Consider the following 47,765-nt stretch of genomic DNA (forward strand, 5'->3'; position numbering starts at 1 on the left):
CTTTGACCATTCACCCCATGGCCTGTCATCAATAGCTGCAAGATGATCACATAAGTTTTGAGAGGCAAGACGATCAACCTTTAGCTTTTCAAAGATATTTCGAATATCTCCTAATAGTTGAGCATCAATTGATTCACTGGTTTCAACACATGATAAAGCAGTCACAGCAGCTTCCGCTTTTTCTCTCCATCCACTAAGTACTGCCACTGCCAACAATGGAGTCCAATTATCAGCAGCACGATCATTTAACCCTTTGGGCATTTCGGGATCAAAAAATTTTACCTTCTCATAATAATCTTCAGCCCATCTCATGCATTTACGTTTGATGTCATCAAAGCTGGTTATATCCAAACGTAAACGTGCTACTTGTTCATGATCCAGCTTACGCCTTAGTGGAATGGCAATACTTCGATCCTCTAACGTATCACGCTGGCTTCCTATCCCAGCAATTACCTTTGGACACCATGTAGAAAACCTTTTGACCTCATTTGCATCTCCATCACATCGCATTACAAAAGCTGTTGTTTTTGTATGACCTGAATTTATCACACCTGCCATATCATCATTTTGCTTTAAGAACGTATCAGCCTCATCAATTAGCAGTGTTGGAGTCCATTGTTCAATTGCTCTGTAAACTGCCGCAGATGAGATATTAGAGGCCAGCAATGACCTATTCGTTAAGCCATATAGCAATGAAAGCATTGTAGACTTACCACAACGCTTCTCAGGGCTAGTTATTAATAAAATTGGGCTATGATAACTGGCATCATGAACATAGGTGTTTAACACCCATAATGCAGCCGCTTCCGGTGCATGGTTTGGCGTGACAATAAAACGTTTAAATGTATCTACAATTTCATCTAGAAGTTCAGCACCATTCACAGGCTCATCCCATGGTTCAATTTCAAGAAATATTGATGATTCTGATTGATTAGACTTCCTTGCCCCTTTAAATGCGGCATCTAACGTTTGAGGACGAACGCCAAGTCTTTTAGCTTCATTAATCCGTATCTGGTCATATTCCAAAGGTGATAATTTTGCCAAACGTGAAACAGCAGCATCTAATGACTCTCCATTATGATCATCATCCATTTTCTAAACTCCTAAATCTCATTATTAAATTGTGTTCTGAGTTAATTGAAAAGCGCTCTCTGAGGCCAAAAAAGGCGGTGAGATACTAATTCGGTACCTTTCTTGGTACCTCAGAAGCACTTACCGTGTAAAATATCATTGTAGGTAATGGGTTTTACCTGCATTGAAACACGGATTCTTGATCCGTTAGCAGACTTTGGTGGCAATCCATTCAGCGAATTTATTCTTATGAATAAGCATTCTTCCACCGACTTTTGAAACGGCTCCAGATTTAGATAACCCGTTATGTTTACGACTTCTAATTAAGTACTGTACCTGTGAAAGGTTTAGAGCTGGATAAGCTTTTACGAACTGTTCTTTCGTTATCCAATCTTCTAGTGGTGATTTTATGTCCATATCTTCGACTCCTGCGCCGTTGTGGCGTAATGAGTACGATACGATATGAATATAGACGTCTTGAGGAACACATAATACCTACAAGTAGCCAGCTAATTGTAGGTGAATCAACAGATAGCAGGCTAGTTGTTGAATAAAGATTCAAACAAACCCAAAATTAGTAACTAAACGGTTGTTTTCGGCCAGACTCAAACAGTCAGCTGTCCTTAGTTCGAGTCCGGATTAGAGAGCAGGTCCTGAACAGAACTGGGCACGTATTGCCTCCAAAATTCATTAAAAATGCAAACCTTCAGCTTTAAGCTATAATGAAACAACGGAGAGTTAGCCGAAATGTATTTGTAGCCCCCGTGTTACTGAAATGGGGGAATGCATAAATGATTAATAAACACTTCAAAGCCACCCCTCTGGTTAAAAACATAATATACAGCTTGAGGATGAATATATGCCTGAGAAAAAAGAAGTGTTTTTAAGCTCTACCTTTCGGGATTTAAATGAATGTAGAGCATCAGTAATTAAGGGTATTGAGTCACTTGAAGCTTTTTCTTGTGATGGTATGGAAAAATTCACAGCAACGCCTCATGCTCCACTAGAAGAGTGCCTTAGGAGAGTTGAGAGGTGTGATATTTACGTTGGAGTTCTTGCAAGTTTTAGAGGTGGGAGCCCTAACGGTAGTAATATGTCATTTACTGAGCATGAGTATGAGTGTGCTAGAGAGCTAGGACGCCCAATTATTTTTTTTATGGCTTCAGAGTCATTTCTTACCCCCATCAGCATTAGGAACTCAGATTCAGATCATGAGGAACAGGAAGCCTTTAAGGAGAAAATAAAAAATAACCATGTGGTAAATTTTTTCAGTGATCCAGAAGAACTAAGGAGCAAGGTTGTTGAGGCCTTATCAAATTGGGAGTACCAGCTTAAATCAGGAATTAATGTAAACCTTGAAATAGGCTTGTATCATGTTGTTGTGAAAGGTCGAAAAAGCATCGAGATAAGAACACTTAATGTTAGTGAGGGTTCCCCATGTGAAATTCACCCAAATAAGGGGGATTGGCATATCCAGTGGATTACTGTCTTTCAAGATGATCATCCATCACCAATGGTCTTGGATTTTTCTTCAGGGGTGATGCCAGAAGAAGTTAGCTTCTTTCGGAATAGTACGGCGACATACAAACCGAGCTTCTTGGGGAGCCGGGAAATTGCTGAAATTGATGAGCCAAGATTCGAAGAGATAAAAAAGAGCGTTTATGCGTTGCTTCTTGAGCCAGGCAAAGCCAATCGCCTGACCGACAGCTCATCTCCTTCATCTCAAGGGGTGCATCTATTAACAGAAGGAGCTTATATTATATGGGTGGAAGGAGAAGGCGGAGCCGAGGTTTTTCAGGCTGGCTCCTCTCTCGGGATATCAACTTGTGGTGATCCATTCGTTTTTGCCGTGAATGAAAACAGCAATATATTTGTAAAGGTGCATGGGGAGTTGAATTTATTTCAATTAGAATACGGTATGACTCCTACTAGTTATATTGAAACTATTAGAGCTAATGATACGATTGAGTGGTCAAATCCAACTCAAGGAAGACCCAGTAGGATGACTCCTTCAAAGAACTGTTTTTATATAAAATAGAAACTGTATATTACTAGTCAATTCTTGGTATTGAATGACCAGTTGAGATCACCGCCGAAAGCAGCCGTTCAGCGTAAACCCCTGTAGCAATTCGATAAAGTTAGATTGCACATCAATTACTTTGATCTATAGGTCGTTTGTAACTCGTTAAAGTCCTATAAGTGATCATTCTAGAATTGTGAATATCATTGGCAGGACTAACTTTCAATTTTCCATCGACATACTCAATACACTTAATCTGAGGGTGAGGAACATCATCGCCCATAGCAACAAGTCTATTAAAAATAAGCTTCCAACTTAAACCTTGCTCTGTTTGATTAATCACTTCCTGCAAAGGCTCTTTCCACCATGATGGGCTTTCCCCTGCTGCTTTCCTAGAGGCTGTCGTCTTTTCTTCAAAGCTTTTCATTCCAAATATAGGGCTTGCACCAAATAAGTTCCTCATAATGGCTTCAGCTTGTTTCAGCCTCATAGAAAGACTCATAACAGTTGTAATATTTGGGATAGTTTCACTTAATTCTTTGAGTAGTACATCAGCTATAAGTAAGACCATCGAAGCTGCTTGATGAGCTGAAAGGTTCACTTCATTTTCATCACCACAGTAGTAGCAAAATGCCATCCAATACTTAAATGGCTCATCCACTTCACATCCAAACATTTCTGCATTACCTTTTAATGAGTCTACCCATATAGAATCATCTACTAGCTCACATAGTTTCCTATAAAACTCATTAGCCGCTATAAATGCTTCATCCTCACTAGAATGTCCCCATCGAGCCCACATAATCGGAAACTGAATTTCATGAGAAATTTTTTTATTAAAGCTAGAACCATCCTTAAGGAAGCTTTTTAAATATGGTAACTCTGGATTCACACCACCCTCACATAGCCAACTTATCAAACACACTATCTGTCACAGACTGCACTCTCTCAGATGAGAGGTGAACGTATTTTTTTGTCGTCTCATAGTTTTTATGACCCAATACAGCTTGAATGTCTGGCCCTGTAGCGCCTGCATTAGCTAAATACGAAGCACAGGTATGACGAAGATCATGAAATCTAAAGTCTTTAACAGCCGCAATTTCTAATGCCTTCACCCAATGCTTACGAAATACAAATGGCTTGTTTGTGTTTGTTGCTGAAAAAATAAGGGCATCATCTAGCCCTCTATGCTTAAGTATCAATTCAAGTACAGGTAACGGAAAAGAAACCATTCTATCGCTACCATTCTTAGTGTCTTTCAATACGGCTGTACGATTAGAGAAATCAATATCAGACCAACATAGCTTTAACAGTTCGCCTCTACGCGCTCCTGTCATTAGAGCCATCGTTACAAGCAGTGTGAGCTTGTTCCATTCAGATACAGCATCTACTGCTCTACATGCTTCCAGTAGATTCAAACGCTCTTCATTCGTTAAATAACGTATTCTATTTTTTGCTTCTTTATATGATGGAGCGTTTAGCACTGGGTTTTCACCAGTGTAACCTACTTTCTTTGCAAACCTGAACAGAGCAGAGAGGCATGATTTCATACGGTTGTGGGTGCTATTAGATACCGTCTTGCGATAGGCATTCAAAAAGCCTGCAACATCTTCTGTGCTGATCGTTGCGAGCTTTCTATTACCTAGTCTATCACTCCACCATGAAATACGGAGGTGATTGGTGTGATCCTTGCCATCCCATTCAGCAAGATATTCAAGAATAAGTTGTGAGAGAGTGATATTACGCCAGCGCGTACCTACTTTGCGGTAGTTATCTTCGTTATCTTTGATCCATTGCAATAGATCTGTTTTGTATCGCATGGTTTTTGTTTTGAGCAGACGGCCTTGTTTATCTTTGATAATAGCCTTAAAGACATGACCTGATTTTCTGTTTAACTTGATGATAGTAGCCAAGAGAGCCACCTCCAAAGTGAGATATGGCAGGGTACAAAACAGGTATTAGTACCTTATTTTGTACCCTACTCAGGTAGTATCTCACCTTTATGGTGGTGTCGAAGAAAACAAAACCCATTGTTTTCAACAACTTAGATGGTGGCGCTTCAGGGACTCGAACCCCGGACACCCGGATTATGATTCCGGTGCTCTAACCAGCTGAGCTAAAGCGCCTTTCGTTGTGGCGCGAAGTATAGGAAGGCAAAGCGCTTTGGCAAGCGCATAATTGATTTTTATTCTAGTCACCAGATCCAGACAAATTGAAGTGATTAATCGCCTTGATTTAATTCACAAAAAAGCATCATTCATTCAACTCGGGTAACAATGGCAACAGCAAAATAAACTCAGCTCCTTCACCGGGATTACTCACTATCTGGATGGTTCCGCTGTGTTTTTTGACAATAGCAGCCACGTTAGCCAGACCAAAACCATTGCCATCAGGCTTGGTAGTAAAGCCCGAATCTAATAAACGACCGATGACTGCTACATCTATACCCGGGCCTGAGTCTTTCACACGTATTTCAGCCCATGGATACACCTTTCTCAAATTCATAGTGATCGAGCCTTCATTGTCACGGCCAATCGCTTCAATGGCGTTTTTCAATAGATTCAATATCACCTGATAGATCTGTCCATCATCACCCAGAATATGCATTTCCTGCAGGGGGCGCTGCCATTCCATGCTGATACCGGCAGGAAACATCGGGCGTGCATGTTGAATGGACTCATCAATCGAATGGGGAAGATCAATAATACCAAGATGTTCTTCACTGTTATTGGCAAAGCTTAGAATACGCTCGATCAAATCATTGGTACGCCCGATCGTTTTATGAATGGTGTTTACATGATGATGGATAGCAGCATCATCAGTCCGCCGTTCGATCAAGGTCGAAGCACTACCCACCACATGTAATGCATTACGGATATCGTGAACGATAGCTTGCGTAAAATGGCCCAATGAAACCATTTTTTGGGCATGCACTTCTTGTTCGGAATCATCCACTTGTTCACCGCTCTTCGGTGAAACATCGTGCTTCTTCAAACCCCAATCCTCCAAGCCCTTTCAAAAACTATGCTTATCTTCGCACAACGCCATAACGACATCAACAGCAGGCATTCATATTTATGTTTTATATCAAACAATAAGATTCATATGATGGAGTAATGTCTTCACTTTCAAACAGATCAAAACATGGTCTTACAACCATATACAGACACCGTGTTGCTTAGCACTATATAGCTTCTGCCTTTACGAAAACAACGACACAAACAACGTCTCATTGATATCCAGCAACTGCAGGCACTGGATCACACCGTTGAATTGCTATCGCGGCCACGGCTGCTTTGTTACTGTTCGCATACAACCTACCACACAGCTGTTTCGAAAAGGGGCAAAGCTTGAGCACTTCAGATCAATCACAGGATAAACCCATGCGTATTCTTTCCGGTATGCGACCGACAGGTCGTCTGCACCTTGGACATTACAAAGGTGTATTGGAAAACTGGCTGGCACTGCAGGAGACCAATCAGTGTTTCTTCTTTGCTGCTGACTGGCATGCACTGACTACCGATTATGCCAATCCATCGATTGTGAAAGATACCATCTGGGACATGCTCATCGATTGGCTTGCTGTGGGAATCGACCCGAACAAAGCCACGGTATTTATTCAGTCTGAAGTACCTGAACATGCTGAGCTGCATCTGCTGTTTTCGTTCATGACTCCCCTCTCATGGTTGGAGCGCGTACCCACATACAAAGATCAGATTGAACAATTGCGTGAAAAAGATCTTGGCACCTATGGTTTCCTTGGTTATCCACTGCTGCAATCGGCCGATATTCTGATTTACCGCGCCGACGGCGTGCCCGTTGGTGAAGATCAGGTGCCGCATGTTGAGCTTACCCGTGAAGTAGCACGGCGCTTTAATCACCTCTATCGCAAAGGTATCCCCCCACTATTCCCTGAACCCAAATCCCTGTTGATGCCGGCAGCTAAATTACCGGGGCTAGATGGTCGCAAGATGAGTAAATCGTATGGCAACACCATCGAACTGGGTGAAACATGGAAAGTAACCGAGAAGAAAGTAAAAACCATGCCTACGGATCCGGCCCGTGTACGTCGCGATGATCCTGGTACGCCTGAGAAGTGTCCGGTATGGGATTTCCACAAGGTATATTCCACTGAAGAAGAGCGTGCCTGGGTACAAGAAGGTTGTACTACGGCTGGCATCGGTTGTATTGATTGCAAAATGTGCATGCTCAAGCATATGGAAGAAGAGCTACAACCCATCCGTGATCGCCGTGCCGATATTGCATCACGCCCTGATGATCTGAGGGACATCGTACGTGCCGGTAACGAGCGTGCTCGCATTGAAGCTGGCCGCACCATGGAAAAAGTACGCAAAACCCTGAAAATGGGTTATCGTGTATAAGCCTCATGCATGAGTGAGACTGCTCAGCTTCCCCTGATCGATAGTGATGCAGAGACGCATACTCTGCCGCCTGTACATCTGGATCAGTTTGAAGGGCCGCTGGATATGTTGTTGCACCTTATCCGCAAACAAAAAATGGATGTGTTTGATATTCCAATTGCCATCATTACACAGCAATATATGGATATGCTTGAAGTACAGGACGATCTCGATCTGGAGATGAGCGGTGACTATCTGGTCATGGCCAGCTCTTTAATGCAATTAAAATCGCGCATGCTACTACCCCGCCCCGAAATCGATGATGAAGGCAATAGCATAGATCCCCGCAGTGAACTGGCCGCTCAACTGGTGGCCTATGAACAATACCGCTTGCTGGCCGAAGCACTGAATGAGCGCCCATTGATGAATCGTGACGTATTTACACGCTCTATTTTCCCGGAAGCCGATGATGTAGAGCGGCCGTTAGCGCAAGCTGATCTTGATGCCCTACTGGTTGCGTTCAGGCAGGTGTTAAAACGCGTTAACGGCGAAGTAAGGCAGCAGATTTTCACTGAACCGATGAATATGCGTGCGCAAATGGCTTTTGTATTACAACGCCTTCAACATAGCAGCATGCAGCTTGATGAACTACTGCATCATTCTCCCGGACGGGAAGCACTGGTTACTACGATCCTGGCCATTCTCGAACTGTGGCGTCAGCAGAGTATTACGGTATTACAAGGTGAACATTTTGGAGCCATCATGTTACTCGCACGGGGCGAGGAAGCATGAACCTGCTCACCGCCCGGATCGAAGCACTCTTATTAGCCAGCGATGAACCGCTCAGTGTACAAAAAATACATGTATTATTACTTAGCAGCACGAGTACCGAACCACATTCAGAGGATTCTCTTTCAGCTGATATTCAACATGCATTAATTAAACTTGAATCAGATTATCAGACCCATGGCATTCATATCGCTCAGGTAGCCGGTGGCTGGCAATTGCGCACAGCCCCTGAACACGCTGAACTGGTGCAACGTTTATGGCAGGTAAAAGCCCCTCGCTTATCACGATCTGCCCTGGAAACACTGGCAATTATTGCCTATCGACAACCAACCACGCGGGCTGAAATTGAAGCCTTACGCGGCGTGCGCGTCTCAAGTCAAATGCTTTCTAACCTTCAGGAACGCGGCTGGATTAAGGTCATTGGCCGCAAAGATGTACCTGGCCGCCCACATCTATTTGGAACGGGAAAACAATTTCTTATTGATTTCGGCTTGAATGGGTTGAAGGATTTGCCTGATTCTAATCAATTGATGGATCACGATGAGCTCAACCCCGCATTATCACAACGTACATTACAACAAAGCGCATCAGAGCAAGAGTCAGCAAACGAACAGAATTCAGAGCATCAACATGGGACCCAATGAGCGATAAAAAAGATCCAACAAAATCAAAAAAACCGAAACGCATTAAAGTAAAAGTTAAGCACGCGAAGTCAGCCAGGATGCACAACAAATCCCGGCCACATACAGCGCCCGCCACGAACACTGCAGCGGCTGTCGATAGCGCAACAGGGGAACGCATCAACCGCTATTTAGCACGTTGTGGTCTCTGTTCCCGCCGTGAAGCTGACCGTTGGGTTGAAGCTGGTCGTGTTTCCATCAATGGTAAAATCTGTAAAGAAGCCGGCACCAAAATCATGGCTGGCGACAGAGTCAGTGTTGATAAAAAACCTGTCACACCGCAAGAGAACTTTACCTATATTGTCTATAATAAACCGGTAGGACAATTGTGTTCACGTAAAGATGATGTGCGCAAACGCCCTCTGATTTATGACACCCTTGATGTTGCGCCCAATGTGCAATCGGTCGGCCGTCTGGATATGGATACAGAAGGCCTGCTTATCCTTACCGATGATGGTGATCTCACCCGTGCCCTGACCAAACCCGGAGCCAATATAGCACGTGAATACCGTGCCCGGGTAGCCGGTCTTGTAGCCCTGGAAACACTGGAGAAACTGCGCCGTGGCAATTTTGATATTGGTAAAGGCGATACCAGCGACGCCTGGGAAGTAACCGTCACCTCTGAATCAAAAGGGCACACCTGGTTAAGCATTATCATTTACCGTGGCCGTTGGCGTGAAGTGCGGCGTACACTCGAAGAGTGTGGCCACCCTGTCAGGCGATTGATGCGTACCCGCTTTGCCTCACTTAAACTCGAAGAAGAGATGCCACGCGGCAGTTATCGCGACTTAAACCGTGCTGAAATCAAGAAACTAAAAGAACGCAGTGGGGAAAATTGATGACCCTCTCGCCATTAGAGATTTATGAAAAGTTAAACACGGCATACGGCCCGCAACAGTGGTGGCCAGCGGAAGCACCCTTTGAAGTGATGGTCGGTGCAATTCTTGTGCAGAATACCAGTTGGGAAAACGCGCATGAAGCCATTAATAACCTCAAAGAGAAAAACATGCTCGATCACGAAAGCATTGCCAACAGTAGTTTACAAGACCTTGCTGAAGTCATTCGTCCTTCTGGCACCTATATGCAAAAAGCACGCTACCTGCACGGGTTCACCACGTTCTATATCGAGCATGGAAAGCGTCAGGGTTTGATGAAGTGGCCTATGAGTGTGCAGCGTTCACATCTGCTCAAATTATATGGCATAGGGCCTGAAACCGCTGATTCCATCATGCTCTACGCACTGGATCGACCGATATTTGTGATTGATGACTATACCAAACGCCTGCTTGTGCGGCTCGGGCATTTCGATTACATCCTGGGTTACGAGGCTATTCAACATTACATCCAGCAACGCCTACCCGAAAGCCTGCCACTATTTCAGGAATTTCATGCACTCATCGTAGAACACGGCAAACGCCACTGTAAAAGTAAACCGCTGTGTGATCAGTGCCCGCTGTTCGATTATTGCCCTACGCCTGATAAATCACAAATGGATCACACGCTCGACACTGATGTGGATTAACGCACCGGTTCAACTATCTGAATTACCGCGAGAACCCGGTGTTTACCGCATGCTCGATGCTGAGCGTAAAGTACTCTATGTCGGCAAGGCGCGAAATTTAAGAAAGCGTGTATCGAGTTATTTTCAACGCCAGCCGGAATCACCTCGCACCCAGGCTATGGTGCAACAAATTAAAGACATTGCATGCAGCATTACCATATCAGAAGCGGAAGCATTAATTCTTGAACATAATCTGATCAAACAGCTTAAACCGCGTTATAACGTGTTGATGAAGGACTCTAAGAGTTACCCCTATATACTGCTAACGGATGAAGCCTACCCGAAACTGCAACTCTATCGAGGCAATCGATCCGTCGCTGGTGAATATTTTGGCCCTTTTCCCCATGCCGGTGCCGTCCACACCACGCTGCATATGATGCAGTCGCTCTTCCAGATCAGAGATTGTGAAAACGGGGTATTCAACAACCGTTCACGCCCCTGCATGCAGCATCAAATTGGCCGCTGTTCGGCTCCCTGTTGCGATATTGTCTCCAAGGCATCCTATGCTGAGCAGGTGGGTGAAGTGCGCTTGTTCCTTAAAGGTAAGGACAACGACCTGCTGAAAAGCTGGCAAACGGAAATGCAGCAGGCTTCGGATGCTTATCAGTTTGAACAGGCTGCGACGCTGCGTGATCGTATCATGGCCTTGCGCTCTGTACTGGCAGGATCAGAACAGAGTCAGTTGCCTGATGATGCCGATGCTATCACCCTGATACGCCACCCGACCGCAGTACTGGCCAGTGTCGGTGTACGCCGCGCAGGCAGAGATATGGGTAATCACAACATTCGTATTGATCAGGCTATTGATGCCGATGATATGGAAATTCTGCAATCACTGTTCATTGAACGCTATAAAGATGAGAGGCTGCCAAAACATATTTTTCTTTTAACATCAGATATTAACATTGATAAGCTAAGGTCATTGATAATACTCATTCAACCCAAATCAGGCAGTGAAGTTCATTGCCCAAAACGGGGACAGCGTTTGCAGTGGTTACAGCAGGTCAGCCATTCCGGCCAACAACTCTTGGCTAGCCGTAAACAGGATAATCAACAAGCGGTATTTGATGCACTAGCCCTGTTATTGCATCTTGATACCACACCTGAACGTATTGCGGCAGTCGATAATGCGCATCTTGGTGGCAAACAGATGGTTTCGGCCATCACCTTTGCCGGCTGGCAAGGGCCGGAGAAAGAGCTCTATCGCCGTTATAAACTCGATGGTATCGAAGGCAGTATCACTGAGGGCGATGATTATGCCGCCATGGATATAGTATTGACCCGCTTCTTCAGAGCGATCAATGAAGAAACCATCCCCTGCCCTGATCTAATGCTGATTGATGGCGGACGCGGACAACTGGCTATCGCCATACAATGTGCAAGTGATGCAGGTCTGCATGACCTTAAACTACTGGCAGTGTGCAAAGGCGATAGCCGCAAGCTTGGAGAAGAGACGCTGTGGCCCGGTTGGATCGACAACCGTGCGCTGACGGTTGGGTCACCACTGAAACCCGGCAGACATGATCCCGCACTGTTACTGATTGCACGTGTACGGGATGAAGCACACCGTTTTGCTGGCGCATATATGCGCAAGCGCAAAAAACAGAGCATGTTCAGTTCAGCGCTCGATCATATTGATGGCATCGGCTCAGCTAAACGAGCCAGCTTACTTAAACATTTCGGTGGTATCGAAGGCATCAAAAAAGCCAGTCGCCAGCAATTAACTCAGGTTACGGGCATTTCAGATAAACTGGCTGAAAAGATCTTTATAGCCCTGCATCAATAAACAGCATCGTTCAAACGGCAAGGGGACAATATCCCGAACAGTGCTATTTAATCTTCAATACCCAGCATTCTACGCATCGCCGCCATGTGATCTTCAGCCTCTTCTTTGGCTTCTTCACATTCGGGATTTTTATCCACCCAACGCATTACCGACTGATCCGGTTCATGTAAAAACAGCGATGGCGCACTCTTCTCTTTCTGACCAAAACGTTGACGCACACGCGCATAGCTCAAGGTTAAATGGAAACGGGCACGCGTCATCGCCACATACATCAGCCGACGTTCCTCTTCCATGCGATTCTCTTCCACGGCATTTTTATGCGGAAAAATGCCATCTTCGGTACCGATCACATACACCTGATCAAACTCCAGACCCTTGGCACCATGCACGGTCATCAAGCGCACCTGCTCGGATGGATCATCATCCGATTTATCGGCCAGCAGAAATATATGTTGCAGGAATTCGGCCAGATTGCCGCCATTCTCGGTATGTTTGATCCACCAGCGCCGCAACTCCATCAGATTTCCCATTCGCATTTCCGCCAGCTCTTCCGTGTCCGCTTCGGCACGAATCGCCGCTTCCAGATGTGTCATATCCAGCACCGCATCAAATGCTTCATCCGGTTCACAATGCCTGAATTGAAATTCCAGCCCCACCATCAAATCACCAAATTCACGCAAGTTTACTGCCCGTTGATGCACCAGATCATCATGGCTACAGGATTCAAGCAGGGAGCAACTGTTTGCCATGGCAAAGTCACCCAGATCACCCAGCGCCTTCGCACCGATGCCGCGACGAGGCCTGGCAATCGCACGCATAAAGGCCAGATCATCATCACCATTGGCAAGCAGGCGCAAATAGGCGAGTAGATCCTGAATTTCAGCTCGATCAAAAAAGGACAAACCACCACTGACATGATAAGGAATCTTGGCTTCGCGCATGGCAATCTCAACGGAGCGAGCCTGATAGGATGCACGGTATAACACACAGAAATGTTCCCACTTCGCATCCTGGGTTGTGGCAAATCTCGCTTTTATATCTCCAGCCACGCGGCGTGCTTCTTCTTCCGGATTGGGGCATTCCCATACGCGCACCGGTTTACCATCGCCCAAATTGGAACGCAGCGTTTTACCCATGCGCTCTGTATTTTTGGCAATCAATGAATTCGACGCCGTCAAAATAGAACCGGTAGAACGATAGTTCTCTTCCAGGCGAATAACCTTCAAGGAGGGATAATCCCGCTCCAACATAAACAGGTTTTTCACTTCCGCACCACGCCAACCATAAATCGACTGATCGTCATCACCCACAACGGTTAAATTACCATCGGCCGGCACCAACATGCGCACCCAATCATACTGCAAGCGTGATGAATCCTGATATTCATCCACTAAGAAGTGGCGCGCCCTGGCTTGCCACAGCGCACGCGCATGTGCATCTTCATTCAATATTTTGATAGGCAGCACCATCAAATCATCGAAATCCACCGCATTCATACGCATTAACAGTTCATCATAATGTTCACGAATTTCCGAGAGCTGATTGTCATGTTCTTCAATCAAACCGCTCTTTAATTGTGAGATACGGGAAAGTACCCGATCTACCTGATCCGCATCGGCTGCCAACTGCATCTCAGCCAACACCGATTTCATAGCCGATTTCTGCTCGGAACCGGCAAAGATCGACACATTTGCCTTGCGCCCTGCCAGTTCGGCATGTTCACGCACAATCGCCAACCCCAGTGAATGGAAGGTACAGATCCGCAAACGTTTCGATGTATCACCCAAACGGCCTTGCAAACGCTCTCGCATTTCCCGCGCCGCTTTATTGGTAAAGGTTACCGCCGTAATAGCATCTTCCGGCACATCACGCTCCACCAGCGCCGCAATACGTTCAGTAATCACGCGTGTTTTACCGGAGCCTGCTCCAGCCAGCACCAGCAAAGGGCCACCGCGATGAAAGACGGCGTCGTATTGTTCTTGATTCAGCTCAGAAGTAGACATGGTCGCGCAGCATAAGGTTGCCTTGCCTGATCGCAAGAACAGTTTGTTCGAAGCGTTGCACCCAACGTATTTGCACACCGAATATTTGCCTTCAAGCTACTCAAGCCCGATAATCACAGCATGCGTATCCTGCTTGCATCGGCCTACGATGCCGAATCCCATCGCTATTGGCGGCAAGCGCTGGTATCGCATTTCCCGAAGCATTACTGGACGATCATCACTCTACCCCCGCGTCATTTTGCCTGGCGCATTCGTGGCAACGCCCTGTCATGGGCTTTTGAACAGCGTGAAGCACTGGATCAGGATTATGATCTGATTATCGCCACCTCCATGGTGGATCTGGCCACACTTAAAGGATTAACACCCGGACTTTCACATGTGCGCAGCCTGCTCTACTTTCATGAAAATCAATTTGCCTATCCTGAGACGGAACATGTCCATGCAAGTGTCGAAGCCCAACTAACATCGATCTATAGCGCTCTTGCTGCTGATTGCATTGTGTTCAACTCGGTATGGAATCGTGATTCTTTTTTACAAGGCGTGGCCACCTTTCTGAAACGTCTGCCTGATCATGTGCCCGCTCATGTCCCTGAGTATTTACTACAGCGTAGTCATATTCTCCCCGTCCCTCTTCATGACGACTGTTTTGAAACACATGCCAAACAAGACAATGAAATCCTCACACTGGTCTGGAATCATCGCCGCGAATACGACAAAGGTCCTGACCGTCTGCTCAAAGTGATCACCTATCTACATAACGATGGTCTGGATTTTCGCATACATATTCTCGGACAACAGTTTCGTCATGAACCCGATGCCTTTGCCATCATCAAAGAACAGTTCGCAGCGCATCTCGGTGTCTGGGGTTATCTGCCAGACAGACAAGCCTATCTGCAGCTACTTCGCCAATGTGATATTGTGTTATCTACTGCCCTGCATGATTTTCAAGGCTTGGCTATGCTTGAAGCTGTGGCCTGCGGTTGTATTGCGGTTGCACCACACCGATTGGCTTACCCCGAATTTCTGTCCCATACATACCTCGCCAGCTCTTTCCCCAATGATATTGACAGCGATGCGCGTGCCCTGGCCGATGCCGTTGTGCATGCCGCTCTTGCCATGAAGAAACAAAGCACAGAAAGACCTGATATGTCGCATTTCAACTGGTCAACAATGCACGACCAATATGCTAAGCTGATTGAACAGCATTGATCGAAAAAAAAAGCGGATTGAAAAGAGGCTCATCGTTCGAACCAAACCGGACAGATTCGATCAAACAGAGACGACCGATAAGGCCTGAATTGCAAGCCTTGCTGAATTTATCTATGACTATCTTCAGACAATCGTTATGATTCCAGCATGAATAATAATGTCATCCTTAAAAAAATAATCATTGCCAATAACCTCAAACATTTCGAACTCAAAGAGATCTTTGAACTTGGCGGTTTCACATTCAGCAGTAGTCAGGTCAAAGCATTCATGGCCGGTTCACAGAACAAGAACCACGAAAAAGTGAATGACGAACAGTTTGAAGCTTTTTTAAACGGTTTCATTCTCTATTCCCGTGGGCCGGTCGATGAACCTACCCTGCTTCCACGTACGATCGAAAATTTCATTATCGGTCTTGTTGAATCGGAGAACACCGGTGCTATCGAAGAGATCCGCTGCCTGATTGAAGATGCCAGTGATGGTTTGGCTAAGGTTGATTAAACTAACCTCTCGGTTTGAACCCTATGCAGCGTTGAAAACGATTGTTTCAGCGCTGTTTTTAAATCAACAATAAACCGGCCTTAATGCGCTTGCATCTTGCCATCAGCTTCATGATGACAATTTGCATGACAACAATCCGGATCTGGCCCGATGAGAAATTCAATCTCAGACATGGGAATATCTGCGTTGCGTTTTAAAACCCAGTTTATAAATTCTTCACGTGCTGAAGATACGTTTGATTTTTCACTATGCATTGGCCTGCTCCTGCTCATGTTATAGGAGAAATCATATCGGGAATTATGACAATCCAGTGTCAGCTATAGGTCAGAGAGATGACATCGATAAAATTGGGTAGTCATTGAATGCGGAAGCCTTCTCCCGTCGTTTTAAACAGAGGCGTTCAGTTCGGCGCATTTTAACTCCGCCAAGATTTAAGTCCCAAGCATCTCTATCAGTGCTGTTAACGTGATGACAAGCAATATGCCGAGCATCATCGTTTCCAAGCATTGCCTTGATGGAGATTGCCCGATATACCTGCGTGTTATGAAGTCTTGGGATCTATTGTCCATGTCGTTGGGGTCACCAGATATAAGAGGATTCATTGGTCTTCACTCATCTATTTCACAGTCTTTCTTCATTTTCATCATTTGGGGAATGACCGATTAGAAACTCGATTTCAGGTAATGGTACATGGGCATTATGCAGGCTCACCCATTTGATAAATTCCATACGTGCGCTTTCTGAATTTGCCAGCTCAGTGATCATGTGATCTCCTTGTTCATTATAGTGACTGTGCTAAATGATAAAACAAAATAAGACATGTTCATGTCATGGACGTGTCAGTTCTATGACGAATAAGACCTAACACCAAGGAAAGCAGCGACGATGAGTGAGTATAAAAAAATGATCAGCGGACAAGCGTACAATTGTCTGGATTCAGAGCTTCGGCAGCTGCGTGCGTCTGCCCGTTTGGCTTGTGCCAAATTCAATGCCCACCCAAGCCCCGGCAATATGAAACATATCAAACGACTATTTAAACATTTGGGCAGTGCCATTCTGGAGCCCGGCTTTCAGTGTGATTACGGCATCAATATTCAGGTCGGTGATCATTTTTATGCCAACTTTCATTGCGTGTTACTGGATGCGGCCCCCATCATCATCGGTGATCATGTGCTGCTAGGGCCCGGTGTGCATATTTACACCGCTGATCACCCCAAAGATCGTGAAGCCAGATCGCAAGGCACATGTTTTGCTAGAGCTGTTCATATTGGTAATGATGTATGGATTGGTGGTGGAGCAAAAATATTACCGGGCGTACATATCGGTGATGGAGTGATTATCGGTGCCAACGCTGTGGTCACAAAAGATATTGCTAGCAATGAGATCTTTTATTAACCGTTCAATCATGAAAAGGAGTCTTCAACGTGAACCGTACTGTCGATACAACAGAGGCAATGCTGAACCTATTTGAAAAAGAGATGTTGCGTACGCTGAAAGGCGCTAACACAACAACAATCGTCCATTTGGCTCATCATATGGTTGATGCCCAGTATCGTGTATTAAATATTCAAGATGCATTGCATCATCTCATCGCATCCGGCTGCAAGAACACAGAAATCTATACCGCTTTTGTGCGTTGCGAATGGGCGGCTTTAAATATTATATTACCCCAACTTAACGAGCTTGATGAAAAGGAAAAGACCCATCAACTGGGCGGCATGATTGATCGTTTTCATGCTATTAAATATGCTTTAATCACTGTCAGCGAAGCGCTATGCGATGAAAAAATAAGCCATCACCATGATCCTCTGATATTGAATCAGGCTAGAGAAGCATGGATGATAAAACAGCAGGTTTCGTTTTATAACTTATTTGATGAGATGCCTGTTCGCGCCACCGTTACTGTTTCGGCATGGAATACTGATCATATCTTACATAGCAACATTACACCTGAACTCGCTCGCGTTTTTTCTGCAGACCCTGAAATGCGCTATGCATATATTGATTGTCCACAGCCGGGGTTCCGTCTCAAAGTCATGGTGGATAAGGTTTCGCGTAAAAGCGCGCGATTAAAAGTTGTGACCGTTGACGCCTCCGGTGTAGCCCTGCGCAAAGAGGTTCGCATTGGCCTTGAAGAGCATCAGCCAGTCAAAATATTATCTGCCAGCAAGCTGATATGCCCTGCTCAATTAACGGAAATATCTCAAAAAGGACTCGGGCTAACTGCCCAACAGGAACTGCCTTTTGTTGCCGGTGAAAAATTCACCTGCCAAACTCAAATTGGTAAAATCAACGTAAACCATATCAGTGAAGTTGTTTGGGTTCGATCTTTCCAGAAGGGCGGACGTTTTGCCTTAACCATTGAATTTGACAAAGCAATCTGCAGACAGCTCAACAGTGAAATTCTTGATCTACAACGTAAAAAGATTGCTCGCCTTTCCCGATTGGGCATGCCTCCGGCATTCCACGCATACAAACCTTAAGAAAATACTGAAAGCTTCACACCGGTCAATCGGCCTTAAAATCAATGCTGGCATGAGAAGCATCACAGTTCGGGGACATTTGTGTGGCTCCACAACGGCACAGGGCACTCTTCTTGCAGACACGGGCAACAGCTCCCGATGCATCATAAATCGTGTGCGGGCCAAGCAAATAGAGAGGCCCATTCTTTAATGTTTTGATTTCCAGAAGGCCGGACTCCTGTGGATCATCCGGATTAGAAGCAACCAGTTCACCAGCATCGCTAAAGCCAGCTTCACTATGTGAATCATCACAATAGGGTTGATTTTTGGATGCGCCACAACGGCATAGAGTGGCACGCGGTGAATCAGCCTTCACGCCATTAAGTGTAAAGTTTGCATGGATCGTTAATGGCCCGTCCTTCTCCACGGTGACGCTGTTATACTGCGGTGCTTGCTCACGCTGACTCTCTTTATCATAACGTAGCGCACCGGATGGACATGACTCAATCAACGCTACCAGCGCATCCACGTCTGCTGCATCGGGATGAATCCATGGCCCTTCCGCATTAGACTCAAACACCTTGGGCAATGTGCGCACACACAGACCAGCATGCATGCAGCGCTCAGCATCAAAATGAACAACGATCTCTTTACCTTTGTATTGCTGTTTCTTGCTCATTCATCCTCCCTCTACGCTTTCTTACCTGCAACTAATACACATCTAAAATTTCATAATGGCGCGTTCGGCCGGCAATATGCACCTCAACCTCATCGCCAGCATTTTTTCTCATCAAGGCACGCCCAAGCGGTGATCTCGGGGTAATCACCGTAACTTCTATTGCACCACAATGAACCTTTAGCCCACCAGCCTCAGCTGCAACCCATAACAGCTGTTGAAGCCCCTGCTCATCGGCCAACAAAAGCATTGAGGAACACATTACCTCAGAAGTGTATGCGTTGACTGTAATCTGTTTAAAGTATGATAGTGAACGCTCTACTTCAATCAGACGAGTACCCTGCCCCTGGGCCAGATAGGATGCTTCCAAGCCCATCGTTTCATACTTACTCGATCCCAGACAATCTGCGTGTGTTGCCGTATCCCGGGCAAGTGCAACGGCCTGCTCAAGCATCAATAGATCGGAAGCCAATTGTTCAATGATGCATTGTAAGAACGATTGTTTATCCTGTATCGCTTCTCTAACATTATTCATGGGTTACTTATCAAATAACATTAAATTCGCTCCATGCTTGATATACAGCTCGGTAAGCTCACGTGGCATGGAACCATAAAATGCAAAATAATAGGGATAATCATAATCTTTATCCTTGATATTCGGATCAGCCCCCGCCTCTAACAGTATTCGAATCGAATCCATATTTTTTGCTGTCAGATGCAGCGCGGTTGAGTCGTAATCATTCTGAACATCCAACTCAGCTCCGGCCGAAATCAACAAGCGCATGATATGAAGATCCCCGGCTTTGGTGGCGTGATGTAAGGCTGTGTTCAGTTTCTCATCGCGCGTATTCACATCAAAACCTGCAGCAAGAGCCTCACTCAAGGTTTTTTCATCACCATCAGATACCGCTTTAAACCATGTTTCCTGATCTAGCATCATTCACCTCGCAAGCAGTGAGTTTATCGCCTCTGGATATCAATGCCAACGCACAATCCCGTATAATCCTACGAAAGCACGCGCAAAAAAGTTGTGAGAATAAAATGATCAGACAGTATTCACCCGGTTCGTTATCCACTGACATTATACCGTATCACCGATCACCCGGAGAAATCATGGCCAGACCACTGAAAATATTTATGCGCGGCAAACGCATCACCATGCTACAGGAAATATTGCGTCGGATGGGTTACCCTATGCTTGATCAAGCAGGTCAGTTTGGCGCTTCTACCCGTGATGCTGTGAAGGACTATCAAAGGCAGCATGACTTCAAAGCAACGGGCATAGTTGATGATGCATTACTCTCTTTGATGCAACAGGGGCCACTTGCAAGCAGTGCAAAAGCCAAACCCTCCGACAGTGAAACAGCTCCAACAGCCCCCCCTGTGAATCAGATACAACTTGATGCACTCATTCACCTGTTGGTAGATAAAGGGATCATCACAGAGGAGGAATTGAACAAGGAAATAGAGCGCCCTCAAACACTACGCCTGCAACCCCCGCTGCTTTAACAGCGCTGATTGGAGATCTGTGTGTCTATCTATTTACGACCGGTATTTACCGCTTCTCTGGCTAACACATTACTGGCCGGGGCATGCATCCATTTGATCAGCGCGCATGGCCAGGGTCGGCGTCGAACCTTGCAGGATTTACGCCATCTTTTATCCGGATCACTGCAAACATTTCACATGAATATGCGATCCTATAAGTTTGATTATAAAGATTTTATTGATGATTTAATATTGCAGTCAGGAAGTAAACCCTCTACGCCACAAAGCCTTGACAGCATACTCAAGAAAATTGAAAGAAAGCCACAAAATAGCCTGCTTATTCTCCATAACTTTGATGAGCTAAGATGCACAGAAAGCATCCATGCAGGTTACAGCAGTCTTTTTTTTCAGGCATTGAACAGTATTCAGCACCGTAAAAATATTGCCCTGCTGTGCGTCTCTGAACATGCATTCGATCACTACCTGATTCAGGCTGATGGTAGCGAGGTAGTTCACTCCAATCTGGAAGCAGAATTCATACACTTACCTACCATCACATGCAGACAAATCATCGCAGAACTGCGTCGCCGCAATGTGCACCTGTCAGAAAATGAGTTGCAGCAATTGGCCTCAAGCTTACGCGCTCAACCAGCCCCCTACTCTGCGCTTGAAAACATAAAGAACTGAGAATCTCTCTCTTTGCCACATTCACCCTTGTGACATTTCACCGTTGGCAATCCCTGTTTATATGATATCATGACTGGTAAGAGAGGTCCTATGAGTAAGCCGAATAAAATGCCCAACGCTGAATACACAAAGTCTTTGTCTAAAATCTATCTTGAACTGGTGAAATGGCAGTACTGGATTAAAGAAAAAGGACTGCGTGTGATCATTATTTTTGAGGGCCGTGATGCAGCCGGCAAAGGCGGTACCATTAAACGTCTGATGGAGCCACTGAATCCACGCGGCTGTAATGTGGTGGCTCTACCCGCACCCTCTGATCGAGAAAGCACACAATGGTATTTCCAGCGCTATGTGAATCATTTCCCTGCAGCCGGTGAAATCGTGGTCTTTGATCGCAGTTGGTACAATCGCGGCGGAGTGGAACGTGTCATGGATTTTTGTACCGACACAGAATACAGAGAGTTTTTGCGCAGTTGTCCAGAATTTGAACGCATGCTTGTGCGTTCGGGCATCATTCTTTTGAAATATTGGTTTTCAGTCAGCGATGAAGAACAGGAGCGCCGTTTCCAAAAACGTGCCAACGATTCCGCTAAACACTGGAAACTCAGTCCGATGGATCTGGAATCACGTAATCGGTGGGTAGAGTACTCCAAGGCCAAAGACGAGATGTTTTTCTATACGGATATCCCTGAAGCACCATGGAATGTGGTTGATGCCGATGTAAAAAAACGAGCTCGCTTAAATTGTCTAACGCATATTCTGGATTCTATTCCTTATAAGGATATTATGCCTGCTCCGGTAGAACTGCCGGAACGCAAAAAACAGGGCTCATACGAACGTCCCGATATCAACACACAAACATTTGTGCCTAGTAAGTATTAGTCTGTATTATTCATAAACGCTACCGCACCCTTGCTTGTTTCTTTATCCACCACGAATCCTTTGTAGGTCGTCCGGAAGCATTGCTACGAACGTTCTTCTCGTAATCCGTAGTCTGTAAGGAAGTACTGATTTGATTGATTCAGTGTTTTCCTTATTGAATGGGCAAGTACCCCGCACGCTCAACCAGACGCTGTCCTTTTACTGATAAGATAAAACGCACAAATGCCTGCACCTGAGCGGAAGCATCGTTGGGTAGCAACACATAAAGTTTACGCGAAATCGGATAAGCACCACTTCTGATATTTTCCACAGTAGCGGCTACAAGTTTGCCTTCAATTTGCAAATCCAGTCCATACACAAGCGCGTTCACATACGAAAAACTAACATACGCAATAGCCTGATCACTGCCGCTCACAATATTGACGACATCATCATTGGACTCAAGAGTAATAGCCTCTGGAGATACTGCTGCCGTGGGAGAACCGAGCACATATTGTGCAAACACATGGCGTGTACCGCGATGCATCTCTTTATCCACAAGCAGAATCTGTCGATCTGCTCCCCCCACCTGTTTCCAGTTGGTAATCTTGCCCCGATAAATATCTGCCAACATGGATGGTGTAATCTGGGATACACCGGATTGTTGCACTTCATGTGAAACAACAGGCACCACAGCATCCACAGCGACCGCCACATGCTGCACATCCCCCAATGTTTGCTGTTCCTCCACGGTCAGGTTTCGGCTCATCATACCAATATCCACGCGCCTATCGATAAGCTGGCCAAAACCAGACGTCGAGCCGCCGCCATTAATACTGAAATGCACATCAGGGTGTGTTTGCATGTAGGCGTCAGCAACAAGCTGCATATATTTTTTAACCGTGGTGGATCCAGATACGGTGATTGTTTCCGCCCTTGCCTGCGGCATCGTGAATATCATCGCTGAAAGTAGAATCCAAAAAAAATGAATACTTCTCATGGTTGCTCTCCGAGCATCTTTTTCACTTCTTCGCTCAAGGCTTGCGGAGTAAAGGGCTTCTGAACAAAGCCAGCCAGACCTTTACCAGAAAATTGTTGAATCGCTTCCGTTGAGTTGTATCCACTGCTTAAAATAACACGACATTCCGGATTGATATTTTTCAATTCAGTGAACAACTCCTTGCCACTCATGCGTGGCATGGTTAAGTCGGTAAGTACAAACAAGATAGAGTGCTGATGTTTTTTATACATCGACAGCCCCTCTTCACCATTGCATGCCGTGATCGTGTCAAACCCCATCTCCTCCAGCATCATGCAGGCGACTTCACGCACAGTCTCTTCGTCATCCACAACCAGTACAGTACCGCCAGAAAATTGCTCCACACCCGTTTCCTGCTCGGTAGGCATATTCAAGCCATACTCCGATTCATCAACCGGCAGTAAAAACTTGAATGTCGTTCCACGTCCGGGTTCCAAATAAACTTTTAGCGCACCCTGATGACCCCGCACAATGCCCAGTACCGCACTCATACCGAGCCCTCGCCCTGTAACTTTGGTGGTAAAAAACGGATCAAATATTTTCTGAACGGTCTCTTTATCCATACCACAACCAGTATCACAGACTTCTACATAGATAAACCGGCCGGCTTGAATATGATCGGCATAACATGTGGCCAGGTATGGTGCTTCTGCATTCATCACCCCGGTAGTTAATGAAATCACGCCACTCTTGCCATCAATCGCTTCATTGGCATTGGTCACCAGATTCATGATGACCTGCTGCATCTGTGCTTCATCCACCATAATCAATGGTAATTGACTGGTAAGGTGATATTTGATGATCACGGCCTTATCGATAGATACTTCCAGCAGATGGGTCATCTCTTCTACAATGCTCGATAAATTGATCGGTTTCAAAATAAACTGACCCTTGCCAGAATAGGCCAGCATCTGTTTGCACAACACTCCTGCTTTTTCCGCTGAAAGAATGATTTTTGCAGCACGCTCTTTCGCCTTGAGCGGATCTTTCAGAATATTTGATTCCACCAACGATGCATTGCCAAGGATTGCAGTGAGTAAATTATTGAAATCATGAGCAATGCCGCCGGCCAGTACCCCCAGACTTTCAAGGCGCTGTGAATGCTGCAACTGCTTTTCCATCTGCTCCCGCTCAATTTCATTTTTACGCTGTTCGGTGATATCCAGAAAAGTCACAACACTGCCAATCGCATCATCACCCTCAAACAGTGGTTGCGACCAACATTCAACCATGATTAGCGTACCATCTTTGCGCCAGAACGACTCATCAGTTCTGTGCACGCGCGTACGCTCACGGTGTGCTCTGTAGATACTGCACGCTTCAACAGGATAATCATCACCATCAGGATAGGCATAATGGATCAGTTGATGGATATGTTTCCCCACCACCTCAGACTCCTCATAGCCCAGCATGTTAAGAAAGGATCTGTTCACAAACGTGCAATAGCCATCCATATCGATGCCATAAATGGCTTCCGCGGTGGATTCCAGCAACAGGTTTTTATGGCGATTAGCCTCCCGCTCAGAGCGAATACGTAAACGGCTATATGCCATCATCGCTGCAAGTGTGCCTGCCAACACAAAAAACAGTAGAATAAGCAAAACATTACGCACATAGACATAGAGTTGCATGGCTTCGCCCTGATCAATTTCACTAATGATGGCTGCATTCAAATACTTGTCCCACTGCCAGACACCCAGCACCAGAGCCCCCCTGTAGTCTCTGTAACCATCTGTATTCCAGCCTGGTTGATGGGTGGATGTCACCTGCTCGACAGCGTATGTAAACGGCTGTTGCCCGGTCCTGCTGATTGCGATTGGTTGATTCAACAGATTAATACCCGGATCAAGCACTTGAATATTCAGAGTAGTCGCATCACCAGTCTTCAATAAACCTGCCGAGATCAGACCTGCCTTCAAGCGGGATTCGGATAACATCCAGCCCTGATCGTTCACAAGGTAAGTTTCACCACTCGCATAACTAATACCGGCACTTAAAGTCGTTACAGAAAAACGATGGGCATTGCCCAATTCGAGGGCAAAATACCCCATGCTTTTTCCATGCTCATCTGTAATCGCTTTCAGTATCCACATGGATATTTGACCAACATATACAAAGGGGTGCGTAAGCGCCGACTGCTCACCCTGTTCAAGGCGTTCAATCGCCTCCTGCGCCAATTCAGGTACCTGCATACCCATATCGCGCTGTTTCATGGACACAAGAATTTTTCTGTTTTTCCCGATCAGGAAAAAGCCTTTATAGTGTTGGGAGAATACATTTTTGGCCAATACTTTACGCAGATCAAAACGTTGTTTAGCTGTCATTTCTGCTGGATTCAATGCATCCATCAGCAGTGTGCGTGTTTCTCTACCTTCAATAATTTGCGTAATCGTAACAACGTTGCTGTCAATCTGGCGATGCAAAGCATCACGCACTTTTTTATTGATCGCGGTAAGGTTATCCAATGCATGCGTATTGATATGGGTTTTCAACTGGGCCATGCCCAAGGTCACAATGAAGAACAACGCAATGACAACACCAATGGCGAAAGAAAATTTAAAAAACCGGTTTTTTATCATTAGCACGTCAACATTTCCTCCCCAGAAAACATTGCAACTATGGCTTATATCGTATTAAAAATAAACGCGTAATTTCTTCCTGAATAATCATAAATATGCATGTAAGGATAGCAAAGACCTTAGGGAAGCACAGAAGCCCCATGCAATAAAAGACCTTTTTTAGATGCGCTCTATTCAATAAGCTGTGTGATGCGCACCATACGATTCCGGTTTACGCCAAAATCAGAATGGCCCACTCGTGATGCAGAACGCACATGAATCAAACCTTTCACGTGATCAAATCGCAGCTCCACATCATCGACATACCGAAAGAATGGTGATGTAAACGTGGCATGCAGATAGTTGCCATCATCCTGCTCAACAACGCCGCCCTGCTTAGTAATTATAGCTGTTAGTATAGCCCACGTTTCATCATTAGCCTTGATTGGAGCAATGGCATGTTGTGCGTCATATTGGCTATGATCTTCACTACAGACACAATTGGGCGAATCAGGACAGGTGCGTAACAGGCCTTGCTGCAAGCCCAGGTTATCGGGTCGTTTATGCGATTGCATCGCCATGGCGATGTAAGCAATCACTCCCAATGAAAGTAGCAGTGCAATAATGATCAATATCCATTTCATAGCTTTACAAACACCCTTTTCGATTCAACATCATTGCGACAGCCTCTTCTCATGACCACATCACTTGAGCTGAACGACTATTTTTTCATTGCCAAAGGCCACGACATCTCCTGAGACGATCTTTTTTCTCTTCTGTGTCTCAGGCTTTCCATTGAGCCAAACAAGACCATCAGCAATCACATGCTTAGCTTCACCACCACTGGATACCAGACTTTCAAACTTCAGCAGTTTATAGAGTTCAATCGGCTCTTCTGAAATCATCACTGTTCGCATCTTACCTACACCCCGATTCAATATTCATAACCATCAGAAACGCCATACATGCAAAATAAGCATTCCATATCTCTTTTCCTTAGATGCTTTTACACCTTTAACATGATCTACGGACAAACGCTGACACAGCACCGCAAAAGACGACTATTTCAGCACAGGCTCAAAATAGAGTATCATGGCACTGACTAACATGAATCGTTTTAGCATGTCGCCATCCTGAAAGAAGTCACCGGATTACAACATGATTCATCACAAAATCAACGCGCATGGCTGTGAAATAGCGTTCCGGATTACGTGTGCCAGATTGCATGTACTAGATTGAACTGTTCTTTTATTCAACTGCATGTAAACATTACAGATCAGATCCAGCGGCGAACTTGATTTTTATAAGTAAGATATTGCTCACCGAACTGTTGCTCCAGATGTTCTTCCTCAGCTTCTATTTGAAACTTATTCATATAGACAACAAACCCGAGCAACACGAATATTCCTAATGCAGCACCCAGATAAATACTTAATGATGTTAAAATAAGCACCAGACCAAGATACATCGGATTGCGTGTGAATTGATAAATACCGTGAGAAACAATCGCACTGGTTTTATGCGGATAACGTGGATCAATGGTGGTTTTTGCAAACCTGAAACTCAGCAGAGCCCATACATCGATCGTACCAGCCACAGCCAACAGCATCAGGGCAATGATTTGTCTTAAATCGGCATGTACTACTTCTACAGAAAACGTATGACTCAAACCCCATATCATCAGTCCGAAAACAATAGCAACAGCAGGCGGTGGGATTTTCAATCTTAGTGTTTTCACATCAACTCCATTCAATCATTTCATTATCAGAGGGCACCATGCAACGACTTTCCTTCTGCACATTTAACCTTTCCCTCTATTTATTACGTTCAGAAAAACTCACTTTGCATTTAAGACCGGCTGGCAGGCGATATTTCTTGTTGGGCAAGGTCACTTGAACGGCAAATGTTTCACTGGCCGCATCAATCATAGGATCGACCAGATTAACCTTACCTGAAAAGTGTTCATCATAACCGGCAATATATATGCTGGCAGCATTGCCCTTATGCACCTTCCCGAACATTTCAACAGGTAAAATCACTTCCACTTTCAACGGGTTAAGTTTGGCGATTTTCATCACCACATGTTCCTGAACAAATTCACCCGCAGAGTAATTCTTGTCCACAACGATGCCGCTGATCGGGCTATGAATAATACGCAGCTTTAATTGTTCCTCAGCCTGTTTATGCTCCATTTCCGATATCCGGGTTTCTGTTTCAATATCATCGTGATCCATCTGGGAAAGCAACTTTTTTTCAAACAGTTCACGATTACGTTCCAGCCGGCGTGCATTGTATTTATATTTCACCTTGGCCAGATTAACGCTGGCCCGTTCCACACCCGACTTCAGCCGGGCAATCACCTGACCTTTGCGTACACGATCACCTTTATCGAACAGCACCGCATCAAGCACACCGGGGATCGGGCTACTTACAGAGATAAGTTCATCCGGCTCGATCAATCCATCAAACTGCTGTTTTGCTTCATCTGCAAAGCTTTGCCCGCATACAAGCATACATGCCAGCACTATCACCCAATTGATATATTTCATCCCTATCCCCTTTATTCCGAATAACCGGAAAATGACAGTGTGCGATCAAGATCCTGATCGGAACGCAACACCTGCTTTCTGACCTTATAGTGCATCCGCTCTATTTTCAATTGCGCCATCCGCTGCAACAACGGCCCGAAATAGTGCAGCAACAACGGCACATGCTTTAGCAACGACTTCAATGACTTTAATATCACACCGATTCGCCGCTCATCCAACAGTGGATCATCAATGGATAAAATATATCCATAGCTTCCCGGATCACCCTGTCTTGCGCAGCGACCGATAAGCTGGCGATCAATGCGCTTGGCTTCATGGCGTTCAACAATCAACACATATAAACCACCCATGTCGGTACACGCTTCATCCAGCTTTATATCCGTACCGCGTCCGGCCATATTGGTGGCAATTGTAATGCGGCCTCTTTGCCCCGCCTGCGCTACGATTGCAGCTTCATCGGCTTCATGTCGTGCATTGAGCAGCTGATGTGGAATGCCCGCATCAGTCAGCAGATTGCCAAGGTGTTCTGAGCTTGAGACAGAGTGCGTGCCAATCAATACAGGTCGCTGCAGCTGATACAGCTCTTCTACCCGCTCGACCACATGCAACCATTTCTTATCTCTGTCCGGCAATATCCGACAATAATCGTAATCACGGATACATGTTTTATGCGTGGGTATCTCCAGGGTGGGCAGGCGATATACCGCCCACAGCTCACTGGCAGCTTCATTGGCTGTTCCTGTCATACCGGATAGGTGATGGTAACGCCGAAAAAAACGCTGATAACTGATTCTGGAGAGCGTCTCCCGCTCCTCACTCAAGGCGCAGCCCTCCTTCGCTTCAACAAGCTGATGTAAGCCCTTGCTCCACTGGCGACCGGACATTGCACGGCCGGTATATTCATCAATAATTTCCACCTCGCCCTCCGTGACAAGGTAATCTTCATCCAGTTTAAATACGTGTAGCGCCGTTAATGCTTTTTGCACCAGATCTTCACACAATAACAAACTGCTCCAAACCGATATCTGCTGCGTATAACGATCGGCTATAAAAGCCTCTCCTTCAGGGTATAACTCTACCTTACGCAGCGCATCATCCACCTGAAAATGTTCTCCCTCTTTCATTTCACGCGCAGCGGCCAAGGCATGTTGAATCACAGTCTCATCAAAATTACCCTGCTGTTCTCCGGAGATAATCAATGGCGTTCTGGCCTCATCAATTAATATACTGTCGGCTTCATCCACAATGGCAAAATGCAGACCACGCAATAATGATTGCCGTGCCGATGAGGTATCATCGTAGAGCTGATGCATCTGCATTCGCAATCCACCCGGATGGTTACCAAGCGTCAGACGATCTTTCAGATAATCGAATGTCAGCTCTTTATTGGTGCAATAGGTGATATCGCAGTCATACGCCTGCCTGCGTGCATCGGCATCCATACCCTGAATAATCACTCCAACGCTAAGCCCTAACGCTTTATACAATGGGCGCAGCAGTTCTGCATCGCGCTGGGTCAGATAATCATTCACTGTAATCACATGCACAGGAATGCCAGCCAGCGCAGCAGCCGCCGCCGGCAGCGCAATCGTTAAGGTCTTACCCTCACCTGTTGCCATCTCGGCCACCTGACCATGCAGAATACTCCAACCAGCCATCACCTGCGTATTAAAGTGACGCATGCCAAGCTGACGAAAAGAGACCTCGCGAATCAGGGAGAACTGCTTCACCAGTGCCTGCTGCCCAAAGCCGTGCATCTTCAATACCTGTCCATATGCGCGTGCCTGCAGCAGCAACTCATCATCACTGCCGCTACCAAATAGATCAGGCAGTTGTTCAACACGCGTGGCAAAACGGTGCATGCGCGATTTCATCATCGGCCGCATCAAGCGGGATAACATCATTGTGCCTGAACTGATAAACTGGGTAACCCTGCTCACCTTTTTCTCTTTGGCTTCCGGATACAGACCCGGTACAGCCTTGGGAAAATGCATCACAAAATGAACTGGTGAGAAACTAGACATGCAATACACTCAGGAAGGTTTGTCTGAGCTGACGATACCATTGCCATGCCAGTGATTCATCCGCATGCACAAAGCGTACATACACCCGGCTACCCATCGCTTTCGCATTCAACTGACCGGGTAAACCGATATCAAACTGAAACATACTCTTGAAAGATTTCGCCTCATCTTTACTTTCCGGATCCAACGCAATCGTTCCGCCGCCCTCAATGGCCAGCGCCATGCTTGGCAAAGCATGGATCGCAGCCGGCACTTCATGTAACAACGAGGCCTCAAACACTTCAAGGAAATTTTCAGACAAACGCATCTCTACATATTGTGTATCTGCTCTGACCTGCTGGATACTCTCCTGCATCACTACCGCACGCACATGCAGATGACCCTGTTGCACCACATAGGCGAGCATTTCACCGCGACGCACAAACCGACCAGGTAGATTTTCAGGCTCCCTGATCATGAACATACCATCGCGACTGCTGCGTATCGTTAATGCATCAATCCGTTCTGTCAGATAGGTGTATTGCGCCTGCGCCTGTCGCATCTCATCCTGCAGCAGTTGTGCCTGCATACGGTCATCCTTGATGGCAATGGTATAACGCACCCGCAACTCTGCCAGTCGAGCTAACACTACCGCGCGTCTCGCATTGAGTTCCGGCGCTTTACACACCACGAGTATATCCCCCGCCTTTACCTGACTATTTTCTCTGGCCACAATCCGGTCAACAAAACCATCACTGCCGGCCCGAACCCACATCTCCTCAGGCACCCAGACCACACCTTCAGCCAATGTCGATGAGGAGACAGGAACCATGGCAACCATCATCATGCAACTTGCCATGGCAGCGGCACTAATAAGCATACCGCGAGCAAAATGTTCATCGAGTTTCGGGTCTGTCCATGTCGATTTCAACACCTTAAATGCCGGCACCAGCAACATCATCACCACCGCCCATATCGCCAGCAGCACACCAACAATAAAATATTTACCTGCGACAAAAAGTACAATCACATAGAGAATAAACATGCGATATACAAAAGAGGCCAGGCTGTAGGTGACAAACCAGAACGGCTCCCCTGGTGCAGAAGCCGGTGATTGAATATCTTTGGCCTGAAATAGATGTTTCTTGATCAGAAAGCCGAGATACTGGTTGGCGCGTTGGCCAAGATTAGGGATTTCTAGCAGATCAGCCAACACATGATAACCATCAAAACGCAGTAGCGGATTCAAATTAAACAGCAACGTAGAAACACCGGCAATTAGCATCACGTTGTATGCAATCGCACGCGCTACGCCCTCTTCGGCATAGACCCAGAACCACATAGCGATAGCCGCAAGAAATAACTCTACAGCCACACCGGCAGCACCGACCATAATACGCTGATAGCGATCTCTGAAGGCATGCGCTTCTGACACTTCAACATAGGGAATGGGTACCAGCACCATCAGCATGATACCACCCTCATGTACCTCACCGCCCCAACGTTTCACCGCCAGTGCGTGGCCCATTTCATGCAGAAATTTCACCACAGGGTAAACCAGCCACAACAGCAACAGATTTCCCTGCGACAGCACCCTATCGGCCACATTATCCGACAGTGCATCCCAGTGTTGTAATGCCAGCATAAGGGCAGAGAAAACCAGCAGCATCCACAACAGGCGCGCTTTTTTAGTAAACAGCACGTTCGCCAGCCCCTGCAACTGTTGCAGCAATGGTTCAGGATCAACCAGCGGAAAACGCAAACCCAGTGGATTGATAAAATAACTATGTATTTTTTTCTTTCTCAACTTCTCTTGCCTATCCGCCATCTCTTCGGAATCAGGCTTGGCTCCGCCAAGAATCACATCGGCGTTATGCAAACGGCTCAACAGTTGAATTAGGTCGTCCTGAGTAGGCATATTATCGTTATCGATCTGCCGGGATGCTAACAACCAGATATCATTGACCGTATGACTGCCATTCATCAGCTGGATGACAAAATAGGCGTCCGGTGAAAATCGGTGAAATTTGCCCGTTACATGATCCTGAAGCACATACCATAATTTGCCGCGAAAAATGCGCCGGTGAATATCTACATGTTTACGCAGTATCGGTTTTAATTCCGCAACCCGATACCATGAGTCACTGAACAGCGATGCTCCAGCCATATCAGAACTTCAAATCAAACATGACCCAGAGTTGCAGGCGCAACCAGTTCAACAGGTCATGGGTCCATATCCAAAATAGTTTTCTCTCACCAACAACCACTTTACCTACCCCCTCCATACCGGGGCGCAGTGTGGCTGATGGTTTGTCGAGGCTGGCCTCAACGGTAAAATAATTGATGCCGTCCTCAGCTGTCGATACAGGTGTGATGCGTTGCACCTGCAATAGAAAGGTCTCGCCGGGTGCAGAGGTCAGATACAACTGTCCCTGCTGACCATTTTCAATTTCGGTAATCTCCACTTCATCCACTTTCAATTTAACCCGGTAGTCATGCAGTGGTGTAATTTCAAACAACACATCCCCTTTTTGAACGGCAGCACCCAACGACTGGCTCAGATCACCGTCGACAATCAGGCCGTCAAACGGGGCCTTGATGATGGTGCGCTTGATACGCTCATCCACCAGCCCCAGTTCTGCATCGGCCTGATCCATCTGTGCGGCGGCAAGTCGGGATTCACCCAAATCGTGTTTGGACTGAGCCTGCTGATATTTATGGCGGAATTCACCCTTCTTGGCGATCCACTTCAAGCGCTCCAAATGCAGATCCTCATCATCCAGCGTTACGATAAGTTCGCCTTGCTTTAAGGTATCGCCAACTCTGGCATAGGCCTCCTTGATAAAACCATCGTATGGAGCCGCAATAACCCTGCGCATCTCACCTTCAATCTTTGCTTCACCTGTAACCCGGTACTCTCCGTTAACAAAGGTAAAAAACAGCGTGGCGATAAGTAGTCCGGCCACTATAAACTTACGTAGCAGGTAATCTTCCCCCACCAGTTTTGACCACTGATCCCGACCGCTTTCTGCGACCTTCTTCCATAACGGGCTGTCATTCTTTTTCATATCGTACAGAATCGGCCCCAGCAGCACAGCCAGAGCTTCACAAAACCGGACAGTGTTCTGATCCACAAAACCCGCCCCCCCACTCTGTTCCAATGTAAGCACTGCAAATACGGAACCTGCTCCATCTTTAAGAGGCAGGCTTAATATGGCGCTACTGTCATAGGCCTCTTTTAATCTTGCATGCGCCTGTGTAATCAGCAGATAATGATTATCATGTGGATAGTGAATCATCGCATCCTGATCAGCCACTTCATCCATTGCCTCAGCGATGGCACGCACCAGATTCATTTTACGATCCATCTGACTGCTGTGCGACATCGCCCGCACATCCATCTGTTTGCCACCTTTGAAACCCAAGCTCACACGACCGCAATCAAAGCGATTGCTTAATTCATTGACCAAAACCATACAGGCGTGATTAAAATCCTTCTGCTCAAGTGTTTGCGCCAGCAGATCAATCAGTTGTTTCAAACGCTCTGGTGAAGCGTTCTGATTTGCCTTGTCATGCTGCGTAAGATCCTGTTGCAGAAAAAAGTTATCCAGCCATGAGGCGCCCCATTGCAAAGTACGCAATACCGCACGCAGATGCTCATCTGATCGTTCCGCCAGCTCCATCACCACGACCGCTCTGAGTGCTCCGCAACTCCAGACCGGATACCCGATGGCACTGATTTCTCCTGTAGCAGCTGTTACTACGCCCTGCTTCGATTCCAGCGCCTGAGCTGCCATACTTTTTAGATTTTCACTGACTTCCGACATACCATCCGGCCATAGTGCTACCGGTTCAAACGCATCCCCCTGCTCTGATTCAGCCAGCACCACAGCTGATTGCACATCCCGGATCATCAGGCACTGCAAATGCAGCCAGTGACCACAAAAGTCGTTGACTGTTTCTGCTTCAATCAGTTGTTGCCAAACCTCACGGTCCAGATAAGAGATACTATTACCGCTCAATAAAAACTCCCCTTACCGCAAATGAAATACGGCCGAATGCAAGCATTCGACCGCATCATCAATTCTATGCGTACTACTTATGCATCAAGCTTCAATTCACCGAATCGGGATTCATACTCTTTCAGTGTATTCTCCAGCAACAGGCTCAAACGCTTGGCAGCAAATGGGCTGAGAATAACACGGTCAGTCAATTCCACGGTCAGCTCAGACTCTGTCGGATTCCATGCCTGATTGGTACCGAAAAAGAGCGACACCTCTTCGCGTGTACTCGCCGCATTGCACACATTGGCATAGGTGCTCTGCATCTTACTGTCGTCCCATTTAATGCTGCGTGGACCCTGTGCTGCTTCTGCTGTTGCTGTATCTTTCTTATCTGCCATTTACTTCTCCATAGTTCATATTGATTTTACCAACGAATCTTGCGGGATTTTTGCTTTTTCAACGCATCTTCCTGCATCATCGAACTGTTACGATTCATCTGCCAGCCGGCAAGAGCAATCAAGCCAACGCCCAGCAGTTCATCATTTTTAGCGTCACCATCTAGTAGCTTATTTTCATCTTCAAGAGGCTGATCATGCTCTAACTGATCCGGGGCAACAACAGGTAGATTCCCAGAATTTTCGAGGATAATAACCCCTTCAGGTAATGCATCTGGATCTTCCGGCAATAAATTCAGCTCTTGCGGCAAAAGAACTGGCTCATCTGGCACGGTATGCTGCTCTGCAGGTAAGCTGCCATCATCTTCACCAACAGAAGTCGGCTGGATTGAATCTGTTTGGCTATGGCTGTACGTCCGGTGTGCTCTACCATATGAGGATGCAGTAATTTGCTTTATATCAGTATTAGATAGGTCAGGTCCATTGTAAGTCGGAATCACGGCTGGTAACTGCCAACTACTTGGAGAGAGCAAACTCGAACCGTATAGATTCGCCATCACCACGGAAATTTGATCCAGTACCACTACGGAGTAGGAAAGAATACTTTGCGCCATACCATTGAGCAGCACGGCCCGACCATTGTCACCCATCATCACATCACTGGCCAGTGTACCCACCAGAATATCCCTAGTGCCAAAGCCACCGAACATCATATTGTTTCCGATTCCACCGCTAATCCAATCGTTCTGGCCAATATAATAATCGGTTGTCTGAATAACGGTCTGATTACCAGTAATGATAACCTTAGCGCTATCGCCAATCAGAATATCATTGCCTGCCTGACCGGAAATGGCGTCCATGCCCCAACCACCAAACACAATGTCATTACCGGCACCGGAGACAATCGTATCATCGCCTCCGATAGCTGGATCCAGTGTAGAAATAGTGCCCGGTGTGGCTCCCGCATAAGTGATGATGCCATTATCACCGAAGATAATATCGTTACCGGCACCGGAGCTAATGGTGTCGTTTCCTGCACCACCAAAGACGATGTTATTGCCGTTACCGGCATTCACCGTGTCATTGCCACCGAACGCCGTGAACAGCGACGTGATATGCTGAACCTGTCGATTTGCATCACGGGTAATATAGGCGAAATCACCGATAATGATGTCATTACCCAGCCCGCCATTGATCGTATCGGCACCAAACACCGTACTATCAATGGCATAGATGTCATTGGCCTGCAGACTGCCGTCATTACGCACCTGCACACCGTTCTCGCCCATGATGATGTCGTTACCGGCATCAGCATTGAGCATGTCATTACCGAAGCCGCCGAAGATCGCATCGCCGCCTGCTCCGCCACTTATCGTATCGCTACCACCCTGCGTAGTATTGATCGACTCCACCCGATCAATGGTTGGCCTTGCTGTGATGTGATTATGAACCACATGCGCATCGTCGCCGAAGATAGTATCAGCGGCGACGCCACCGGTGATCGTATCAGCCCCAACACCGCCAATCAGCACCATCGTTGCCGAGGTAGCTGCCGCATTGATGGTGTCATTTCCAGCTTCTCCATCCACCACTAGCTGTCCGGCGGTATGCGTTGCGGCCACCGTAACGCTATCGTCACCGGCTCCTGTCATCAGAGAGGTAATGGCCTCGCTGCGCACGCTTTCAACCGTGATCGTATCATTACCCTGGCCTGTCCAAATATTGATATCAGGACTAAAACTACCGCCGCTTGCCGTATAGCGGATATCAGCTGGTGCCAATCCCCTGATCAGGTTACTGGAGATCAAGACCGCAGCATCGCCGATCAATGAACCTTGATCGCTAATCTGCAGCAGATTATTACCGGCACCTGCATTGATATTCAGCGTGCCCTGCACCAGATCAAGTATGCCGGGCAGGTTCGGTGCATGAGCAGAGATATGGATATCACCCAGATTGGCCGGTGCCTGCGATGATACGTTAATAGTATCGTTGCCTGCCTGACTGTTCAGATTGGTCACAGCACTAGTACCCTGCACATTGAACACGTCAGCACCGCTGCCCAGATCAATATTCATCGTATCAATATTGTAATAGTTCATGCCATCTGTGCGGGTTTGCAGTGAGATCGCCCCGCCACCAGCCAGCGTACCATCACTGAGAGTCGTGCCAGCGGTCAAACCTGCACCGTTCACATCCGCAGCAGTCAGACGCAAGCCTTTGTGTTCACCCTGGAAGGTAATCTGGAACACCTCACCATATTTGCTAACCACCACATTATTGGTGTACGGCAAGCTCGGATTACTATTATTCGGATTCAGAACCGGGTCGAGCGCCGCCTGTAAATCTGCCGCTGAAGCATTATAAGCAATCGCTGCGGTGATCTGCCCCAACAGGCTTAGAGTAAAAGAGCCTGCTATCGCATTCATGGCCAATGTCTGCACCACATTCAGCGCAGGCGTTAGCGTACCATCCTGCAAGGTCGCGGTGACCAGTTGCGGCGTTGCATTCAGATTCGCAACCAAGGAAACATCACCAATGCTCATCTGAGGCTGATTCAAACCGGCCAATGCACCACCGAAGAATACGCTGTAAAGATCACCCTCCTTGATGACAGAGATCTCGTTATTCACATCGCCATAGAGCGTTTGCACAGCCGTTTGCACTTGCAGTGCAGTCATGCCATAGGTCAGTATTGATGAAACCATACCTGCAATATTCAGGGTGAAATCACCCGTCACGCCACTAACCAGAATTGTTTGCACTTCACGCACCGTAGGCATATCAAGGCCGGTCAGCGTAGAACTGGTCAGATAGCCGGTATTGTTATTGGTATCGCCACTATCATTAATATTCAGTGTATCTGTAGCACTAAAACCATCTCCGACCACCGTGAGCAGTGCCGTGATCTGATCAACCACCTGTTTATCACTGCCTACATTAACCGTATTCACACCTGACCCGGTTGAGACGGTGGTATGACCTGAAATCATTTTCGCATTGATCGTATCGTTACCACCGCCGGTATTCACCGAGGTGGAGCCTGTCATGGTAGAATCAATCGCCAGTATATCGTTGCCCGAACCCAGTTGCAGATTGAATGACTCAACATTGCTGTAGCTGATGCCGCCATTGATTAACTGCCCACCGATGAGCGAGTCCGGTCCCATGCCAAAGCCAAACAGACGTGTACCCGTCAGCGTACCGGCTGCATTGGCAATACTGTTCTGATTGAACACATTGATGGCATCCACCTGATTAGATTCAATCACTGTAGTATTCGCATTCACAGCAGCATAAGTATACGTATCACCGATCGCCGGCACTAAGGGTAGCCCTGTCAGCAAATCTATCGGCCACGGTGTCTTGAATGTTACAGTCTGACCTGTGACTGAAAGCACCTGCATAACAGTACCGACAGCGGCACCACTGAGAATCCTGAATTCATAAGGGTTGCTGTTCATACGCTGATCAAATTCCAGCGTTCCTACAACAGCAGCAGGATCACTGGAGGTGATAGCAATGTCGGTCAGTGTGGCATTGCCATTAATATCTGTAGCAATGGCTGAGGCACTGCCGGCAGGTTTGTATTCATTGGTTTCACCAATCAGCATAAACGGAGCAGCTGTCGTGACAGAAGTCGCATTCCCTGCACCTGCATCAATGTTAATCGGGCCTCTAATGAGATTAATTTTGCCCGGCATTTCAGCGAAAACGAGTGCATCGCTGCCATCCACCACCTTATCATTGATCGCGGTCACGGTTACCTGCTGTGCGGTATCCCAGTTCAGTGTAGTAAAGAGCACACCCTGACGCACGCCGACAGATGCCGTGAGCGGTGCTGTCATGGCCGTGGTGAAAATCGCCGCAGCATTCTCAATCGTCAGTACATTGGCGGCTGCATCAAACAGTGCCGTGTATCCGACTGGCAGGTTTGCCATCAGCCCGTCCGCTATTCCCTGCAGTGACAACGGCAGTAACGGGTCTGTTCCGGCCGTATAACTGTATGGCGTAGCATTGAGCGTTAATATCCATACATCACCTGCCATTACTGGGCCTGCCATATCCATCTTAGCGATATGACTTGCAACAACGACCTGTTTGGCAATCCGTTCACCATTATTCGCAGCAGCATCAAAGGCCAGAGCAGCATTGTAGGTGCGCGTTAATTCCGGTGTAGCATTGACAAACACATCGGCTGTCGGAGCAGCAGTCAGCACCACATCATACTGATCACGCACTTGATTGGCCGGCGGCACAACGGCGGCATCGAATTCAGTGACATTGGTTGTGCCACCGGACTGATGAATCACCACGCCAGGACTATTATCCAATACAGTCACATCAATCGAGCCGACAGTCATGGGTTGACCACTGCTGACAGTATGTGTGATACGCGAATAATGCGTGCCTTCAGCCACACCATCGGCCACTGCCTTGATATAGACAGTCTGTGCTGTCATCCACGTGCCGGTAGTAAAGGTCAGGGTAGAGATGGGTTGAGTCAGTGCTGCATCGGCAAACAGTTGTAGCTGCCCATCCACGCCAATAGCAACGGTAACATTCCCAGTCGGCGCCTGCGTCATCACCATCTGATAGGAATCGACAGCGGCATAAGCACCAGCCTCGGCGACCATGCTCTGGTTATTGGTCTGCGCAACCACAATGCCAGGCAGATTATTATCCACCACTTCAACAGTCAGGTTACGCACATTGATATTATCATAAGCACCTTCTGGTGTTGCAGAGCTGACGGTATGACGGATATCGAGAAACTGTGTGCCCTCTGCCAAAGCATCATTGATCCCCGTCACGGTGACAGTCTGCGGGATATACCAGTTTGCCACGGTAAATGTCAGCTGTGTTCCGGTCGCATTCATATTGGCAGGCGTCGTTCCCACCATCACTCCGGCGCCAACACGCGGCACAACAGGCAATGCATTCACCACTACTGTCTCAGTCGGCGCGCTGCTCAATACTACCTGATAGCGATTGCTCACAAAGGGTGCTGCTGTCGGCGCATTAAGCTGTTCTTCAAAGACACGCAGCGGACCTGTAACAGGGGTAATGACCACTTCCGGTGCACTGCTATCGGCTACTTTAGCAACGATATTCTCAGCAAATATATTGTTGAAGACTGCATCGACCGATGTCACCGCATGATTAATCAGACCACTATGCCCTTGCAAAGCGTTACTCACTAACGAAATTGGTTGTCCCGGAGCAGTGCCGCCCGACACATTGAACGTGTCACTTCCCAGACCACCAAGCAGTTGAATATCGATATTCGGATCAGAACTGGCTATATAAAAACGATCATTACCGGCCCCTGCATCAACCACTACCCGCTCGATACCTCCATAGCTGACAAACAGCCCCGCGCCAAACACGCCATCAGCAGCAACGACAAAATCATCACCTGAATCCGTACCAACAACGGTTAAGGTATCAAATCCATCACCACCGGATATCGCCACCGGCGCATTTACCGCATAACTGATAAAATCAGCGCCCTGACCACCATTGATATTGGTATAAGGGCCAACAGGATCGCCCGGATTTACTTTAACGAAGGCATGCACGGCAAAACTATCAGAGCCGTCTTCACCAAATACAGAGAGTGCAGCCTTATTGTGATTGACCGTGAATGCGTCATTACCGATACCGCCATAGAGCGTGGCTGGCAGGCTAATGCCATTACTCAGATAACCCGCCGTAGTCAGCGTGGTATTGAACTGATCGGCCATGGCAAGGCCTGCAGCCGCATCACGTTGAGACTTGAACACCTGACCGACCTGAAAAGTATCATCACCGGCATCGCCATACACGGTCACTGCAGAACTAGTATCATCGAACATGAAGTTATCATTACCATTGCGACCAAACACCGAAATTGATTCCACATTGGATGTGTAATTCACGCGCTCGGCCTGATCAAATGATGCTACTATCAAGGCGCTTTTTGAGAGTGACGTGATGGCACCGGCACGAAACAAGAAATCATCAGCCACATCGCGACCAAAGATATTCAAGGCATCAACACCCGTGGCGATCACACCGCTATCATCCACATTGACAATCACATTGCCGGAAGCAGGCAACCACAGGTTGTAAAGATCCTGTCCATCCTGACCATCCAGCGTGGTCACAGCACTGGGAGCCGAGACATCAATCAAGTCATCACCTGCACCGCTGTTAACGGCGAGTAAAGCAGTATTGGCGACGCTGTTAATATACACTGCATCATCGTCGCTACCTGTATTGATCACCACAGAAGGCGCGCTCAAGACCCCGTCAATCGTCACAACAGCACCAGTGCCAACATCCGCATCTGCAACAAGATCGGCATTGAAGGCAATCACGCCTGCAGCTTTGACCAAACCACCAACGGCGACTGTGATATTATCGCCGCCATTCAAGCTCACATTGCCTGCCACTGCATTGATCTGCGTGGTGGCGTTGACGTTAATATTCTGCCCCGCCGTGGCGGCATCGGTGGTCGCTAAAATAATATTGCCCGTCATTGCGGTAGCTGTCTGAACATTCAGCTCTCCTGCCGTTTCATTCAGATATACCCCTGTTGCACCGGTGGCTGTTACGGCTGTTGGTAATGCCGTCGAATCGATATCCAGCAGGTTGGTTGCCGTTCCGATTGAACCACCATTGGCAGTCATGAACAGCTGGGCGCCATTGATGTTGCTCAGGCCATTATTATTGGCATCCAGCATCGATCCCGCTGTAGTCTGCAGCGTCACGCTGCCTGCGCTAGCGATAACGGTGTTGATGTTCATATCACCAGTTGTCTCATTCAGGAACGCATCTGTTGCTGCTGTAGCGCTCAGCACTGTCGAATCGATATCCAGCAAATTCGCAGCCGTCCCGATTGTGCCGCTACGCGATGTCAGATTTACCGTACCACCGCTTAGACTAGAGCCAACCCTGTCCAGCAGGCTGCCTGCCGCTGTCAGGTTTACGGCACCAGCCCCGGCTGAAATCGTACCAACGGTCATATCTCCAACCAGTTCATTGATGAACATGTCTCCCGTTGTTACCGCTGCCGAAACAGTGCCTGTCTGAGCGCTATCCACTTCCAGATAATTGCCCGCCTGACCGATAGTTCCAGCTGTCAGCATCACACTGTTTGCATTGATATTGCTCACCGGAGCCAGATCATCGAGCTGCATATCCGCTATCGAGCCGGAAGCACGCAATGAAACCGTGCCGATGCTGGCATTGATCAGACCGACATTGATATTCCCGGAGATCATGGAGGCATTCACACTGCCGTTTGCAGAGCTGATGTTGTGCAGGTTATAGATACCCGGCTGTGCCCCAACAGCAGTTGTAGTGCTAGCCACATTGATGATGGCATCCGGCACCGGCTCCAACACCGGGTTGCCCGTAAGTGGATCAAGTACAGGATTACCTGCAGCATCTAATCTTTGCTGCATCATCTGATTGCCTAGGCTGTCCTTCACCTGCACCAACTGCGGCGTAGAGGTGGTGATGATTGTCGTCAACTCCGGCTGCAGTCCGGTCAGTGTGATATCTCCACCTGCGGTGATGCTGTTGATATCCAGTGCACTGATGGCATAACCGGCAGCAGGTGCTGTAGTCAGGCTTTGTTTCAGCCCCATATCCATGACTACATTCTGGGCTGAGGAAAGGTTCAACTGGGGATTTGGATTGAGGTTAGGCTTGGAATTAGTGCCTGCCAGATGATGAAAATCAACAGCCACTTTATTGACCAGCGTACCTATACTACCCGTGTTCGTAGTCATGCTCAGGGCGGTCGCTTTGATCAGTCCGCCCGTCTGCCCCAAGATATTGCCACCGGTATCCCCCACCGTAGTGATATAACCCAGTGTATTCGCAACACCTGCAAACAGGATATCCGATGCCGTATTACCCTGAATGGTAATAGCGCGTGGATTGGTGCTATCCGTGATATAGGTTGTATTCAGTGTATTGGTTCCGGAGCCGGCATTCGCTGCCAGTGCCGGACCCGGCGGATTCGGGTTATAGGTCTGGATGGTCCCGACAATCAGTCTCTTGTTTGAATTATTGGTGATCGTTACAGACTCAAAAACATTATTCTTATGCACGATCACATTGCCCGTGATCAATCCCGCGTCCAGCGAATTGACAATAATTTCGCCCGGATTACCGACGTTGATGGCGTCAACAAACACATCATTGCCTACCGTTGTGGCTGTAATCTGACCGGCTTTAGTGATCGAGCCATCAGCATTGATGGTTAATGTTGGTGTCGAAATGCCGCCCTGATAGATATCGCCATTGAGGTTGACCGAACTGTTGCTCGAAAAAGTACCCGCCAGTGTCGGTGTCACAACACTGTTAAAGGCAGTTGCCACCCACTCCATAAACGTCTTGATAACCTGATCAAAAACGACTGTGGTAACAGTTTCCACGATCGCATCCAATGGCCATGGTAACCACTTTGTCACTTGTGAGACCACCGTTCTGGCCACTTCAACCACTTTTTCCACAGCCGTAAGAATCAGTTTTACAACCGTATCGGCTTTCGCGTCAGCTGTCTTATTGTAGCTCGTCACTGTTTCTACAGGAGAATTGGCTTCTACAACTACCCTATCCGAATATATTTTGGTTCCTGCCAGCACATTTATATTGGCATTGAGTATGGCATTATTATGCCCCGTAGCAAAAACCGAGCCTGTCAGGCCGGCAAGAATTCTGGCCGTACCCAGACTGAGTACGGAAACGCCTGTATTGGTAGCAAACATATTCACGGCATTCGCCGCATTGATGACAACACCGCTGGTATTGAGCAGCAGATCAGTCGCCACAGTGGTATTCAGAATCGATTTGGCATCAGATGTTGAGGATGCTGCAATCGTCTTGGAATATGCACTACCGGAAAGATTAAGCCTTATCACCTTGGCATCAAGATTTACCGTCGTTCCGCTTAAACTACTACCTGTACCGATATCCACCTTCGTGGTGACCCCAGTGGTCAGCCTTGCGTTGACTTTGTTATCGACGATTAAACCGCCTGCTGTAATGCCGCTACTGACACGTCCATAAATATCACTCAACGCATCAACAGTAAGAATACCGCCTGCACTTATATTGGAGTTACTGCCCAGCGTGGTAACCAAACTTGCAGTCAAGCTAGCTGTGGCATCAGTAGTCATGCCTGCCAGCAATCCGCCGCCAGCACCGACAGCATCGCTGCGGAATACTTCCAGCTGAGATGCTCCGGAAATCGTGACATTTCCGGTCGCCTGCATGATAGCGCCCGCCCCGGTAAAGGTTTGCGTCGTATCGGTCAGGTTATTCACTACTATCGATACACCATCTGCGGCAAGCAAACCGATAGCAATACCATTGGCATAGGCATCAGTGCGTTGACTCGACTTCGCAAGCAGATCGATATTGCCACCGGCTGTAAGCGATGTCCCGCCATCTACATGTGCCTTGGTGATGGCACTGCTATTGACGGCACTGCTGGCACCTGTACCACCTAGTAGCGCGCCGGCTACAGAGGTCGTCGTAGCCTGATTGAGATTGGCAGCCAGCCGCAAACCATTCACATCGTAATTGTCGAATGCTTTCACACTCACGTTGCCGCCGGCGACAATGACAGTGTTCGCACCGATGTAGCTATCGATATTGCCAGTCCATGTCGCCGATGCCAGAGAAGCACCAACAGCAAGTGCACCCGCTGCCGCACCGGTTGCATCGGCTCTGGCCTGCCCCAGCGCAATGGCATACTGATTGTGTGACCCGATCAAACCAATCGATGCCCCTGTACCGATATACGCTTTTACTGTTGGTGTTGCAGTTGCAGCCGCATCCGCACCACTACCCGATGCAATACCGGCAGCAGCAGCTGTTGTGAGTGCATTCACATCAACCGTTGCCTGCGCACCGACAGTAAGGTTATTGACGCCTCTCAACGCCGTGGCTGCAAGTCGATCACCAATCACTACATTATTGCCCAGATAAGCCTGGGTAGTGCCGGTCTCTGTGGCAGTTGCAACTACGCCGCCCACAGCAACACCACCGACAGTTACACCAAAGCCGATAGCTTTAACCGTCGAGCTGGATGTCGCCAAAACCGCAAGCTTATTTGCCCTACTCACATCACCTGCCATATAGGCAGAAACATTATTGATTGAATGAAAGGTCGCCACCGCAGCAGAGGCACCCACGATGCCACCGGCACCGACATAGGTTTCTGCTCCTATACCTGAGACGTTACCTGTGGCCGAGATTGTAATATTTCCTGCCGCAGAGAGGGTTGTGCCCGCACCGATATAGGCATTCACCGTATGAGTGACATCAGCAGTGGTTACAGAGGCGGCAGCACCGACAAACCCGCCCGCAGCGGCCCCCGATCTGGCTGTTATATTGGTTGTCTGGTTAGCAGTAACATCAATCAGACCTGTTGATGTGATGTTTGAGCTGCCCGTGATATGCGCATCAACGCTACCAGCCGCACCATTCACTGTTGTCGAGCCTGCTAACCCTAACCCCAAACTACCGGCCGCGGCCGCTGAAATCGTCTCAATGGATCTTGTCGATGTCGCTGAAATTGAAACAGAGGCAGCATTTAGGGTCGAAGCATCAACATAGGATTGAACCAAATTCGTAATATTATTGGTTGCAACTGCACCTGCAATTCCCGCCGTGCCACCGATGGCAGCACCACCGGCAAGTGATCTGATTGTGGATGTATCCGTTGCAGTGAGTGAAATCGCACTGGTAGTTGTAAGGTTAGAGCCTACTGCGACATGCGTATCCACAGAACCACCTAGATTATTCGTGGTCACTGCACCCGCGACACCTACGGTTCCACCTGCAGAACCTGCGACAGCAATCGACTCAAGTGTTCGCGTTGCTGCAGCTGAAAGTGCAACACTGGCAGCAATGACAGTTGAACTGTTAATATAAGCGGTGATGCTATTGGTGATATCATTGGTGGTCACAGAGGCGCCAACGCCAATGGTTCCACCACCACTTACTGCACCGGCCAGAGACCTGATGATAGATGTATCATTAGCAGAAAGTGTCAGCCCGCCTGCAGCTGTGATAGCTGCACCGGTCGCAATATGCACATCGACAGAGCCACCGGCATTATTCACAGATACCGAACCGGCCAACGCGCCCGCTCCGCCAGCGGATCCACTGGCAGCAATAGATTCTATGTTTCGTGTTGCTACAGCAGAAAGTGACATGCTACCGGCGCTAAGTCTCGAAGCATCAATGTACGAGGTGAGAATGCTGGTGATCGTATTAGTTGCAAGAGCTCCGGCAATTCCTACTTGCCCACCGGCAGTCATACTTCCGGCAAGCGATTTTATAATGGAGGCATCATTGACAGTAAGTGTAACAGTCCCTACCGATGTGATATTTGAACCGCCCGAAATATGTGCATCTACGGATCCACCAAGCGTATTCAACGTCACCGAACCAGCCAAAGAACCCGTTCCACCAATGGATCCACTGACTGCATTAGAATCAATGTTCCGTGTTACTGCGGCAGAAAGTGAAACGCTGCCTGCACTCAGTACTGAAGCATCAACGTAGGAGGTGAGGATGCTGGTGATCGTATTAGTTGCATCTGCTCCGGCAATTCCCGCCTTGCCACCAATGGCAAAACCTCCGGCAAGCGATTTTATTGTAGAGGTATCACTGGTCGTGAGTGTGGCAACCACGGCCGAGGTTATATTTGAGATACCCGAAATATGCGCATCGACAAAACCACCAATCGTATTCAATGTCACCGCACCAGCAACTCCGGCCTTTCCACCAGCGGTACCGGCGGCGGCAAGGCTCTGAATGGTTCTTGTCGAACTGGCCGCAAGTAACACACTCGCAGCATGGACAGTTGAAGCATCAATAAAAGATTTGCTACCACTTGTGATCGTATTCCAGGCAAAAGAAGCACCTATCCCGGCTGTACCACCAGCAGCCACGGCCCCTGCAGTAGAAGTAATGGTGGACAGGTCACTCGAAGAAAGTGAAAGCGCAGCAGCAGGCGCAATATTTAAGCTGCCTGTGATATGCGCATCAGCATTACCGTCAATGATATTAACTGACTCAGCACCAGCTCCACCTGTACCTGAAAGTGCCACATTAGCCGAGGCAGCCTCAGCCTTTGCTGTGATGGTTGCGAATTTATTCGCCTGCAGCATGACATTGCCAACCAGAGCCTGAGCGCTCGTGGCAGCGTTGATATAGGCGGAAACATCGTTGGTGATTTCATTTCGTCCGATACTCAGACCAAGCGACAAGGGTGACGTGCCTATAACCGTAGCCGATACCGAAGAAGCTATAGTGAATGAACGAATCACGGATGTGTCCATCGCCTGAATAGTGATATTACCCGTGTTGGAAGTCATGTTGCCGCCATCAACATAGGCATGAACCTGGTTGTTGAGCATGTTTTTCGTGATTAGCGCGCCTACGCTGGCAGCTGTATTGTTTAACGAAAATGAGCTGGATGCCGCCTTAATATCCGCTGCTATAAGCGCACTACTGCTCGCACTCACAGTGATTCCGCCGGCAATCATGGCTGTCGAATTCTGCATATAGGCAGTAATCAAATCAGGCTGAGTGACTGCAATGCTGGTACCAATCAGGGTATCAATGGTACTAAAGAGGAAATTTTGCGATTGCCAGCCTATCGAGTTAAAGGCCAAACCTATGCCTATCGAAACCCCGTTTGATTTGGTCGTGGCATTAATCCAGGCATCAATAGAAGAGGTATCCCTGCTATCAATGGTCAGCGCACCAACGCCGGATGTCGTGATCTGGCTGTTGGAGATATGAGCATTCGCACCGCTGAGAACTGTATTTGTGGCGATAGCGCCGTTAACTGCCAGCGATTTTCCCATCGCCAGGCTCGTGGTGGCGGTAACATTACTGGTCAGCTGCGCGCTAAGCGCCACATTCTCCAGTGCCGTCACATTCACAGCACCCGCTGCAGTGACAATCGCCTGATCTATCCACGCATTTGCACCACCTTGCAGATCATTGAGGGAAAAGAGCATGGCCGCGCCAGTCGCTTGTGTGTTCGCT

36 protein-coding genes and 1 tRNA gene are annotated in these 47,765 nt (G+C 47.4%); 14 read left to right on the forward strand and 23 right to left on the reverse strand.

Annotation, left to right across the window (positions count from 1 at the left end; all coding sequences use genetic code 11):
• On the reverse strand, positions 1 to 1,092 hold a 1,092-nt coding region (locus D8Y20_RS09630), incomplete at its 3' end, for a DUF3631 domain-containing protein (RefSeq protein ID WP_121543162.1).
• Between the two features lie 186 nt (positions 1,093 to 1,278).
• The gene (locus D8Y20_RS09635) at positions 1,279 to 1,488 is read right to left on the reverse strand and encodes a hypothetical protein (RefSeq protein WP_121543164.1); all 210 of its coding nucleotides are present in this window, start codon (positions 1,486 to 1,488) and stop codon (positions 1,279 to 1,281) included.
• A gap of 442 nt (positions 1,489 to 1,930) precedes the next feature.
• Here D8Y20_RS09635 and D8Y20_RS09640 point away from each other — a divergent pair, with 442 nt between their 5' ends.
• Entirely contained in the window at positions 1,931 to 3,109 is a 1,179-nt protein-coding gene (locus tag D8Y20_RS09640) for a DUF4062 domain-containing protein (RefSeq protein ID WP_121543166.1), read from the forward strand.
• A 112-nt stretch (positions 3,110 to 3,221) separates the two neighbouring features.
• Here D8Y20_RS09640 and D8Y20_RS09645 read toward each other — a convergent pair whose 3' ends face one another.
• The 4 genes from D8Y20_RS09645 to D8Y20_RS09660 all read right to left on the reverse strand — a co-directional run bounded on the left by D8Y20_RS09645 (position 3,222) and on the right by D8Y20_RS09660 (position 6,085).
• Positions 3,222 to 3,983 (reverse strand): hypothetical protein, encoded by a 762-nt coding sequence (locus D8Y20_RS09645; RefSeq protein ID WP_121543168.1) that lies wholly within the window; start codon positions 3,981 to 3,983, stop codon positions 3,222 to 3,224.
• Positions 3,984 to 3,990: 7 nt separating this feature from the next.
• Positions 3,991 to 5,004 (reverse strand): site-specific integrase, encoded by a 1,014-nt coding sequence (locus D8Y20_RS09650; protein ID WP_121543170.1) that lies wholly within the window; start codon positions 5,002 to 5,004, stop codon positions 3,991 to 3,993.
• A 136-nt stretch (positions 5,005 to 5,140) separates the two neighbouring features.
• Positions 5,141 to 5,217, reverse strand: a tRNA-Met gene (locus tag D8Y20_RS09655).
• A 127-nt stretch (positions 5,218 to 5,344) separates the two neighbouring features.
• Positions 5,345 to 6,085: a sensor histidine kinase gene (locus D8Y20_RS09660; RefSeq protein ID WP_236075381.1), complete on the reverse strand. Its 741-nt coding sequence runs from the start codon at positions 6,083 to 6,085 to the stop codon at positions 5,345 to 5,347.
• A 389-nt stretch (positions 6,086 to 6,474) separates the two neighbouring features.
• Here D8Y20_RS09660 and trpS point away from each other — a divergent pair, with 389 nt between their 5' ends.
• Genes trpS through uvrC form a run of 6 tightly spaced genes read left to right on the forward strand, consistent with a single transcriptional unit; the run spans position 6,475 to position 12,268 of the window.
• Positions 6,475 to 7,473 (forward strand): tryptophan--tRNA ligase, encoded by a 999-nt coding sequence (gene trpS, locus D8Y20_RS09665; protein WP_370050677.1) that lies wholly within the window; start codon positions 6,475 to 6,477, stop codon positions 7,471 to 7,473.
• Positions 7,474 to 7,482: 9 nt separating this feature from the next.
• Positions 7,483 to 8,244 carry a ScpA family protein gene (locus D8Y20_RS09670; RefSeq protein WP_121543174.1) on the forward strand — a complete coding sequence of 254 codons (762 nt, stop codon included), beginning with the start codon at positions 7,483 to 7,485 and terminating at the stop codon, positions 8,242 to 8,244.
• Positions 8,241 to 8,885, forward strand: a complete 645-nt coding sequence (gene scpB / locus D8Y20_RS09675; RefSeq protein WP_121543176.1) for an SMC-Scp complex subunit ScpB — start codon at positions 8,241 to 8,243, stop codon at positions 8,883 to 8,885. Before D8Y20_RS09670 ends, scpB begins: the two co-directional genes overlap by 4 nt.
• The gene (locus tag D8Y20_RS09680) at positions 8,882 to 9,760 is read left to right on the forward strand and encodes a pseudouridine synthase (RefSeq protein WP_236075382.1); all 879 of its coding nucleotides are present in this window, start codon (positions 8,882 to 8,884) and stop codon (positions 9,758 to 9,760) included. Before scpB ends, D8Y20_RS09680 begins: the two co-directional genes overlap by 4 nt.
• Positions 9,760 to 10,443 (forward strand): endonuclease III domain-containing protein, encoded by a 684-nt coding sequence (locus D8Y20_RS09685; protein ID WP_236075383.1) that lies wholly within the window; start codon positions 9,760 to 9,762, stop codon positions 10,441 to 10,443. Before D8Y20_RS09680 ends, D8Y20_RS09685 begins: the two co-directional genes overlap by 1 nt.
• A complete protein-coding gene (gene uvrC / locus D8Y20_RS09690) occupies positions 10,433 to 12,268 on the forward strand; it encodes an excinuclease ABC subunit UvrC (protein WP_121543180.1) in 1,836 nt (611 codons plus the stop codon). The genes D8Y20_RS09685 and uvrC overlap by 11 nt, the downstream gene beginning before the upstream one ends.
• A 47-nt stretch (positions 12,269 to 12,315) precedes the next feature.
• Here uvrC and D8Y20_RS09695 read toward each other — a convergent pair whose 3' ends face one another.
• Positions 12,316 to 14,271, reverse strand: a complete 1,956-nt coding sequence (locus D8Y20_RS09695) for an ATP-dependent helicase (protein WP_121543182.1) — start codon at positions 14,269 to 14,271, stop codon at positions 12,316 to 12,318.
• A gap of 120 nt (positions 14,272 to 14,391) precedes the next feature.
• On the opposite strand from D8Y20_RS09695, the gene D8Y20_RS09700 reads away from it, so the two are divergent.
• Together D8Y20_RS09700 and D8Y20_RS09705 are read left to right on the forward strand one after the other, a co-directional pair.
• On the forward strand, positions 14,392 to 15,480 hold the full coding sequence (locus D8Y20_RS09700) for a DUF3524 domain-containing protein (RefSeq protein ID WP_121543184.1): 1,089 nt from the start codon (positions 14,392 to 14,394) through the stop codon (positions 15,478 to 15,480).
• A gap of 147 nt (positions 15,481 to 15,627) precedes the next feature.
• Positions 15,628 to 15,978: a DUF1456 family protein gene (locus tag D8Y20_RS09705; protein WP_121543186.1), complete on the forward strand. Its 351-nt coding sequence runs from the start codon at positions 15,628 to 15,630 to the stop codon at positions 15,976 to 15,978.
• 80 nt (positions 15,979 to 16,058) lie between these two features.
• On the opposite strand, the gene D8Y20_RS13625 is transcribed toward D8Y20_RS09705, so the two are convergent.
• Together D8Y20_RS13625 and D8Y20_RS13630 are read right to left on the reverse strand one after the other, a co-directional pair.
• Positions 16,059 to 16,232 (reverse strand): hypothetical protein, encoded by a 174-nt coding sequence (locus tag D8Y20_RS13625; protein WP_153232662.1) that lies wholly within the window; start codon positions 16,230 to 16,232, stop codon positions 16,059 to 16,061.
• Positions 16,233 to 16,599: 367 nt separating this feature from the next.
• Positions 16,600 to 16,743 (reverse strand): hypothetical protein, encoded by a 144-nt coding sequence (locus tag D8Y20_RS13630; protein WP_153232663.1) that lies wholly within the window; start codon positions 16,741 to 16,743, stop codon positions 16,600 to 16,602.
• 120 nt (positions 16,744 to 16,863) lie between these two features.
• Here D8Y20_RS13630 and D8Y20_RS14050 point away from each other — a divergent pair, with 120 nt between their 5' ends.
• Both D8Y20_RS14050 and D8Y20_RS09715 read left to right on the forward strand, forming a co-directional pair.
• Complete coding sequence (locus D8Y20_RS14050) at positions 16,864 to 17,373, forward strand: sugar O-acetyltransferase (protein WP_121543188.1); 510 nt, start codon at positions 16,864 to 16,866, stop codon at positions 17,371 to 17,373.
• Positions 17,374 to 17,402: 29 nt separating this feature from the next.
• Positions 17,403 to 18,461: a PilZ domain-containing protein gene (locus D8Y20_RS09715; protein WP_121543190.1), complete on the forward strand. Its 1,059-nt coding sequence runs from the start codon at positions 17,403 to 17,405 to the stop codon at positions 18,459 to 18,461.
• Between the two features lie 25 nt (positions 18,462 to 18,486).
• Here the strand turns inward: D8Y20_RS09715 and D8Y20_RS09720 are convergent, their stop codons facing one another.
• From D8Y20_RS09720 to D8Y20_RS09730, 3 genes are read right to left on the reverse strand one after another with little or no spacing between them, the layout of a single operon-like run.
• A complete protein-coding gene (locus D8Y20_RS09720; protein WP_121543192.1) occupies positions 18,487 to 19,119 on the reverse strand; it encodes a CDGSH iron-sulfur domain-containing protein in 633 nt (210 codons plus the stop codon).
• 31 nt (positions 19,120 to 19,150) lie between these two features.
• On the reverse strand, positions 19,151 to 19,651 hold the full coding sequence (locus tag D8Y20_RS09725; RefSeq protein ID WP_121543194.1) for a GreA/GreB family elongation factor: 501 nt from the start codon (positions 19,649 to 19,651) through the stop codon (positions 19,151 to 19,153).
• Between the two features lie 3 nt (positions 19,652 to 19,654).
• Positions 19,655 to 20,056 (reverse strand): ankyrin repeat domain-containing protein, encoded by a 402-nt coding sequence (locus D8Y20_RS09730; protein ID WP_236075384.1) that lies wholly within the window; start codon positions 20,054 to 20,056, stop codon positions 19,655 to 19,657.
• A 173-nt stretch (positions 20,057 to 20,229) separates the two neighbouring features.
• On the opposite strand from D8Y20_RS09730, the gene D8Y20_RS09735 reads away from it, so the two are divergent.
• The 3 genes from D8Y20_RS09735 to ppk2 all read left to right on the forward strand — a co-directional run bounded on the left by D8Y20_RS09735 (position 20,230) and on the right by ppk2 (position 22,170).
• Positions 20,230 to 20,625 carry a peptidoglycan-binding protein gene (locus tag D8Y20_RS09735; protein ID WP_121543198.1) on the forward strand — a complete coding sequence of 132 codons (396 nt, stop codon included), beginning with the start codon at positions 20,230 to 20,232 and terminating at the stop codon, positions 20,623 to 20,625.
• A 21-nt stretch (positions 20,626 to 20,646) separates the two neighbouring features.
• Positions 20,647 to 21,291, forward strand: coding sequence for a hypothetical protein (locus D8Y20_RS09740; protein WP_121543200.1), 645 nt, complete (start codon positions 20,647 to 20,649; stop codon positions 21,289 to 21,291).
• A gap of 90 nt (positions 21,292 to 21,381) precedes the next feature.
• Positions 21,382 to 22,170 (forward strand): polyphosphate kinase 2, encoded by a 789-nt coding sequence (gene ppk2 / locus D8Y20_RS09745; RefSeq protein WP_201265612.1) that lies wholly within the window; start codon positions 21,382 to 21,384, stop codon positions 22,168 to 22,170.
• 151 nt (positions 22,171 to 22,321) lie between these two features.
• Here ppk2 and D8Y20_RS09750 read toward each other — a convergent pair whose 3' ends face one another.
• The 11 genes from D8Y20_RS09750 to D8Y20_RS09800 form a co-directional block, all read right to left on the reverse strand.
• Positions 22,322 to 23,149, reverse strand: a complete 828-nt coding sequence (locus tag D8Y20_RS09750; protein ID WP_121543204.1) for a phosphate ABC transporter substrate-binding protein — start codon at positions 23,147 to 23,149, stop codon at positions 22,322 to 22,324.
• A complete protein-coding gene (locus D8Y20_RS09755) occupies positions 23,146 to 25,767 on the reverse strand; it encodes a response regulator (protein WP_121543206.1) in 2,622 nt (873 codons plus the stop codon). The genes D8Y20_RS09750 and D8Y20_RS09755 overlap by 4 nt, the downstream gene beginning before the upstream one ends.
• 170 nt (positions 25,768 to 25,937) lie before the next feature.
• Positions 25,938 to 26,390, reverse strand: a complete 453-nt coding sequence (locus D8Y20_RS09760) for a DUF1499 domain-containing protein (RefSeq protein WP_121543208.1) — start codon at positions 26,388 to 26,390, stop codon at positions 25,938 to 25,940.
• Between the two features lie 60 nt (positions 26,391 to 26,450).
• The gene (locus tag D8Y20_RS09765; protein WP_121543210.1) at positions 26,451 to 26,663 is read right to left on the reverse strand and encodes an RNA-binding S4 domain-containing protein; all 213 of its coding nucleotides are present in this window, start codon (positions 26,661 to 26,663) and stop codon (positions 26,451 to 26,453) included.
• Between the two features lie 359 nt (positions 26,664 to 27,022).
• Positions 27,023 to 27,484, reverse strand: coding sequence for an isoprenylcysteine carboxylmethyltransferase family protein (locus tag D8Y20_RS09770; RefSeq protein WP_236075385.1), 462 nt, complete (start codon positions 27,482 to 27,484; stop codon positions 27,023 to 27,025).
• Between the two features lie 76 nt (positions 27,485 to 27,560).
• Positions 27,561 to 28,295, reverse strand: coding sequence for an efflux RND transporter periplasmic adaptor subunit (locus D8Y20_RS09775; protein ID WP_121543212.1), 735 nt, complete (start codon positions 28,293 to 28,295; stop codon positions 27,561 to 27,563).
• A gap of 11 nt (positions 28,296 to 28,306) precedes the next feature.
• Complete coding sequence (locus D8Y20_RS09780; protein WP_121543214.1) at positions 28,307 to 30,319, reverse strand: preprotein translocase subunit SecA; 2,013 nt, start codon at positions 30,317 to 30,319, stop codon at positions 28,307 to 28,309.
• Complete coding sequence (locus tag D8Y20_RS09785; protein ID WP_121543216.1) at positions 30,312 to 32,465, reverse strand: efflux RND transporter periplasmic adaptor subunit; 2,154 nt, start codon at positions 32,463 to 32,465, stop codon at positions 30,312 to 30,314. Before D8Y20_RS09785 ends, D8Y20_RS09780 begins: the two co-directional genes overlap by 8 nt.
• A gap of 1 nt (position 32,466) precedes the next feature.
• The gene (locus D8Y20_RS09790; RefSeq protein WP_121543218.1) at positions 32,467 to 34,320 is read right to left on the reverse strand and encodes an efflux RND transporter periplasmic adaptor subunit; all 1,854 of its coding nucleotides are present in this window, start codon (positions 34,318 to 34,320) and stop codon (positions 32,467 to 32,469) included.
• Between the two features lie 77 nt (positions 34,321 to 34,397).
• Positions 34,398 to 34,700: a DUF3467 domain-containing protein gene (locus D8Y20_RS09795; RefSeq protein ID WP_121543220.1), complete on the reverse strand. Its 303-nt coding sequence runs from the start codon at positions 34,698 to 34,700 to the stop codon at positions 34,398 to 34,400.
• Between the two features lie 26 nt (positions 34,701 to 34,726).
• Complete coding sequence (locus D8Y20_RS09800) at positions 34,727 to 47,737, reverse strand: calcium-binding protein (protein WP_121543222.1); 13,011 nt, start codon at positions 47,735 to 47,737, stop codon at positions 34,727 to 34,729.
• Positions 47,738 to 47,765: the final 28 nt, after the last annotated feature.

Origin of the sequence: Mariprofundus sp. EBB-1 (assembly GCF_003665155.1) — a bacterium.
GTDB lineage: Bacteria > Pseudomonadota > Zetaproteobacteria > Mariprofundales > Mariprofundaceae > Mariprofundus.

What these genes read in the sequence shown, in the direction of transcription:
- D8Y20_RS09750 (WP_121543204.1), bottom strand. Translation starts at nt 23,149, where the DNA reads ATGAGAAGTATTCATTTTTTTTGGATTCTACTTTCAGCGATGATATTC.
- D8Y20_RS09725 (WP_121543194.1), bottom strand. Translation starts at nt 19,651, where the DNA reads ATGAATAATGTTAGAGAAGCGATACAGGATAAACAATCGTTCTTACAA.
- D8Y20_RS09795 (WP_121543220.1), bottom strand. Translation starts at nt 34,700, where the DNA reads ATGGCAGATAAGAAAGATACAGCAACAGCAGAAGCAGCACAGGGTCCA.
- ppk2 (WP_201265612.1), top strand. Translation starts at nt 21,382, where the DNA reads ATGAGTAAGCCGAATAAAATGCCCAACGCTGAATACACAAAGTCTTTG.
- D8Y20_RS09765 (WP_121543210.1), bottom strand. Translation starts at nt 26,663, where the DNA reads ATGCGAACAGTGATGATTTCAGAAGAGCCGATTGAACTCTATAAACTG.
- D8Y20_RS09775 (WP_121543212.1), bottom strand. Translation starts at nt 28,295, where the DNA reads ATGAAATATATCAATTGGGTGATAGTGCTGGCATGTATGCTTGTATGC.
- D8Y20_RS09640 (WP_121543166.1), top strand. Translation starts at nt 1,931, where the DNA reads ATGCCTGAGAAAAAAGAAGTGTTTTTAAGCTCTACCTTTCGGGATTTA.
- D8Y20_RS09785 (WP_121543216.1), bottom strand. Translation starts at nt 32,465, where the DNA reads ATGGCTGGAGCATCGCTGTTCAGTGACTCATGGTATCGGGTTGCGGAA.
- D8Y20_RS09705 (WP_121543186.1), top strand. Translation starts at nt 15,628, where the DNA reads ATGAATAATAATGTCATCCTTAAAAAAATAATCATTGCCAATAACCTC.
- D8Y20_RS09635 (WP_121543164.1), bottom strand. Translation starts at nt 1,488, where the DNA reads ATGGACATAAAATCACCACTAGAAGATTGGATAACGAAAGAACAGTTC.
- uvrC (WP_121543180.1), top strand. Translation starts at nt 10,433, where the DNA reads ATGTGGATTAACGCACCGGTTCAACTATCTGAATTACCGCGAGAACCC.
- D8Y20_RS13625 (WP_153232662.1), bottom strand. Translation starts at nt 16,232, where the DNA reads ATGCATAGTGAAAAATCAAACGTATCTTCAGCACGTGAAGAATTTATA.
- D8Y20_RS09700 (WP_121543184.1), top strand. Translation starts at nt 14,392, where the DNA reads ATGCGTATCCTGCTTGCATCGGCCTACGATGCCGAATCCCATCGCTAT.
- D8Y20_RS09800 (WP_121543222.1), bottom strand. Translation starts at nt 47,737, where the DNA reads ATGCTCTTTTCCCTCAATGATCTGCAAGGTGGTGCAAATGCGTGGATA.
- D8Y20_RS14050 (WP_121543188.1), top strand. Translation starts at nt 16,864, where the DNA reads ATGAGTGAGTATAAAAAAATGATCAGCGGACAAGCGTACAATTGTCTG.
- D8Y20_RS09755 (WP_121543206.1), bottom strand. Translation starts at nt 25,767, where the DNA reads ATGATAAAAAACCGGTTTTTTAAATTTTCTTTCGCCATTGGTGTTGTC.
- D8Y20_RS09735 (WP_121543198.1), top strand. Translation starts at nt 20,230, where the DNA reads ATGGCCAGACCACTGAAAATATTTATGCGCGGCAAACGCATCACCATG.
- D8Y20_RS09680 (WP_236075382.1), top strand. Translation starts at nt 8,882, where the DNA reads ATGAGCGATAAAAAAGATCCAACAAAATCAAAAAAACCGAAACGCATT.
- D8Y20_RS09730 (WP_236075384.1), bottom strand. Translation starts at nt 20,056, where the DNA reads ATGATGCTAGATCAGGAAACATGGTTTAAAGCGGTATCTGATGGTGAT.
- D8Y20_RS09670 (WP_121543174.1), top strand. Translation starts at nt 7,483, where the DNA reads ATGAGTGAGACTGCTCAGCTTCCCCTGATCGATAGTGATGCAGAGACG.
- D8Y20_RS09760 (WP_121543208.1), bottom strand. Translation starts at nt 26,390, where the DNA reads ATGAAATGGATATTGATCATTATTGCACTGCTACTTTCATTGGGAGTG.
- D8Y20_RS13630 (WP_153232663.1), bottom strand. Translation starts at nt 16,743, where the DNA reads ATGATCACTGAGCTGGCAAATTCAGAAAGCGCACGTATGGAATTTATC.
- scpB (WP_121543176.1), top strand. Translation starts at nt 8,241, where the DNA reads ATGAACCTGCTCACCGCCCGGATCGAAGCACTCTTATTAGCCAGCGAT.
- D8Y20_RS09685 (WP_236075383.1), top strand. Translation starts at nt 9,760, where the DNA reads ATGACCCTCTCGCCATTAGAGATTTATGAAAAGTTAAACACGGCATAC.
- D8Y20_RS09695 (WP_121543182.1), bottom strand. Translation starts at nt 14,271, where the DNA reads ATGTCTACTTCTGAGCTGAATCAAGAACAATACGACGCCGTCTTTCAT.
- D8Y20_RS09720 (WP_121543192.1), bottom strand. Translation starts at nt 19,119, where the DNA reads ATGAGCAAGAAACAGCAATACAAAGGTAAAGAGATCGTTGTTCATTTT.
- trpS (WP_370050677.1), top strand. Translation starts at nt 6,475, where the DNA reads ATGCGTATTCTTTCCGGTATGCGACCGACAGGTCGTCTGCACCTTGGA.
- D8Y20_RS09780 (WP_121543214.1), bottom strand. Translation starts at nt 30,319, where the DNA reads ATGTCTAGTTTCTCACCAGTTCATTTTGTGATGCATTTTCCCAAGGCT.